This is a genomic window from Paracoccus sp. TD-10, assembly GCF_048270675.1.
GTDB classification, from domain to species: domain Bacteria; phylum Pseudomonadota; class Alphaproteobacteria; order Rhodobacterales; family Rhodobacteraceae; genus Paracoccus; species Paracoccus pantotrophus.
The window spans coordinates 1,274,954-1,326,903 of record NZ_CP182418.1 but is presented as its reverse complement, the minus strand read 5'-3'; the positions used below and the strand labels follow the sequence as shown (position 1 = coordinate 1,326,903).

Genomic DNA, 51,950 nt, shown 5'->3' with positions numbered 1-51,950 from the left:
GCGTCGCCGAGGCAGAGGTCACGGTCGAGGGCCGCAGCATCGGCCGCATCGGGCCCGGCCTTCTGGTCTTGGTCTGCGCCATGCGCGGCGACCCCGAGGACGCGGCCGCGAAACTGGCCGCGCGCATCGCCAAGCTGCGCATCTTCCGCGACGAGGCCGGTAAGATGAACCGATCGGTTCAGGACATCGGCGGCGCGGTGCTGGTGGTCAGCCAGTTCACGCTCGCCGCCGACACAAGCACCGGCAACCGGCCCGGATTCTCCACCGCCGAGGCGCCCGAGCGCGGCGAGGCGCTGTATCTGCGCTTTGCCGAGGCGCTGCGCGCGCTCGGCCTCCCGGTCGAGACCGGCTCCTTCGGCGCCGACATGCAGGTGTCGCTGGTCAATGACGGCCCGGTGACGATCTGGATGGATTCCGCAGACCGCGCTTGACTTTCGCCGCCCGAACCCTCATTTGCGACAAGTTGCCGCCCGCTGCCGCGTGAGCAGCCGGCGCCCTTGCGCCAAGGTCGGCACCGATTTTCAGTTTCCCATTCACGCGGGGAGGCTGCGGGCATCACCGTATCCACGCCCGCCCCTCGCAACCTGCCGTGCGATCCGCACGGCCCCAGCCATGCGCGCCGATACGCGGGCGACCTGGCCGAAAGACGACATGACCAACGAGACCACCCGCCCGAACCGTTCGGGCAATCCCCGCGCCCAGCAAGGCGGCAAGCCGCGCTTCCGCAACGACAAGCCCAACACCAACCACCGCCGTCACCGCGCCGAGCCGGAAGAGAAATTCATCCGCCGCGCCATTCCGGATATCGACACCGCCTTCACCCGCATGGGGATCGATGCGCGCGTGGCGATCAACCTGCCGGGCCTGGGCATCGAGACCCCCTCGCCCATCCAGGAAAAATCCATCCCCGGCATCGTCGCCGGCCGCGACCTCCTGGGCCTGGCCCAGACCGGCACCGGCAAGACGGCGGCCTTCGGCCTGCCGATGCTGACCCGGCTGCTGAACATCGGCCGCAAGCCCGAGCCCCGGACCTGCCGGGCGCTGATCCTGGCGCCGACCCGCGAACTGGCGACCCAGATCGCCGAGAACATCGACAATTATGCCATCGGCACGCCGATCCGGCAGTTCCGCGTCGTCGGCGGCGCCTCGATCAACGTGCAGGTCCAGCGGCTGGAACGCGGCGTCGACGTGCTGATCGCGACGCCGGGCCGGCTGATCGACCTGATCGAGCGCGGCGCCATCGACCTGTCGCAGACCAAGTATCTGGTGCTGGACGAGGCCGACCAGATGCTGGACATCGGCTTCATCCACGCGCTGCGCCGCATCGCCAAGATGCTGCCGCGCGAGCGCCAGACGCTGCTGTTCTCGGCCACCATGCCGAAGCTGATGGAGGAGCTGGCCGACAGCTACCTGAACGATCCGCTGCGCGTGGCGGTGAACCCGCCCGGCCAGGCGGCAGCCAAGATCGACCAGGGCGTGCATTTCGTCAACCAGGGCGACAAGGCGACGCTGCTGGCGGAATACCTGTCCAAACATGTGGACGAGCTGGCCATCGTCTTCGGCCGCACCAAGCACGGCTCGGAAAAGCTGTCGAAGCTTTTGGAGAAATGGGGCTACAAGGTCGCCGCGATCCACGGCAACAAGAGCCAGGGCCAGCGCGAGCGTGCCCTGGCCAGCTTCCGCGCCGGCGACACCAAGGTTCTGGTCGCGACCGACGTGGCGGCGCGCGGCCTCGACATTCCCGAGGTGGCGCATGTCTATAACTACGACCTGCCCAACGTGCCGGAAAACTACGTCCACCGCATCGGCCGCACCGCCCGCGCCGGGCGCGACGGCCGCGCCATCGCCTTCTGCGCGCCCGCCGAGATCGGCGAGCTGCGCGCCATCGAGAAGGCGATGAAGGCCAAGATCGCCGTGGTCGGCGGCGAGGAGCCCTTCGAGGCGGCCAAGATCCGCGAACGCGGCGGCCCCGCGGGCCGCCCGGCGCAAGGCGCGGCGCGCAAGCGCCCGGCCCGGCGCCCCTCGCGCGCGCCGAAAACGGCGCAGCGGGCCTGATCCCGCCGCGATACGCGCAAACGTGAGCCGCCGCCCCGTCGCGGCGGCTTGCGACCCCCCGGCCCTCGCGGCTATGTGCCGGCATGGCCAAGCTTTATTTTCACTATTCCACGATGAATGCCGGCAAGAGCACGCTCTTGCTGCAGGCGTCCTACAATTACCGCGAACGCGGCATGGCGACGCTGCTTCTGACCGCGGCGCTGGACGACCGCGCCGGCCCCGGCCGGATCGCCAGCCGCATCGGCATCGCCGAATCCGCGCTGGGTTTCACCCCCGAAGCCGATCTTTTCGCCCTGATCCAGGCCCGGGGCCGCGGCGCCGCCTGCATCTTCGTCGACGAGGCGCAGTTCCTGACCGAGGAGCAGGTCTGGCAGCTGGCCCGCGTCGCCGACGACCTTGGCCAGCCGGTGATGTGCTACGGGCTGCGGGTCGATTTCCGCGGCCGGCTGTTTCCCGGATCGGCGGCGCTGCTGGCCGTGGCCGACGACCTGCGCGAGGTGCGCACCATCTGCCATTGCGGGCGCAAGGCCACCATGGTCATACGCCAGGACGAAGGCGGCCGCGTGCTGCACCAGGGCGCGCAGGTGCAGATCGGCGGCAATGAAACCTATGTCTCGCTCTGCCGGCGCCATTGGCGCGAAGCGATGGGAGAAATCCGATGAAAGCCAGCAATACCGCCCGCGCCTATGGCTGGGTCGCCCGCATGTTCCACTGGACGGTCGCGGTGCTGATCCTGGCCGCCATCGCCATCGGGCTTTACGCGGACAACCTGCCCGATGGCGGGGAAACGCAGCTGCAGGCGATCTTCACCGCCTATTCCGTGCACAAGACCGTGGGCATGGCGGCGTTGGCCCTCGCCGCGCTGCGCCTGCTGTGGACCCTGACCCAGCCGAAGCCGCGCCCGCTGCATCCCGAGCGGCGGCTGGAAAGCTTCGGCGCCGAGGTCGTGCATTGGGCGCTGTGGATCGGCATGGTCGTCATGCCGCTGTCGGGCTGGCTTCTGCATTCCGCGGCGCCGGGCGGCTTTGCCCGCATCCTCTGGCCCTTCGGCCAGCGCCTGCCCTTCGTTCCCGAGGACGCGGCGCTGTCCGGGCGTTTCGCGGCCTTCCACGAATTCGGCTGGTGGCTGCTGGCCGGGCTGATCCTGCTGCATGTCGCGGGGGCGCTGAAGCACGCGATCATCGACCGCGACGGCACCATGCGCCGCATGGCCGGCAATCCCGAGCACGCGCCCGAGCCCCCGGCCGCGCAGCCCGGCCTCCTGCCGCATGTCCTGGCCGCCCTGGCGGGGCTGGTGGTCTGGGTGGGGGTCGCCTTCATCCCGGCCGACACCCCGGAGGCGCAGGAGATGCCCGCCACCGCATCCGCCCCTGCGGCCGCGGCCGGATCGGGCTGGGCGGTCGAACAGGGCGCGCTGGAGATCGAGGTCATGCAGGCCGGCAATGCGGTCACGGGGCAGTTCGGGCAATGGCAGGCCGATATCGCCTATGACCCGGAGACCCAGACCGGGCGGGTGACGGTGGATGTCGACATCGCCTCGCTGACGCTGGGCGCCATCAGCGACGCGGCCAAGGGCCCGGATTTCCTGAACGCCGCCGCCCATCCCGCCGCGCGTTTCGAGGCCGAGATCCTGCCGCCCCCGGCCGAGGGCCAGCCGCATGCCGCGCAGGGCCGGCTGACCATCGCCGGCCAGACGGTCGAGGCCGATTTGCCCTTCGCGCTGACGCTTCAGGGTGACGTGGCGCAGGCCAAGGGGCAGATGCGCGTCGATCGCCGCGATTTCGGCATCGGCGCGGGCTATGCCGATGAAAGCACCGTGGGATTCGGCGTCGAGATCGGTTTCGAGCTGACCGCGAAGCGGCAATAGGAGAAAGGGCCGCCTCGATGGGCGGCCCTTTCCTTTGGGTATTTGGGGAACGAAGAGGCCGGGGCTCAGCCGACCAGTTCGAGGCCCGAGAAGAAGAAGGCGATTTCTTCCTTGGCGGTTTCCGGCGCGTCCGAGCCATGGACCGAGTTCTCGCCGACCGAGAGAGCGAACTCCTTGCGGATGGTGCCCTCGTCGGCATTGGCCGGGTTGGTGGCGCCCATCACTTCGCGGTTCTTGGCGATGGCGTTCTCGCCTTCCAGCACCTGCACCACGACCGGGCCCGAGGCCATGAACTCGACCAGTTCGCCGTAGAAGGGGCGATCCTTGTGGACGATGTAGAACTGGCCGGCCTGGGCGGGCGACAGGTGGATGCGCTTCTGCGCGATGATGCGCAGGCCGGCATCCTCGAACTTGGCGTTGATCTTGCCGGTCAGGTTGCGCTTGGTGGCGTCGGGTTTGATGATCGAGAGCGTGCGTTCGATGGCCATGTCGGTCGTCCTTTTCCTTGTTCCGGTTCCTTGTTCCGGCCGCAGGTGGCCCGGAAATCCGCGCCCCGTTAGCATGGGCGACGGCGCTTGAAAAGCCGGCGCGGCCCCCTCCTTCGCGCGGGCCGTCGATGACGGCATTGACGGGGCGCGCCGCTTGCGCCATGCGGTGGCGCATGCTGCGCATCGACGACATATCCTATTCCATCGCCGGACGGCCGCTGTTCGAGCATGCCTCGGCCACCATCCCGGACGGGCACAAGGTCGGCCTGGTCGGCCCGAACGGCGCCGGCAAGACCACGCTGTTCCGGCTGATCCGGGGCGAGCTGGGCCTTGACGGCGGCGCCATCAGCCTGCCGCCCCGCGCCCGCATCGGCGGCGTCGCGCAGGAGGCGCCCGGCACCGCGACCAGCGTGCTGGAGACGGTGCTGGCGGCCGATACCGAGCGCGCCGCGCTGCTGGCCGAATCCGCGAGCGCCACCGACGCCCATCGCATCGCCGAGATCCAGACCCGGCTGGCCGATATCGACGCCTGGTCGGCCGAGGCGCGGGCCGCGACCATCCTGCGCGGCCTGGGCTTTTCGACCGAGGACCAGGCGCGGCCGACCGCCGATTATTCCGGCGGCTGGCGCATGCGCGTGGCGCTGGCAGGCGTGCTGTTTTCGCAGCCCGACCTCTTGCTGCTGGACGAGCCCACCAACTACCTGGACCTGGAAGGCGCGCTGTGGCTGGAAAGCTATCTGCAGCGCTATCCCCATACCGTCATCGTCATCAGCCATGACCGCGACCTTTTGAACCGCGCCGTCGGCCATATCCTGCATCTCGAAGATCGCAAGCTGGTGCTCTATTCCGGCGGCTACGACACCTTCGCGCGGACCCGGGCCGAGAAGCGCGCCCTGCAAGCCGCCGAGGCGAAAAAGCAGGATGCCCGCCGCGCGCATCTGCAAAGCTTCGTGGATCGTTTCCGCGCCAAGGCCACCAAGGCCCGCCAGGCCCAGGCCCGCATCAAGATGCTGGAGAAGATGGAGCCGATCACCGCCCCGGAAGAGGCGAAGTTCCACCGCTTCGGCTTTCCGCAGCCCGACCAGCTGTCGCCGCCCATCGTCTCGCTGGACGGGGTTTCGGTCGGCTATGACGGGCGGGCGGTGCTGCGCCGGCTGGCGTTGCGCATCGACCAGGACGACCGCATCGCGCTCTTGGGCCGCAACGGCCAGGGCAAGTCCACGCTTTCGAAGCTGCTGGCCGGGCGGCTGGAGCCGATGGAGGGGCGGATCGCGCGCTCGGGCAAGCTGCGCATCGGCTATTTCGCCCAGCACCAGGTCGATGAGCTGGAGCTGGGCGAGACGCCCATCGCCCATGTCCGCCGGCTGCGCCCGGACGAGCCGCCGGCAAAGCTGCGCGCCCGGCTGGCCGGATTCGGGCTGATGGAGGCGCAGGCCGAGACCCGGGTCAGCCAGCTTTCCGGGGGGCAGAAGGCGCGGCTGTCCTTACTGCTCGCCACCATCGACGCGCCGCATCTGCTGATCCTGGACGAGCCGACCAACCACCTGGACATCGAATCCCGCGAGGCGCTGACCGAGGCGCTGAACGACTATACCGGCGCCGTGGTGCTGGTCAGCCACGACATGCACCTGCTGAATCTGGTGGCCGACCGGCTGTGGCTGGTGGACCAGGGCGGCGTCTCGCCTTGGCAGGGCGACCTGGACGATTATCGCCGCATGCTGCTGGCCGGCGAGGAAAAGCCCGAGCCGAAAGCCGAGGCGAAACCGGCGCCGAAACGCCCCGCGCGCGAAAAGATCCTGGAGTTGCGCGCCGAGGCCAGGCGCGCCGAGGAGCGGGTCGGCAAGCTGACCGCCATGCTGGAAAAGCTGGACGCCATCCTGGCCGATCCGGCAACCTATGACGACGCGCAAAAGGCCGAAGCCTGGGGCCGCAAGCATGCCGAGGCCAGCGAGGCGATGCAGCGCGCCGAAGGGCTGTGGATGGAGGCGCTGGAACGGCTGGAGGAAGCCGAGCGGGCCTGAGCGCAACAGCCGCGAATTATTGTGTAAAATTCACCAGACTCCGCTTGCCCTGGCGCCGGGTTTCGACGCAGGGTGCCGGGCGATTTGATAAGGATTCGCCATGACTCGGATTGCCGCGCTTGCGCTTCTTGCCGCCACCGCCCTGACCTCGCCCGCCGCGGCGCAGTCGCTGGGGCTTGGGCGCGGGCTTTCGGTCGATACCGGGCTGGGCGTGAAATACAGTCCCGAGTTCATGGGTTCGGACAACCTGGACGCCTCGCCCTGGATCATCCTGCGCAACAGCGATGCCGATGCCGGCAAGAAGGACGGGATCTCGGTCCTGCCCTCGCTGAACTATATCGGCAAGCGCGATTCCAGCGATCACGAGGATCTGCGCGGCATGGAGGATATCGGCCGCGCCGGCGAATTCGGGGTGAAGCTGTCCTGGCGCATGGGCGACATGACCAGCTATGGCGCCATCCGCAAGGGTTTCGGCGGCCATCACGGCGTGGTGGGCGAGCTGGGCGCGAAATACCGCTATGAGGTCAGCGACCAGCTGACGCTGTGGACCGGGGCCGAGCTGGGCCTGGGCGACCAGGATTTCACCGGCACCTATTTTGGCGTGGACGAAGGCGAATCGCTTGCCGGCGGCAAGCCGGTCCACAACCCCGACGGCGGCGCCTATATCGCCCGCATCAGCGTCGAGGCGCGTTACGAATTCATGCCCAATACGGCGCTGATGGGGCGGCTGACCTATGGCCGGCTGCTGGGCGATGCCGGCGATTCGCCGCTGGTGCAGACCCGCAGCCAGCCCTCGATCAGCATCGGCGTGGCGCGGCGGCTGAACTTCCGCTTCTAAGCGGCTCTGGACCCCGGATGGCACAAGTCCTATATCATTGCCAAGATTTTACAGGACACGCCGCATGAGCACCGAGAATCTCAAGGAGGGCGACCCGCTGATCGCGCCTTCGACGACGGACCATCCCCTTTACGACAGCGTGGTCGAGGCCTGCAAGACGGTCTACGACCCGGAAATCCCGGTCAATATCTTCGACCTGGGGCTGATCTACACCATCGACATCAATGACGAGAATGCCGTGCGCATCGTCATGACCCTGACCGCGCCCGGCTGCCCGGTCGCGGGCGAGATGCCCGGCTGGGTCGCCGATGCCGTCGAGCCGCTGCCCGGCGTCAAGCAGGTCGATGTCGAGATGACCTTCCAGCCGCAATGGGGCATGGACATGATGTCCGAGGAAGCCCGCCTGGAGCTTGGCTTCATTTGACCGCGCGCGAGGACATGCTGGCCGGCCGGCCCTACAAGCCCGGCGATGGCGAGTTGGTGGCGATGCGCAAGGCCGCGCAGGGATTGATGCGCGACTACAATGCCACCATCATCGGCGACAAGACCCGCGCCCGCACCCTGACGCAATTGCTGGGCACCTGGAACGGTGCGGTGATCCGCACGCCCTTTCACGTCGATTACGGCAAGCATATCCATTTCGGGCCGGATTGCTTCGTGAATTACGGCTGCTTCTTCATGGACATCTGCGAGATTCGCATCGGCGCGCGCTGCCAGTTCGGTACCGCCGTGCAATTGCTGACCGAGGATCGCCCGCGCGAGCGCGACAGCCGCGCCAAGGGCGTCGAATGGGGCAAGCCCATCACCATCGGCGATGACGTCTGGGTCGGCGGCGGCGCCATCGTCCTGCCTGGCGTCAGCATCGGCGACGGCGCCATCGTCGGCGCCGGCGCGGTCGTGACCCGCGACGTGGCGCCCGGCGCGACCGTCGTCGGCAACCCTGCCCGCCCCTTGCCGCCGAAATCCTGACAGGCGTCAAAGAAACATCCGGTGCCGGCCGCGGCTGACCAGGTGCAGCCCGCCCTGGCTGACCGGCATCTGGGCCAGCCGCTCCAGCGGCAAGTCCATGGCCACCAGCCGCAGCATGCGCAGGGTGATGCCATGCGTCACGATCAGCGCCGGGCCGTCCAGATCGTCCAGGAACGCGCGCACCCGCGCTTCGAGCCCGGCGAAATGCTCGCCGCCCGGTGCCAGGTCATACCAGTCCAGCGGACCGCGGGCGAAGGCTTCGGGATGCGCGGCCTGCAGTTCCGACGCAAGCCGGCCGCTGAAATCGCCGATGTCGATTTCGTGCAGGCGTTCGTCCAGGTCAAAGCCCTGCCCGCCAAAGGCGATACGCGCCGTCTGCTGCGCCCGCCCCGCGGTGCTGACCAGCCGCGCCATGCCGCGCAGGTCGCGCACCAGCCAGGCCAGCCGCCGCGCCTGCGCCTCGCCCAGGGGCGTCAGCGGCGAATCCAGCCGGCCCTGCAACCGCCCCTCGGCGTTCCAGACTGTCTGGCCGTGCCGCATGAGGTAGAGATCCGGCCAGTCCGGCATCAGGCCCATTTCGCCATGGGCGGCAGGCTCATCAGCACCGCCTCGGGGTCGTGGCCGGTCGCCAGGCCGAATTTGGTGCCGCGGTCATAGACCAGGTTGTATTCTGCATAAAGTCCGCGATGGATCAGCTGCGCGTCCTTTTCCGCCTCGCCCCAGGGCTGGGCCATGCGCTTTTCCGCGAGCGGCAGGAAGGCGGGCAGGAAAGCCTCGCCCACCGCCCTGGTAAAGGCGAAATCGGCATGCCAGTCGCCCGTGTTCAGGTCGTCATAGAAGATGCCGCCGACGCCCCGTGCCCGGCCGCGATGCGGGACAAAGAAATACTCGTCCGCCCAGGCCTTGAAGCGGTCATAGTAATCGGCTCCATGCGGGGCGCAGGCCGCGCTCAGCGTGGCGTGGAAATGCGCCGTATCCTCGGCATATTCCAGGCAGGGGTTCAGGTCGGCGCCGCCGCCGAACCACCAGGCGCCGGGCGTCCAGAACATGCGCGTGTTCATGTGCACCGCCGGCGCATGCGGGTTCTGCATATGCGCGACCAGACTGATCCCCGAAGCCCAGAAGCGCGGATCCCCCTCGACCCCCGGCACGCCGCGGGCCGCCATGGCCTGCCGGGCTGCGGCCGACAGCTCGCCATGCACCGCCGACCAGTTCACGCCGACCTTCTCGAAGACCCGGCCGCCGCGCATCACCGACATCAACCCACCGCCGCCATCCTCACCGCGCTTGGTCTCGCGGATCTCGAAACGGCCGGCCGGCGCATTGGCGGGGCCGCGATCCTCCAGCGCCTCGAAGGCAGAGACGATGCGGTCGCGCAGCTCGCGGAACCAGGCCGCGGCCTTCTGTCGCTCATCGTGCATTTCCATGGGCTTGCCTCCGCATTCGTGAATTGCCCCGCCTGCGGGGCGGGCTTATGCTTCGGGCGAAACAACTAGAGATCCCGGCCATGACCCGCAACATCCTGCTTGCCCTGATGCCTGTTCTGGTTGTCGCATCCTGCGGAACCCCGCAAGAGCAATGCATCAGTCGCAACACCCGCGAATATCGCACCGTCTCGAACCTTCTGGCCGAGGTCGAGGCCAACCTGGCGCGCGGCTATGCCTGGGAGGAGCGCACGGTGATGCGCACCCAATGGGACGACTGCCGCTATGTCTGGCTGGACAAGGACGGCAACCGCCGGCTGGGCTATCGTCCCTGCTTGCGCGACGTTGCCGATACCGAGCGTTACCGGGTGCCGATCGACCCGGCGGCCGAGGCACGCAAGCGCGACAACCTGCTGGCGCGCAAGCAGGCTTTGGCCCCCGCCGCCCGCGCGGCCGTCGATGCCTGCAAGGCCGCCTACCCCGAAGAGGGCAAATAGGGCTCAGTAGACCCCTGGCGCCAGCGGGTCGCCCAGGCTGCGGCCGCCGTCGACGCGCAGGATCTGGCCGGTCACGAAGCTCGAGGCCTCGCTGGCCAGGAACTGCACCGTCGCCGCCAATTCGTCCGCGCCGGCAATCCGGCCCAGCGGCGTGGCGGCGACCATGCGCTCGCGCAGGCCCGGATCCTCGCGCAGCTTCAGTTGCAGGTTGTTGGACATGATGCTGGCAAAGGCCACGCCGTTCACGCGAATCCGCCTGGGCGCCAGAGCCGAGGCCAATGAGCGCGTGGCCTGCGCCTGCGCCGCGCTGGCGATGGAATAGGCCAGCATCTGCGGCTGCGGCCAATCGGCGGCCAGCGAGGTGACATTGACGATGGCGCCGTGCTGCAAGGCGTTCTCGCTCGCCTCGCCCGCCTCATCGGCCTGGGCCATCATGCGCCTGGCGACCATCTGCGACAGGCGCAGGCCGGAACTCATGTTCTGGCGCAGCATGTCGCCCAGCAGCTCGTCGTTCACCGTCAGCGGGTCGCAGCCCTGCACCATGCGATGCGCATTGACCAGGATATCCACCCGCTCGAAGGCGTCGATGGTGGCCGAGATCAGGTTCGCGAGCGTCAGCTTCTGCCCCAAGTCGCCGGCAAAGGCGCGCACCGGCCCTTCGCTTGCCGCCTGTTCGCCCAGTTCGGTCATCAGCGCCGCCTCGTCGCTGTCGGCGAACATGACATTGGCGCCTGCCTCCTCGAAATGCCGGGCGATGGCCAGGCCGATGCCGCGGGCGGCGCCGGTCACGATGGCGGTCTTGCCCTGGATGGAGAGGCTCATCTTTTCCGGCCTTTCGGTTGCGGGCCTTTTGGTTGAAGGCGCCCGGCAGTGCCGCGCCGCGCTCCCGAGGCGGTCAGGATCTTGAAGCGCGCATCGCCGCCCAGCTCGGCGACTTCGGCAAAGCATTCCCGCAGCGCCTGCTCATAGGGCAGGTGGCGGTTGGCCACCATCCACAGCCGCCCCGCCCCGGTCAGCAGCCCCGCCGCCGCGCGGATGAAGCCGGCGCCCAGCCTCGGGTCGGCCGCACGCCCCTCGTGGAAGGGCGGGTTCATGATCACGCCGTTCACCGGCTCGGGCAGGCGGAAATCCAGCGCATCCGCCCAATGGAACCGCGCCCGCGGATCGGTGACATTGCGCCGCGCGCAATCCAGCGCCGCGGCATCGGCCTCGACCAGGTGCAGCAGCTCGACGCCGGGATGGGCCAGGATCTGTGCCGAAAGCCAGCCCCAGCCCGCGCCCAGATCGACGATGCGGGTCGGCAGCTTTTCGGGCAGCGCCGCCGCCAGCGCCTGCGACGCCGGGTCCGGCCCGTCGGCCGAGAACACGCCCGGCCGCGTCACCATGCCGGGCGCGGCCAGGTGATCCTGCGCCGCCCAGCCCTCGGGCAGCCAGCCCGGCTGGGGCAGCGTGACGCGGAAGATCTTGCCATGGGCACGCGACTGGACCTCGTCCACCGGGGCCAGGGCGCGCATCTCCTTCATCACCGCGTCGATGCCGTCGGTCTTTTGCCCGTCGATCCACAGCGAGGCGCCCGGCGCCAGCCGCGCCGCGGCCTCGGCGATGCGCGCCCGCGCCTCGGCCCGCGCCCGCGGCAGGAAGACCACGGCGCCGTCGAAATCGCCCGAGGCCTCGGTCGCCATGTCGTAGCCGCGCGCCTTCAGCGCCCGGTGATCGGGGTAAAAGCCCTGCACGATCTGCACGCGGGCGGGGTCGAAGGGGTCAAGATCGGTCGCGGCGCCCGCGCCGATCAGCAGCATGCGCCCTTCGGGCGGCGTGCCGCCAAAGACAAGTTCCAGCCGTGATCCAGCCAATTTCTACTCTTTTTCCATGGTGCATTGCAGCGGATGCTGCTGGCGGCGGGCCAGTTCCATGACCTGCGCCACCTTGGTTTCGGCGATCTCGTGCGAGAAGACGCCGACGACGGCCACCCCCTTGCGATGAACCGTCAGCATGATCTCGATCGCCTGGGCGTGGTTCATGTTGAACAGCCGCTCAAGCACATGCACGACGAATTCCATCGGCGTGAAATCGTCGTTCAGCAGCAATACCTTGTACATCGGAGGCCGCTGCGTGCGGGGCCTGGTCTTGACCCCCAGTTCGACCTCTTCGCGGTCCCCAGGTCGGTTGGTCATCTGCGGTTTGGTCACGACGCTCGTATCAGGATATGGACGGTTCTGGGACCGAATATAGAGCCTTTCCCCGCGCTTGATAAGCCCCGCCCCCGCGGCAGAGGCGAAAGCGCCGGCAACCTGCGGCAGATTGCGCGGCAAGGGCACAAACTTGCGGTTTCCGAACACGGGAATGCGTGTTATTGTCATTTCATTAATGAAGGGCCCGCATAATGAACGGACCCTCAGAGGCAGAAGAGACCGGGACAGTGAGCAGAATCACCAGAAAAGTCCGTTTGGGACTGATGATCCTATTCGCCTGGGCATTGCCCATGGCGGTGGCCGCCGCCCCCTTCGCGGCCTTCGTCATGGATGCGCGCACCGGGCAGGAAATCTATGCGCAGAACGCGGATACGCGGCTTCATCCGGCCTCGCTGACCAAGATGATGACGCTTTACATGGCCTTCAGCGCCGTCGAGCGCGGACAGGTCCGGCTGGACAGCAAGTTCCTGGTGTCCAGCCATGCGGCCGCGCAGCCGCCCTCGCGGCTGGGGCTGAAGCCGGGCCAGCGGATCGAGCTGCGCTACCTGATCCGCGCGGCGGCGGTGAAATCCGCCAATGACGCGGCCACGGTGATCGGCGAGGGGCTGGCGGGGTCCGAGGCGAAATTCGCCGCGCAGATGACCCAGATGGCGCGCGCCCTGGGCATGCGCAACACGCATTTCCGCAACGCCAACGGCCTAACGGCCGAGGGGCATTATTCCACGGCGCGCGACATGACGGTCCTCGGGCGCCGGCTGTTCTACGATTTCCCGCAATATTACTCGATCTTCTCGCGCCGCTCGGCCGATGCGGGGATCGCCACCGTCGCCAGCACCAACAAGCGTTTCCTCGACAGCTACGAGGGCGCGGACGGCATCAAGACCGGCTATACGCGGGCGGCGGGGTTCAACCTGACCGCCTCGGCCAAGCGGGGCTCCAAGCGGATCGTCGCAACCGTGCTGGGCGGCACCTCGACCGCGCATCGCAACCAGGTCATGGCCCAACTGCTCGATGCCGGCTTCGGAAAGGCCCCCACCCGTGTGCGAGAGGTGAAGCCCGCCCCGCCGCAGCTGGTGGCCGAGAAGAAGGTGCGCCGCACCGTGCAGGTCGCGCGCACCGAGCCGCAACAGGCGGCGAACGTGCGGCTGTCCAGCTCGGACCGCCCGGTGGCCCGCGCCTCGACCGTGGCGGTGGTGACGCCGGCGGCGATCTCGGCCGCGGTCTCGCGCGCCCAGGCGGCTGCGCCAGCCCCCGCCCGCAGCGGCAGCACCCTGGCCGCCAGCGCCCGGCCGGCGCGCAAGCCCGGCACCGGCCAGTTCGCCAATGTCGCGGCCGATCCCGAACTGCTGGCCCGCGCCGCCCGGCCCGAGGCCCGGCCGGAAGAAGGCGATGCCTCGGAACCCGCGGCCGTGCCGGTGAATGCCGTCCGCCCTGCCCCGGCGCCGCGCGACGACCGTTCGGCCGGGCTTTCCGCGCCGGCGGCGGGCTCGCCCTCGCTGTTCGTGCAGGCGACCCAACCGCAGCCGGAAAGCATGGCGCTGCTGGCCTCGCCCGCGCCGACCCAGCGGTCCGAGACGATCATCCTCGCCTCGCTTGAGCCTCAGGAGGATGCCGCGCCGGAGCCGACCGAGATCGTGGCCCGCGGATCGGATGCGGGCGGCAAGGGATGGGGCGTCTCGCTGGGACTGTTCCGGTCGCAATACGAGGCCGAACAAATGCTGCTGAAAACCGCGCTTCAGGAAAGCGGCGCCCTGGGCAGCGCGCTGAGCCGCGTGGCCACGACCAAGCGGGGCTTTGAGGCGAATTTCGTCGGGATGAACCGGGAAACCGCCGAACTCGCCTGCGGCCGGATCGCCGCGCGGCAGCAAAGCTGCCGGGTCATCGGCCCCTGACGGCGGCGCCGGCACCGGCCTGCCGGCCGGGAGGGGCCGTCAAGCTGACAAGGGCGCTCTAGTCCAGCAGGACCAGGCGCCCTTGGCTTTCGGACCCGGCCCGGCGAACTGGGCCAATTGCGCGGCCCGCACCAGCGAATGCGGCACGAGCCCCCCGGACGCATTGCTGTGGCACAGCCGGCCTTTCCGGATGCGCCGGCCGGGGCCGCCGGGCTAAAGCGGCCCCGGCCGGCGCTCTTCGGAAAGCATGACATTGGCCTCGACCTGGCCCACGCCGGGCAGGGTCATGATGCGGCGGCGCAGGATGCGCTCAAAATCGGCGATGTCGCGGGCATGGATGCGCAGCCGGTAGTCGAACTGGCCCAGCACATGCTGCACCACCTGCACCTCGGGGATCGCCGTCACCGCACGTTCGAAATCCTCCAGGCTGACCCGGCCCTTGACCGCCAGGCGAATGCCCAGGAACACGGTGACGCCGAAGCCCAGAGCGGCCTCGTCCACCACCACCCGGCGCCCGGCGATCACCCCGGCCTCGGTCAGCCGCCGGATACGCCGCCAGGCCGCGGGCTGGGTCAGGCCAAGGGCCCGGCCGATCTCGGCCGCGCCGCGCGTCGCATCCTCGGCCAGCAACCGCAGGATCGCAAGGTCGGTGGCGTCTGGCTGAAAGCTCACAGCGGCAGCTCCTGCACATCCTTGATGGTCGAGACCAGCATCAGCGCATCGCTGTCGGCCACATGCGGCAGGGTCAGGATGCTTTCCCGGTAAAGCTGCTGCCAATGCGCCATGTCGCGGGCGATCACCGACAGCCGCAGGTCCACCGAGCCCAGGAAGGTCTGGATCTCGGTCACTTCGGGCACGCGTCGGGCTGCGGCGATGAATTCGTCGAAGGCGCGGGGATGGGTCTTGTCGAGGGTAAAGCGCAGGCTGACCTGCACCTCGTAGCCGAGCCTGCGCCAGTCGATGCGGGTCAGGGTGGCGCGGATCACCCCGGCCTGGCGCATGCGTTCCAGCCGGCGCCAGAGGCTTGCGGGCGTGACCCCTGCCCGCTCGGCCAGCTGGGCGTTCGGGATCTCGGGATCGGCCAGAAGCTGGCGCAGGATGCGGCGATCGGTGGCGTCGAGCATGATTTTTTCACTTTTATCGTGAACTGCACATTATCATAACGATATAGTCGCATTGAACGTGAAAAATGCACACATCTCCGGGAAATCGCCTGTTACAAACCCCTCAGCGAAATGGAGGGAGTTTCCGATGCGCGTTTACTATGATCGCGACTGCGATGTGAACCTGATCAAGGACAAGAAGATCGCCATGCTGGGTTATGGCAGCCAGGGCCATGCCCATGCGCTGAACCTGCGCGATTCCGGCGCCAAGAACGTCGTGGTGGCGCTGCGCGAGGGCTCGGCCTCGGCCAAGAAGGCGGAAGCCGAGGGGCTGAAGGTCATGGGCATCGCCGAGGCCGCCGCCTGGGCCGACCTGATCATGTTCACCATGCCCGACGAATTGCAGGCCGAGACCTATCGCAAATACGTGCATGACAACCTGCGCGAAGGCGCCGCCATCGCCTTCGCCCACGGGCTGAACGTGCATTTCGGCCTGATCGAGCCGAAGCCCGGCGTGGACGTGATCATGATGGCGCCCAAGGGGCCGGGCCACACCGTGCGCGGCGAATACACCAAGGGCGGCGGCGTGCCCTGCCTGGTCGCGGTGCACCAGGATGCCACCGGCAAGGCCATGGACCTGGCGCTGTCCTATTGCTCGGCCATCGGCGGCGGCCGCTCGGGCATCATCGAGACCAATTTCCGCCAGGAATGCGAAACCGACCTGTTCGGCGAGCAGGCGGTGCTGTGCGGCGGCCTGGTCGAGCTGATCCGCATGGGCTTCGAGACCCTGGTCGAGGCCGGCTACGAGCCGGAAATGGCCTATTTCGAATGCCTGCACGAGGTGAAGCTGATCGTGGACCTGATCTACGAGGGCGGCATCGCCAACATGAACTATTCGATCTCGAACACCGCCGAATATGGCGAATACGTCTCGGGCCCGCGCGTGCTGCCCTATGAAGAGACCAAGGCGCGGATGAAGGCGGTGCTGACCGACATCCAGACCGGCAAGTTCGTGCGCGACTTCATGCAGGAGAACGCCGTGGGCCAGCCCTTCTTCAAGGCGACCCGCCGCATCAACGACGAGCATCAGATCGAGAAGGTCGGCGAAAGGCTGCGCGGCATGATGCCTTGGATCTCGAAAGGCAAGATGGTGGACAAGGAGCGCAACTGAGCGCGCCCGCATCGAAAAGCCCCGCCTCGGCGGGGCTTTTTTTTTCGCAGAGCCCCGGGGCAGCCTGCACGCCGCAGCGTGCGATCAGGGGGCAGCCCCGCGGGTGGTTCCAAGGGCCGGGCCCAGGCTCGGCCCCGCAGGGTGGGGCTTGGCTTGCCCATGCGCAGGATCAGCCGTTGCCCTCGCCGCCTTCGCCACCGCCTTCGCCATCGCCGTCGCCTTCACCGCCGTCCGAGCCCGCATCGGACCCGCCATCAGAGCTGTCCGAGCCTTCGCCCGACCCGTCTGTGCCGCTGTCGGCCCCGTCCGAACCCGGAGTTTCGCCCTCCGCATCCCCTTCGGCCCCGTCATCCGTGCCATCCCCGTCCGCACCGGTTTCGTCACCGGCGCCGGGGCCAGCTTCCGTTTCAGAGGCAGCCGGGCCGCCTTTGCCCGATTCATCCGGTGCCGGGCGGAGCTCGACGCCGTCCACCGAGATCAGGCTGCCATTGGCAATGCTGTAAACCAGCTCCGTCGGCCGGCCATCGCGCTGCGCATTGATCGTCAGGATCGGGCCTTCGCGCAGGATATGCACGTCGGTGAACCCCTGCGAGACCAGCGTTCGCGCGATTTCCTCGTCATTGTCGAGCTGTTCCAGCAACGGGTAGCCCGGCTCGAGTACCGCGCCCAGGGGGGTGCTTGGCTCGGTCGCTGCACCCGGCACGATGGCGGTATTGCCCGAGGGCGTCTCGATCACGGTCGTGTCGCCTTCGATCACTTCGCCGCTTTGCGCAAGCGCCGTGGAGCCCATGATGGCGCCAAGCGCCAGGGCCTTGCCGCCGACCAGGGCGGTCGTCAAACTGCGTTTCAGCATGGCTCTTTCCTCCTTCATGCTCATCGGGTCTCAACCCGGCCGGGGGGCAAGGGTTTCGTCACGCCGGATCGCATCGGCGTCATCTGGCACGGAATTTCGGCAGCCGGGAGCCGGGAGCCGCGGCATATCCTGCCTGCGTATCGTTGTCGCACCCCGGCTAACCCTTTTCGGGAATCGGGCGGATGGTGCGACAATGCAGGGGACGGCGCGGCGCCCGCGCGGTTGGCAGCGCCGTCACCCGTCATCGCCCCGATCTGGAATGCCATGCCGCGCAGCGCATTCCCGGCAAGAATAACCGGCACGGTGCGCGAATTGGAAGCTTGCCCGGTGGAACAGCTGCCCAAAAAGGCAGCTTCTCATGCGGAAAGCTGTCGGGCAACACTGGGTCTGTTCGTTTTCCGATTGTCCCTTTGACGGATTGCAATCCGTTATCGATTGTCTGGGAGGTTTGTTGTGAAGAGTGTTCTGTTTGGAATGAAGGCCGATTGGTCGGCCGCTTTGGAGCGCAGCGCGCAATCCGTCGGTATCCAAAGCCAGATGGCGGATCTTCGGCATGCCGATCTGTCCGGCTATGACGCCGTCGTTCCCTTGACCCTGTGGGATCGGGATTTCCTGGATGAACGGCGGATCCGGGGCGACATGTTCAACGCCCTGTTCCCCAGTTCCGCTGCGCAGGAAAACTGCCATGACAAGCTTGCGTTCAACCGGCTCATGGCCGCTGCCGGCCTGGGCGATTATATCCCGGCGATGTTTGGCGATCCCGCCGCTCTTCCGCTTGGCAAGCCCATCATCGTCAAGCGGCGAAAGGACGAATGGGGCAAGCTGTCGCGTATTTGCTGCATCGGCCAGGATGCACCATTGGTTTACGATCCGGACCAGGAATTCCTGCAAGAATATGTTCCGGGAACCGTCGAACTATCCGCTTATCTTTTGATGCGCGATGGCAGGATCGTTTTTTCCCGCACGGCGATATTCGATATGCCGGACATGCCGCATGTGAAAGGCATCAATACCGGCCACCAGAATCTGGCATGGCGGGACGGAACGCGCCACGGGGATCTGTTCACGGAAATCCTGGATACCGTGGGGTTCGCGAACGGTGCCTGCTGCATCGACTTTCGCGAAGTGGACGGCAAGCCGAAGATATTCGAGATCAATCCCAGGCTGGGCGGATCCCTGACCGGCGATGCCGGCAGCTATTTGCAGCATTATCTGCTGGCGGCTTGCGGCACGCGCGCGCGTAGCGCGGCCGATTCCGTCAGGCTGCCGGTCGCCGCCTGACCCCCGGTTTTCCGGACCGGCCCGAACCTCGGCCGGTCCCGCCAAGGAAGGCGGTCAGATCGCGAATATGTCGTCCGCCACCCCCGCCACCGTCAGGTTCTGGCCGTTGATGACGATCCGGTCGCCGTCGCCGAAATCGATGACCACGCCATTCGCGGTCTTTTGCATGTGGTCGCGAATGAAGGCAGCCGGGTTCGCGTCCAGCCTGGCATCGTCGATCAGCAGCCGATCGATGCCGCGCTGGTATCCGTTGATCGTGTCGGCGCCATGGCCGTCGTGGAAGATGAAGGCATCGGCCCCTGCCCCGCCGATCAGCACGTCGTTGCCCGCGCCCCCGATCAACGTGTCATTCCCGTCGCCACCGACCAGGCGATCGTTGCCCGGCTCACCCCAAAGCCGGTCATTGCCTGCACCGCCGTCCAGCGTGTCCTGGCCGACCCCGCCCAAGATGAGATCCTGCCCCATGCCGCCCCAGATCAGGTCGTTGCCGGTCTCGCCGCGCAGCTGGTCGTTCCCCTCGGCGCCGGCCAGGGTATCGTTGCCGGGGCCGCCTTGCAGCACGTCGTTGCCCAGGCCGCCATGCAGGGAATCGAAACCTTCGCCGCCGATGATCCGGTCATTGCCGGGACCGCCGTTCAGCGTGTCGTTGCCGCCCTTGCCATCCATCCAGTCGTTGCCATTCCCGGCCGAGGCGACATCGTTGCGCGCCGTCAGGCGATAATCGTCGTTGCGCGGCGTGCTTTGCGCCGGGCCAGGGGTGACGAAAACCTCGCCGTTGAAGGTCGAGAGCCAATCGGCGCGCGACTGCATCGACAGATCCGCACCGGGATTGGCAACGCGGGTGAAGCTGCCGGTATCGACGCGCACCTGTCCGTCGGTATCGGCAAAGTTCTGCGTCGCCATCAGCACCTTGTAGTCGCGGCCGTTCACGGTGAGATAGCCGACCTCCAGCCCGATGCCGATGAAGGCGGCATCGCTCATGATGTTCTGGTAATGGCCCGGGCTGTTCATCAGGTTCTGGTGCAGTTGGCGGATCTCGTCGCGCAGGTCGGCCTCGCCCTGGATGGTGACATAGGCGATGTTTTCGGCCGTCATCCAGTTGCCCGCCAGATCGAAGCCCGCCGCCTCCATCCGCTCGCGCGAGGACGAGCCGCCCCGGCCGGTATGCGAGAAGACATCCGCCTCAAGCATCCAGCGGCTATGGCCTTCCGAGGAATCGTTGAGCCGTTTTTCGATGGACAAGGCAGGAAGCCCCTGGGCCTGACGGGCCTGGTTGACCAGGCTGACGAAGTAGCGTTCGTTTGCAGATGCAAAGGACATGGTCGGTATCCGCCTCGCGAGAACTCATCTCATAAAATGCAGCTTTCGGGAGCATATCAAAGCGGGGACGAAAGCAGAACCTCGGCTCCGGCGGAGCGGCGGATATCGGCCAGCCGCCCTGCACCCATGGCGGGCGATCGCCAACGGACTGCAGGTCTGCACCTCGAATGTGGGCGAGACATTCTTGGCTATCCATTGATATTAAATGCTCTTCGGAAGAATGACGACCCCGCCAGGACGCCGGGAAGCCATTAATATCAATCCACTAAGCCAGAATGATCCAAACCGCCCCGCTATTGAAGATCAAGAGCTTACAGGCGCGGGCTCCAATAGCATTTCCGGTGCTGCAAAAGAAAATCCCGGCGCGCTGGCGGGCGCAACCGGGACCGATCTGAAAAGCTTTTGGAGCTGGTTTGACCATAACCTGAAACGGCAGATCGCGGCAAGCGAACTTGTGTCGGCGCTGCTGAATTGCGCGCCGGAGGATCGCGTTCCCTTCCTCGAAATCCTGCTGGACCAGCTGCGCCCCGGCTGGCCGCAGTCCTTGTTGATCGACCTCATGCGGGAGGCGCGCTGGTGGGTGACGAATGCCAGCCGGGCCGAGCGCAAGGCATATTGCCTCGCCTGCCATGAGGGCATGCCCGAGGACGACCAGCGGTCCTTCGTGGCTTACATCACAGGGGCGCGTCATGGCTGACGCCCCCCTGCGACGAAATGGCGAATGCACCGGGCGGCCCGCCGAAGGAAGGGCCGACCGTGGTGAACTTCGCGGCCGAGAAGGCCAAGCGCGCCGATCCGAAAGCCCGCAAGAGCCAATTCTTCACCGCGACCATGCTGGACGGCAAGGAGGTGCCGGCGCGCAACTGGCTGGTGCCTAGCCTGATCCCCTCGGGCACGGTCACGCTGCTGACCGGCGATGGCGGCACGGGCAAATCGCTGCTGGCCCTGCAACTCGCCACCGCCTGCGCCCTCGGCAAGCCCTGGCTCGGCAAGACCGTGGCCGGGGGCCGTGCCCTATTCGTCTCGGCCGAGGACGATGAGGACGAGCTGCACCGCCGCCTGGCCGATGTGCTGGATGCCGAGGAGGCGAGCTTCGCCGACCTCGACCAGCTTGCCCTGCGCAGCCTGGCGGGCGAAGACGCGCTGCTGACGGAACTGGACACCCGCACCGGGAAACAGAAGGCCACCGACCTGTTCGGCGAGCTCGACGCCTTCCTGACCGATCTGGCGCCCGCGCTGGTGGTGCTGGACACGCTGGCGGACCTGTTCCCCGGCAACGAGAACGACCGGGCGCAGGCGCGGCAGTTCATCGGCATGCTGCACGGGCTGGCGATCCGGCACGATTGCGCCGTGGTGCTGCTGGCGCATCCGTCCCTGTCGGGCATCCAGAACGGCACCGGCATGTCGGGCAGCACCGGCTGGCACAATTCGGTGCGGTCGCGGCTCTATCTGGAACGGGTGATCCAGAGCGACGACGAACCGAACCCCGATGCCCGGGTGCTGCGCACCATGAAGGCGAACTATGGCCCCACGGGTGCGGAAATCGCCCTGACGTGGCGCAATGGCGTCTTTGTGGCAGACGAGCCTGAAACCGGGCTGGACCGTAGCGCGAGGCACAGCCGAGCCACTCCGCGATCATTGGACGGGCTCTGGGGTGATTGAAGCTGCTCTCTGGCTCTGCCGGTCGGTTTCGCTCTGGTTGACGCAGACCGCGGCGGGCGGCTGTCCGCCATGGGCGGCGCGAGGCCGCTCTGGTGGCTGCAGAAGGCGATCCATCTGCCGGCGCCGGCCCTGGCCTGCGCGCCGGTCTCCCAGGCGTGCGGGTAGGCGCATTCATGCATCAGGGATCGCCGGAGGCGCTCGATGAAGACGGTGTCGAGACAGCGCCCCTGCCATCCATCGAGATGCGGGTGCCGGCCCGTTTCAGCCGATCAACCCAAGCGCAGGACGTGAACTGCGAAGCTCGATCGGCGTTCATGATCTCGGGTGGGCCACAGTGGTGGACCGCCTCGTTTCGGGCCGCAACGCAGAAATCCGCCGCCGGCGTGTTCGAGATGCGCCAGGCCAGCAGCTTGCGGGGGAACCGGTCCATGACGGCGACCGGGCAGAGGCAGCCCCGCCGCATCGGCAGGTCGGCGATGCCGGCGCACCCGACCTGGTCGGGTTGCTCGACCCGCCCCCCCAGCGGATAGGGATAGGTCTTGCGCCCGGGCGCGGGCCTGCTGGCAGCGGGTTTCCGGCGGATCGGCATCAAGCGCATGAGCCGCATCAGCCGCCGGCTGCGCGTGACGTTCACGGCATGGCCTTCGTTGTGCAGGGGCCGGGTCATCTGCTGCACGCCGTCATCTGCTGCACGCCGTAGCAGGGCGTTTCCGGAAACTGCCGGTCGATCAGCCGCATAGGGGCGAGGTTCATCCCGGTCTCGTCCCTTGCTGCGCAACAGGACGCGGACCGCGGGATCGAGGACCGCGGGATCGACAGCAGGCGGCATGGCGCCCCGAGCGACAGCGCGGGACGGGAGCGTTCAATCATCGCGTTCGGGATCGGCCTTGAACCGGTGGCGGCTTCGATCCCTCGTCACTGGCCGGTCCAGGGCCTGGGCTTTCCGGACAGGAAGCGTTGGCGCCGGCCGGCTCCCCGATCCGGGCGTGCAGCGACCGCATCGTGGCCTCATCGATCTCGGCCTTCTTCCCGCCGCGTTCGAAGATGTCCGATGCCCCTTCGAGCAGCGCCTTCTTCCATTGATGGATCATCGTCGGGCGCACGCGGTATTCCGCGGCCAGCTCCGGCACGATGCGCCCGCCCTTCACGGCTTCCGGCGCCACCCGAGCCTTGAAGCCCGCGTCATGGTTCCTGCCTTTCGGCATCGTCCGATCCCCTCGTCCCTGGAGACCAGAAGACGGCGGATCGCAGCTTGCCTCACTGGCCGATTCTCGGCGGATGGCTCAGGCTTCTCGCAAACCTCCGACGAATACGCCGCCGAGGAAGCCCGCGAGCTGGTGCGGCGCTTCACGTCCATGAAGGAGCATCTAACATCGGAATAGGTCGTGGGTTGTGGGCAAAAACAGCCTACAACTTTAGCTATAACATATTGATTTTACGTCAACGGACTTTCGCCATCTTCGCGAACCGGCCAGATTTCGGCCCCATGGTGTCGAACCTCTGACACTTTCCCATGCAAGGCATTGATTTTATTTGGCCAGGAAATGCCCTGGTATCAAGCCCCTTGTCAGCCGTCACCACCGGTCCCCGCGGGCCTCCTCCGGGGTATTTTCGCAACGGAAAAATGGCGGGGGGTTACAGCGCCTGGACCAGCCGGCCGGCCAGCGCATGCAGGTCGCGGCGATAGCCCGAGCGCGCCGAGGGCCGGTCGGGGTCCGAGGTCATGGCGATGGCAACCGGCGACCGGCCCATGGAGCCGGCAGGAAACACATAGATCATCTGCCCGCCATAGCCCCAGCCGTAGCGCACCGGCCGGCCGGCGATACGGCTGATGAACCAGCCATAGCCATAGGCCTCGCCGTTGAAGATCGAGCGGGTGCGCGGCTGCCAGCTTTCCGCGATCCAGCCCGGCGGGATCACCCCCTGCCCGCCCGCGGCATAGGCGGCGCCGAAGCAGAGCAGGCTGCGGGTGCTCATCGCCATCTGGTTGCCGCCCAGATGGATGCCCTGCGGGCCGCGGTCCCAGGCGGCAATGGAAAAGCCGGGAATGTCGAGCCAGTCGCGCGCCAGCGCCAGGGTCGAGCGCCCGGAAGCCCGCGCCAGCATGGCCGAGACCAGATGCGTCGAGGCGGTGGAGTAGAGCATCCCCTGCCCGGGATCGGCGACGAAGGGCGCGGCCAGCGCGGCGCGCACCCAGTTGCGGCTGCTGACCCAGGCCCCGTAATTCGGCCCCGACTGCCGTTCCAGCCCCGCCTGCATCGACAGCAGATGACCCAGCGTCAGCCGGGCGAGGCGCGGGTCGGGATCGGCGGGCAGGTCGGCGCGCAGCAATTCGGCCACCCTCTGGTCGGTGCCGGAAAACAGCCCGCGCGCGATGGCGATGCCGGCCAGCGCCGAGACGATGGATTTCGAGGCCGACTTGATGTTGGTCGGCCGGTCCGGGGTGAAGCCGCCGAAGCCGCGCGCCGCCACCTCCTCGCCGTCGCGCCAGATGGCGATGGCGCGCAGCTGCGGCAGGTCCACCACCTCGAGCATCTCGCGCAGCGCGCCCCGCGCCAGGCACGGCATCGCCAGCAGCGGCAGGGCCAGCAGGATTGAACGTCGCCTCATCCGGGTTATATGGGGGACACCGGGTCCGGGCCGAGCAGGCTCACCCATTCGTGACCCTTTCATGTCCGCCAGCCGCCGCCAGCCGGACCCGCAAGACAGGAAAGCCCATGTCCCAGACCGTCATCCTTTCGACCTGCCGCGTGGCGACCGCGCATGCCAGCCGCTACCTGCAACAGCTCTGCAAGCACTGGGCGCACAAGTTCGAGGTCGAGTTCGACCCGAGCCGCGGCCGCATCGCCATGCCCGAGAACCGCACGGTGACGCTGGCGGCCACGCCCGGGGCGCTGGAGATCCGGCTGGAGGCGCCCGAGGAGACCACCGCGCATATGCGCCACATCGTCGACAGCCACATCGCCCGCTTCGCCTTCCGCGAGGAGTTGGCCTTCGACTGGCAACCGGCCTGAGAGCGGTTGCCGCCCCGGAGCCGGGCCGCTAATCTGCGCCGGTCACGAAAGGCCGGTGCATGAGCGAAGAACAGACCTATCAAGTGCTGGCGCGGAAATACCGCCCCGAGACCTTTGCCGATCTGGTCGGCCAGGACGCGATGGTGCGCACGCTGAAGAACGCCTTCGCGGCGGACCGCATCGCCCAGGCCTTCGTGATGACCGGCATCCGCGGCACCGGCAAGACCACCACGGCGCGCATCATCGCCAAGGGGCTGAACTGCACCGGCCCCGACGGCCAGGGCGGCCCGACGACCGAACCCTGCGGGGTCTGCGAGCATTGCGTGGCGATCTCCGAAGGCCGGCATGTCGACGTGATGGAGATGGACGCCGCATCTAGAACCGGCGTGAATGATATCCGGGAAATCATTGAATCGGTTCACTATCGCGCGGCTTCGGCGCGCTACAAGATCTATATCATCGACGAAGTCCACATGCTGTCCACCAGCGCCTTCAACGCGCTTCTGAAGACGCTGGAGGAACCACCGCCGCATGTGAAGTTCATCTTCGCCACCACGGAAATCCGCAAGGTACCGGTCACGGTGCTGTCGCGCTGCCAGCGCTTCGACCTGCGCCGCATCGAGCCCGAGGTGATGATCGCGCTGCTGCGCCGCATCGCCTCGGCCGAAGGCGCGCAGATCACCGACGACGCGCTGGCGCTGATCACCCGCGCCGCCGAGGGCTCGGCCCGCGACGCGACCAGCCTTCTGGACCAGGCCATCAGCCACGGCGCGGGCGAGACGACGGCGGCGCAGGTCCGGGCCATGCTGGGGCTCGCGGATCGCGGCCGGGTGCTCGATCTCTTCGACATGATCCTGCGCGGCGCGGCGGCCGAGGCGCTGGCCGAGCTGCAGGCGCAATATGCCGATGGCGCCGACCCGATGGCGGTCTTGCGCGACCTGGCCGAGATCACGCATTGGGTCTCGATCGTGAAGATCACCCCCGAGGCGCTGGACGACCCCACCATCGGCCCCGACGAACGCGCCCGCGGCCAGCAGATCGCGGAAAAGGTGCCGATGCGGGCGCTGACCCGGCTGTGGCAGATGCTGCTCAAGGCGCTCGACGAGGTCGGCCAGGCCCCGAATGCGATGATGGCGGCCGAGATGGCGATCATCCGCCTGACCCATGTCGCCGACCTGCCCGACCCCGAGGCGCTGATCCGCAAGGTGCAGGCCAGCGCCGCAGCGGGTGCGTTCAGCCGCAGCGCCGCGCCCCCGATACAGCGCAGCGAGGCGCAGCAAGATGCACCGCAGGCTGCCGCGCCCCGCGCGCCCGTCGCCGCACGGCCCGATGGCAGCGCCGCGGCGCTCGCCGTCTCGCCCGATGCGCTGGCGGGATTCCCGGATTTCGAATCGGTGATCGACCTGATCCGGCGCATGCGCGACATGAAGCTCTTGCTCGATGTCGAGGACCATCTGCGGCTGGTTCGCTATTCGCCCGGCCGGATCGAGTTCCAGCCCACCGAACACGCGCCGCGCGACCTGGCGCAGCGGCTGGCAGAACGGCTGCGCGGCTGGACCGGCGGCCAACGCTGGGCGGTGACCGTGACCTCGGACCCCGGCCGGCCCACGATCAGCGAACGGCGCGCCGAACGCGAGGCCGAGGCCCGCGCCCGCGCCATGCAGAACCCGACCGTGCAGGCGATCTTCGCCGCCTTCCCCGGCGCGAAGATCACCCGGATCCGGCCCATCCCGGTGCCGGTTGCGGTTGAAAAACCGGCGGGCGAGGATACATCCCCGCATGAGCTGACCGAAGGCCCGGTGGCCGAGGTCGAGGAATGGGATCCCTTCGAGGACGAGGATTAGGCGATGTTCAAGGGCCTTGGCGACATGGGCGATCTGTCAAAGATGATGGAGGCCGCCCAGCAGATGCAAAGCAAGATGGCCGAGATGCAGGAGGGGCTGAACCGCCTGACCGTCACCGGCGAGGCCGGGGCCGGCCTGGTCAAGGCCACGGCGACGGCCAAGGGCGAGCTGACGGCGCTCGACATCGACCCCTCGATCTTCAAGGCCGAGGACAAGGAAGTGGTCGAGGATCTGATCCTGGCCGCGATCAAGGACGCGCAGCGCCGGGCGCAGGACAAGGCGGCCGAGGAAATGGCCCGCCTGACCCGCGAACTGGGCCTGCCCGCCGGCATGAAAATGCCCTTCTGACCGATGTCGACCGCCTCCGGCGACGAGATCGAGACGCTGATCGCCACCATGGCGCGGCTGCCGGGGCTCGGGCCGCGCTCGGCGCGGCGCATCGTTCTGCACCTGATCCGCCGCCGCGCCGGGCAGATGGCGCAGCTGGCGGCGCTGATGGCCAGCGTGGCGGAAAACGCCCGCGAATGCCTGGTCTGCGGCAATATCACCCAGGCCGACATCTGCCCGATCTGCGCGGACCCGGCCCGCGCCACCGGCGAGATCTGCGTGGTGACCGAGGTGGCCGACCTCTGGGCGCTGGAACGCGGCCGCGCTTTCCACGGCCGTTACCACGTGCTGGGCGGAAGCCTTTCGGCGCTGGACGAAATCGGCCCGGAAGACCTGCGCATCCCCCAGCTTATCGCCCGCATCGCCGAGGAAAACGTCACCGAGATCATCCTCGCCCTCTCGGCCACGGTCGAGGGCCAGACCACCGCGCATTACATCGCCGAGGCCCTGGCCCCGGCCGGCGTCGCCGTGACCGGCCTGGCCCAGGGGGTGCCGATCGGCGGGGAACTGGACTATCTCGACGACGGCACCATCACCGCCGCGCTGCGCGCCCGCCGCCAGTTCTAGCGGCGCCCGCAGAGCCGGGGCTCTGCCCCGGACCCCGGGGTATTTTTGAAACGGAGAAAGACGCGGGAAGCGAACCCAGGCTGCGCATGACAAAAGGGGCTCCGAAACCGGCGCCCCTTGGCATTCTTTGTTCTCCAAATACTCCGGGCTGAGTTGTGCTTCACTTCTGCACATGCATGAGGAGGTGGGATGGCAGGCTTCGATCTGACGGATCTCGAGCGGGAGGTGATCCGGCCTTTGTTGCCAACGAAGGTGCGCGGCGTGAAGCGGGTGGATGACCGGCGGGCGTTGAACGGCATCTTCTGGCGGCTGCGGACGGGGGCGCCCTGGGCGGACATTCCAGCGCGCTACGGCCCCTATACGGCTTGCGTGAACCGCTTCAGCCGCTGGCGCAAGGCGGGCCATTGGGCGCGCATTCTGTAAGCCGTGTCAGAGGCTTATGACGGGAAAGTCCAGATGATCGACCCGTCCTCGATCCGGGTTCACCAGCATGGGGCGAACCGCCCGAAAAAGGGGGGCGATCCCGTTGCATGGGGCGCGCGCGCGGTGGGCTGACCGCGAAGATCCACGCTGTGGTCGATGCCCGCGGCCGCCCGATCCGCCTGAACCTGACCGAAGGCCAGGCGCATGACGGACGCTCGGGGAACGATATGGTCGGGTCCATCGGCGCGGGCCGGATCCTGCTCGCCGGCCGGGGCTACGACCGCGACCGGCTGCGCGATAGGCTCGCCGAACGCGGTGCCCGGGCCAATATCCGTCCCATACCGACCCGGAAACGCTTTCCTCCCTTCGATCCGGTTCTCTGCCGCGCCCGCAATCAGATCGAACGGTTCTTCGGCAAACTCAAACATTTCCGGTCCATCGCAACGCGATACGACAAGCGAGACGACAACTTCCTCGCATCCGTACAACTCGCCTCCATCCGCATATGGTTGCGGAGATATGTGTCGGAACCAGGGTGTCAGGCTGTTCTGCCGAAGGCGGAAAACGTCTTCACCCTCGCCGCGAAGCACGCGACGGACGAGCCCACGGCTGAGGCCGGTGATACGGAGGATCCGCTTGATGGGCACGCCTTCCCGTCCCATGCGCTGGATCAGCGCGTTGGTCGGCTGGCGCCTCTGAAACCCTTGATATTGCAGCCGCTCTGCAGCGGTCAGGATGCCAGGGTCGAGGTCGGCATGATAGGCCACCTTGCGGATTTGCGACATCGCGCGGCGGACTGCGGACAGGAACGCATCGCTTGCGTTCTGGAGAAGGTGCCAGCGGTCGGCGACCTGTATGGCGTCCGGAAGAGCTTGTGAGATTGCCCGGCCATACCCGCCATTCCGATCTCGCGCGACAATCTCGATCTGCGGATGACGTCGCAGCCAGGCGGCCACGGTCGCGGGCTCGCGATCCGGCAGGAGGCCGATGACAGCGCGGCGCTTGGGATCACAGACCGGGGTGCCGTAGCGCCGCCCCTTGCGCCACGCCCAGTCGTCAAGGCCGACGACACGCGGTCGCGGAAACGGCGCATTCGCCGGTCGCACCGCGCCTCGCAGGAAGGTGTCTTTGCTGACGCGCAGCAGAATGCGACGCCCAAGTGCCTGGGCAGGTCGGCCCCCATGGCCCGACCAAGATATGCAACGATATCCTGGAAGCGGCCCGTTCGCCGACCATGCGGCTGCGCGAGAGAAACTGGGACTGCCTCGCCAAACGTCTTGACCGGGCATTGCGCAATCAGACATCGGAACCGCCGAACCGAAAGGCGCAGCTGAACAGTTCGGCCGTGGACGGGCAGATCTGCGAGACTGCGGACATAGCGCCCATGTCGGCGCGCCGACCGCAAGCCGCACCCGGGACAGAACGCTTCGGACCGGATCATCTCCGCATCAACCGAAATCACCGCGCCGTCCACCCTGTATCCGGTTGCGCGCACACCCTCAGGCAAGAGCTTGGCATCGCAGCGTGCCGGCATGATGTCCACCTCCTTGAACAAACACACCGAATGTAGAGCGGACGCATACGGACATCACACAATCTGCGTCAGAGCCAGTTTTGCGCGCCGAAACACAGCCGTGCTTAAAATCGAGATCAACGACACAGCTATTTGCCGAGCATTCCAGGGCATAGAGCAAGCATTGACGGATACCTCCGGGCTGATGAACGACCTCGGGGATTCTTTGCTTGCCTCAACCACGAAGCGTTTCAAGGCCGGCATGACGCCGGAAGGAACACCCTTCGTGCCGCGTTCGCCAGTGACGCCTGGGCGCTACGGCAAGGCAGGCGATCGCTACGGAAAGAAGCCTCTGTGGCGGAGCGGTGACCTTTACTGCAAGATCCATATGCAGGCCAAGAAGGACGCCGCCACGATTGGGTCAAACGCCATTCAGGCGGCAATGATGCAGTCCGGTGGTCGCAAGGCCGAATATCCAAACCTCTGGGGCGACATTCCAGCCCGGCCCTTCATCGGCTTTTCTGATGAAGATCGTGGCGACGTGCTGGAAATCATCGACGAATGGTTGCAACGGGCCGCTGGTTCGCCCGGGTAGTGTGGCAGCCAAATTCGCCACACCCCCCGGACTATCGCCTGTAATCGGTTATTCCCACCTGATCCCCCGAATAACAGGCTCAAACCTTTTGACACCGTAGATCAGAGGTTTTGACACATGACAGCCCCCGCGTCCTTCAGCCGAAGCTCAGGCGTCCAGCTTTTCCACCGGCTTCGCCGGCTTGGCGATCTCGATGCGGCGCGGCTTCAGCGCCTCGGGAATCTCGCGCACCAGGTCAATGTTCAGCATGCCGTCCTCGTGGCTCGCCCCTTCGACCCGGACATGGTCGGCCAGGGTGAAGCGGCGCTCGAAGGCGCGGGTGGCGATGCCGCGGTGCAGGTAGCTGCGGCCCTCGTCCTCGGCGGCCTTCCGGCCCGAGACGATGACGGCCCCGTCCTTGACCTCGACATTCAGCTCGTCGGCGGAAAAGCCGGCGACGGCGATCGAGATGCGATAGGCATTCTCGCCGGTCTTCTCGATGTTATAGGGCGGGTAGCTGGCGATATCGGCCGAGAGCGCCCGGTCCATGACATCGGCCATGCGGTCGAAGCCGACCGAGGCACGGTAAAGCGGAGTCAGGTCGAAATTGCGCATGTTTCGCATCCTTCTTCAAGCGATACAAAGGCTTGCCCCCCGGTCCGGGCGGGCAGGTCCGTCGGCGCCGCAAGGGCCCTCCGACAGCGTTGAAGTAGGAATGCGGCCCGCGGCTTTCAAGTCCGGGCCAAGGCGCGGATCGCCCGGCAAAAAGGGCGCGCGGCGGGGCCGCGCGCGCCTCCTGCCTCTCCCGAGCCGCCGCCGTACGGCCGGCGCGCGACCGGCCGATCAGGCGCGGGCAGCAGCCAGCATGCGGGCGATTTCGTCCTTCAGCCCGGCGCGCTTCTTGCGCAACGCGTTCTCGGCCTCCTCCGACATCGGCGTATGGCGGCTTTCCGCCCCCGCAACCTCGTCGTTCACCGCGTCATATTCCTCAAGCAGGCGCGCGAAATGCGCATCCGAGACCTTCAGCTCGTGAATGCGCGCCGCATCGTTCGGAAATTCCTCGTGGATGGCGTGAGGTGCTGCCATTTTCATCTACTCCGGTACAAAGACAACCAGACCGCTGGATAGACGCCGCGCCGCCGGCTGGCAACAACAAGACCACGAGGATAGAACCGCGCCATGGACCCGAACACCGCCCTGCCCGGCCTGACCGCCTTCGGCCCGCTCACCCCGGCCGACCTTGCTACCCTGCTCTGGCTGTTCCTGGCCTGGCTGGGCATAGGCTGGATCACCGAATACCCGCCCAAGGCCCATCCTTCGGTCACGGTGCTGATGAAGGCGCATCGCCGCGAATGGATGCGACAATTCATCACACGCGACCCGCGCATCTTCGACAGCGCCATCCTGACCACCCTGCGCGAGGGCACGGCCTTCTTCGCCTCGGCCTGCCTGATCGCGGTGGGGGGCGGGCTGGCCCTGATCGGCAATACCGACCAGCTTGCCGGCGTGGCGCGCCAGTTCGACCTGGGCCATGTGCCGACGCTGAAATGGGAAATCAAGATCGTCGTGGTGCTGTTTTTCGTGGCCAATGCGCTGTTGCGCTTCGTCTGGTCGCACCGGCTCTTCGGCTATTGCGCGATCATCATGGCCTCGGTCCCGAACGAGCCCGACGACCCGCGCGCCCTGCCGCTGGCCATGCAGGCGGCCGATATCAACATCACCGCGGCGAAAAGCTTCAACTCGGGGCTGCGCTGCGTCTATTTCGCGCTGGGGGCGCTTGGCTGGCTGGCTGGACCGCTGGGCCTGTTCCTGGCCACCAGCTATGTGCTCTTCATCTCGTGGCGGCGCGAATTTGCCTCACACTCGCGCCGGGCGATCATGAAGCTGGTCCCCGGCGAGACGGGCCTGCCACCAGGCAAGCCCGAGGGCGAGCAGCCCGGCCCCTGACAGCACCACCGCCACCAGCCCCGAGGAACGCCAGCCCCAGCCCGCCGCCAGCGCCAGCCCCGCGAGCCAGGGCCCCAGCGCATTGGCGGCGTTGAAGGCGGCGTGGTTCATCGCCGCGGCCATGCTCTGCGCTTCGCCGGCGACCTCCATCAGCCGGGTCTGCAAGGGCACCACCATGCCCGAGCCCAGGCCCAGCAGGAAGGACGAGGCCAGCATCAGCCCCCAATTGCCCACCGCCCAGGCGGCGAAGGCCTGGGTCGCGGCCATGAACAGCATCAGCCGCAAGGCCGCGCCCCAGGTGCCGTGGCGCATGGTCAGCCGTGCGGCCAGGATGCTGCCCAGAGTGCCGCCGATGCCGAAGGCCGAAAGCGCGGCCGGGATCGCCCAGCCCGGCGCCTGTGTCGTCGCCAGGATTGCGGCCGAAAGATAGGAATAGACCGCAAAAAGCCCGCCGAAGCCGATGGCGCCGACCAGCAGGATCAGCATGACGGCCGGATTGCGCAGCGCCTTCAGCTCGGCCAGCGGCTGCGCATCCCTGGGCGCACCGACCCGCGGCGCCAGCCGCAGGATCAGCCAGCCCGCCAGCAGCGCCAGCACGCCGGGCAGCGCAAAGCCCCAGCGCCAGCCAAGCCCCTGCCCCAGCACCCCGGCCAGCGGCACCCCGGCGATATTGGCGATGGTCAGGCCCAGCAGCACCTGCGTCACCCCCTTGGCGCGCTGGTCCCGCGGCAAGGCATCGGCGGCAAACAGCATGGCCACGCCCAGGAAGCCGCCATGCGGCAGCCCGGCCAGGAAGCGGGTACCGACCAGGGTGCCATAGCCCGGCAGCACCGCCGCCAGCAGGTTCATCACCCCATAGGCCGCGATCAGGGCCGCCAGATAGCGCCGCCGCGGCAGCCGCGCGCCCAGGATCGAGGTGATCGGCGCGCCCACCACCACGCCCAGCGCATAGGCCGACACCACATGGCCGGCCTGCGGCTCGCTGATGCCGAGGTCGCTGGCATACCAGGGCAAGAGCCCCATGGCGGCGAATTCCGATGTGCCGATGGCGAAGGCGCCAAGGCCCAGGGCAAGGATGGCAAGCTTGAGATTGGGCTGCGGCGGCATGGCGGCACCTTCAGGGCTGGCGGATCTGGGAAAATCAGGCCCGCTAGCGTTAACAGATGCGACCATATGCCGCCAAGCCGCCTGCCGCGAAGTCCTGACATGCAATAGGCGCAAGGCTGCGACGGCATGCCGCCGGTTGTCTTCTTCGTTCCCCAAATACCCAAATCCCGCAGCGCGGGCAGGCGCAGCGTCGATGCGGCGACTGAACCTGCAATCTCGGCCCTGCAGAAAATCTTCCGATGAGTATTTTCGGAACGAAGAAGATACCGGGCCAGCGCCTCAGCCCGGCTGCCAGCGTGGCTTGCGCTTGTCGAAGAAGGCGGCGATGCCTTCCTGCGCCTCGTCGCCTTCCCAGACATCGACCAGGGCCTGGATGCTGGCCTCGATCTCGGCCTCGCCGATGGGCGGGCCGAGGCGGCGGGCCAGGCGCTTGGCTGCCGCCACCGCGCCGGGGGCGCAGGAGAGATAGGGCGCGATTTCGGCCTCGACGGCCGCGTCCAGCACCGCGGCATCGGCAAGGCTCGCCAGCAGGTTCAGCCGCATCGCCTCGCCCGCGTCGAAGAGGCGCGCGGACATGAAGACGCGGCGCGCCCTGTCCTCGCCCATGCGGGCCAGGACATAGGGGCCGATGGTGGCGGGGATCAGGCCGAGCCGGGTCTCGGTCAGGCCGAAGCGCGCCTCGGGCACGGCCACGGCGACATCGCAGACCGAGATCAGGCCGACCCCGCCGCCGAAAGCATTGCCCTGGACCCGGCCGATCAGCGGCTTGGGCAGGGTATTCAGCGCGTTCAGCATCATGGCGAGTTCGCGGGCGCCGGCCCGGCGGGTCTCGGCATCGGCGCGCATCTGCTCCTGCATCCAGCCCAGATCGCCGCCGGCGCAGAAGCTCTTGCCCTCGGCCGCCAGCACCACGACGCGCACCGCCGGATCGGCGCCGAGCGCTCGGGCGGCTTCGGTCAATTCGCGGATCATCTGCGCCGACAGCGCATTGTGCTTGTCCGCGCGCGCCAGCCACAGATGCGCCACGCCGCGGGCGTCGGTGTCGATGCGGATCGCCTCCATCATGCTCCTCCTCTCATCGCGCGCGCCATGGCGGCGGCCCGTTCGATCACCGCCATGTCGAGCCCGGTGTCATGGCCTTGCGCAGCCAGATGGGCGGCGACGGCTTCGGTCGCGACATTGCCCGCCGCACCGGGCGCATAGGGGCAGCCGCCCAGGCCTCCGACCGCGGCGTCGAAGACCCGCAACCCACGCGCAAGGCTCGCGTCGATATTCTCCAGCGCCCGGCCGGCGGTGTCGTGGTAATGGCCAGCCAGCCTGTCGGGCGGCAGTTCCTGCAGCACGGCGGAGAGCATGGCATCGATGGTCTCGGGCCGGCCCTGGCCGATGGTGTCGCCCAGGCTGACCTCGTAGCAGCCCATGTCGCGCAAGGCGGCCGCGACGCGGGCGACATTCGCGGGCGGCACCGGCCCATCGAAGGGGCAATCCGTCACCACCGAAACATAGCCGCGCAGCGGAATGCCGTCGGCCCGCGCCGCCTCGGCCACGGGCGCGAAGCGTTCCAGGCTTTCGGCGATGCTGGCGTTCAGGTTGGCGCGCGAGAAGCCTTCCGAGGCCGAGGCGAAGATCGCCACCTCGTCCGCGCCGGCCGCCCGCGCCGCCTCGTAGCCGCGCAGGTTGGGGGTCAGCACCGCGTAGCGGATGCCGGGCCGCCGGGCGATGCCGGCCATGACCTCGGCCGCGTCGGCCATCTGCGGCACCCATTTCGGCGGCACGAAGCTGGTGACCTCGATGCGCCGGAAGCCGGCCTGCGACAGCAGGTCGACCAGCGCGATCTTTTCCGCCGCCGGGATCGGGCGCTTTTCGTTCTGCAGGCCGTCGCGGGGGCCGACTTCGAAGATCTCAACCCTGGACATCGGGCACCTCGTAGAAATCGCGGTCATAGATCGCGTCGCCCCCGGCACGGGCCAGGGCGCGGCGATAGGCGGGACGCGCCGTCATGCGGTCGCGATAGGCCGCCAGCGCCGGATGGTCGGCGGCGGGCAGGAAGCGAAACAGCGCCTCGATATTGAAGCCCAGCATGCAATCGGCAGCGGAAAACCCGGACAGAAGCGTTTCGCGCCCCGCCAGATGGTCGTCCAGCGCCCGGGCGGTGACGGCCAGCCGTTTCGTGTCGAGGCGCATCAGCGGGATCGAGCGCGCGCTTTCGGGCCGCAGGAAGATATGGTGGATGTTCAGGGCCTGCAGGATATTCGCCTGGGTCTCGGCGAAATGCACCCACTCCAGGAAATCGCCGCGCTCGGGCGCGCCCGGTTTCGGGGCCAGCCTGCCCTCGCGCTCGGTCAGGTATTGCAGGATGGCGCCGGATTCAAAGATGGCGCGGCCGTCGATTTCCAGCGCCGGGATGCGGCCTGCGGGGGACAGCGCGCGGAACGCGGCGCTGCGCAGGCTGCCGTCGGTCAGCGACCAGAGCCGCAATTCGCAATCGAGCCCCAGTTCCTCGATCAGCCAGAGCACGCGCATCGAGCGCGAGCCGGGGACGTGATGCAGGATCATGCGTGTTCTTCCTCCTCCAGCCGGATCAGGGCGGCGCCGGCCTCGACCTGGTCGCCGGCCTGGGCGAAGACCTCGGCCACGCGACCGTCGCGGGCGGCAGTCAGCGTGTGTTCCATCTTCATCGCCTCGAGGATCGCCAGAGGCTCGCCCGCCGCCACCTGCTGCCCCGGCTCGACGAAGATCGCCTTGACGAGGCCCGGCATGGGCGAAAGCGTCATGCCGCCGCCCGCCTCCTCGCCGCCGCGGGCCAGCGGGTCGAGGGGGGCGAGCGTCAGCGAGCGGCCGCCGAAGACGCTGGTTCCCGCGGCGTGGTTGACGATGCGCGAGCGGCGCGGGCTGCCGTCGACCCACCAGCGCCCGCCCTCATAGCCGATCTCATGCGTGCTGCCGTCCAGCGTGACGCGGGCGGCACCGGGGCCCAGCACCTCCAGCACCGCCTCGCCGCCCTCCCAGGCGATGGTGCGGCGCAGGGGCTGCCAAAGGGTGATGCCACCGCGCAGCATCGGATCGTCCAATCCGGCAAGGCCGAGGACCGCCAGGGCCTTGGCCCGCGGATCGGGCTCGGCGGCGGCGACCAGCGCCTGAAGGTCGCGGGCGATCAGGCCGGTATCGACTTCGCCCTTGCCGAAACCCTCGTGCCGGGTCAGCGCGATCAGGAAATCGACATTGGTGACCGAGCCCGCCACCTCGGTATCGACCAGCGCCGATTCCAGTGCCCGCAGCGCGATGGCGCGGGTCGCGCCATGGGTGACGATCTTGGCGATCATCGGATCATACCAGGGCGAGATCGCGTCGCCGGGCCGCACCCCGGTCTCGATCCGGGCATGGTTGGGAAAGCGCAGATGCGCAAGGGTTCCGGTGGCGGGCAGGAAGCCCGCCGGCACGTCCTCGGCATAGAGCCGGGCCTCGAAGGCATGGCCGGTGATGGTCAGATCCTCCTGCCGGGCCGGCAGGGGCTCGCCGCTGGCGACGCGCAGCTGCCATTCCACCAGATCGACGCCGGTGATCAGTTCGGTCACCGGATGCTCGACCTGCAGGCGGGTGTTCATCTCCATGAACCAGAAACCGTCGGGGCGCAGGCCCTGGCTGGCATCGACGATGAATTCGACCGTGCCGGCGCCGGCATAGCCGATGGCCTCGGCGGCGCGGGCGGCGGCCGCGCCCATGGCCGCGCGCATCTCGGGCGTCATGCCGGGGGCCGGGGCTTCCTCGATCACCTTCTGGTGACGGCGTTGCAGCGAGCAGTCGCGTTCGAACAGGTGCAGCGCGCGGCTGCCGTCGCCAAAGACCTGCACCTCGATATGGCGGGGCTGCTGGATGTATTTCTCGATCAGCACCGCCGGGTTGCCGAAGGCGGTGGCGGCCTCGCCCTGCGCCGATTGCAGCGCGGCCGGGAAGTCCCGCGCATGCTCAACCAGGCGCATGCCCTTGCCGCCGCCGCCGGCCACCGCCTTGATCAGCACCGGATAGCCGATTCTGTCGGCCTGGTCCGCCAGATGGGCGGCGTCCTGGTTCTCGCCGTGATAGCCGGGCACGACCGGCACGCCCGCCTCGGCCATCAGCGCCTTGGCGGCGTCCTTGAGGCCCATCTTGCGGATCGCCTGTGCCGAGGGGCCGATGAAGGCCAGCCCCGCCGCCGTCACCGCATCGACGAAATCCGGGTTCTCGCTGAGGAAGCCGTAGCCTGGATGGATGGCCTGCGCGCCGGTCTCGCGCGCGGCCTGGATGATGGCGTCGCCGCGCAGGTAGCTGTCCCTGGGCGCCGGACCGCCGATCGGCACGGCCTCGTCGGCCATGGCGACGTGGCGGGCGCCGCGATCGGCCTCGGAATAGACTGCGACGGTGCGCACGCCCAGCTTGCGGGCGGTGTCGATGACCCGGCAGGCGATCTCGCCGCGGTTGGCGATCAGGATCTTCTGGAACATGGGCAGCTCCTCGTGGCGCGGGCGGCGCCGGGGGTTTCACACCCCCGGACCCCCGTGGGGTATTGGGGAAACGGAGAAATCATCGGCGGGCCTCGTCCACCGCACGGCGAAGCGTGGCGTGGCTGGCGGCGTCGAAGCCGACCAGAGTTACCTCGAGGCCGGCGCCGTGGCCGAGGATGGTGGCCACGGCGATGCGGGCGGCACGCTCGGCCGGGAAGCCGTAGATGCCGGTCGAGATCGCCGGGAAGGCGATGCGGGCGAGGTCATGGGCCTGGGCGAGGAGCAGGCTGTGGCGATAGGCGCTGGCGAGCAGCGCGTCCTCCTCCGCCCCGCCGCCCCGCCAGACCGGGCCGACGGCATGGATCACGTAGCGGGCCGGCAGGGCGTAGCCGCGGGTGATGCGGGCCTCGCCGGTCGGGCAGCCGCCGATGCTGCGGCATTCGTCGAGCAGTTCGGGCCCGGCGGCGCGGTGGATGGCGCCGTCCACCCCGCCGCCGCCCAGCAGGCTGCGATTGGCGGCGTTGACGATGGCGTCCATGGCGAGCCGGGTGATGTCGCCTTGCAGGGTGGTGAGGCGGGGCCGGTCCATGGCCGTCACATCCGGAAGATGCCGAAGCGGGTCGGCTCGATCGGCGCGTTGAGGCTGGCGCGCAGGCTCAGCGCCAGCACGTCGCGGGTCTTGCGCGGGTCGATGATGCCGTCGTCCCAGAGCCGGGCCGAGGCATAGAGCGGGTGGGACTGGCGCTCGAACATCTCGATGGTGGGGCGCTTGAACTCGGCCTCTTCCTCGGGCGACCAGCTGCCGCCCTGGCGCTCGATCCCCTCGCGGCGCACGGTGGCGAGCACGCCCGCCGCCTGCTCGCCGCCCATCACCGAGATGCGCGAATTGGGCCAGGTCCAGAGGAAGCGCGGCCCATAGGCGCGGCCGGCCATGCCGTAATTGCCCGCCCCGAAGCTGCCGCCGACCAGCATGGTGATCTTGGGCACGCTGGTCGTCGCCACCGCCGTCACCATCTTGGCGCCGTGCCGGGCAATGCCCTCGTTCTCGTATTTGCGGCCGACCATGAAGCCGGTGACATTCTGCAGGAAGACCAGCGGGATGCCGCGCATCGAGCAGAGTTCGATGAAATGCGCGCCCTTCTGCGCGGCCTCCGAGAAGATCACGCCGTTATTGGCGACGATGCCGATGGGGCAGCCTTCCAGATGGGCGAAACCCGTCACCAGCGTCTCGCCGAAGCGGGCCTTGAACTCGTCGAAGCGCGAGCCGTCCACGACGCGCGCGATCACCTCGCGGATGTCATAGGGGATCTTCAGGTCGGCGGGGACGACGCCCAGGATCTCCTCGGGGTCATGGGCCGGGGGCTCGGGAGGTTGCCATTGCACGGTCGCGGGCAGGCTGCGGTTGAGGTTCCCGATGGCACGGCGGGCGAGGGCGAGGGCATGGGCGTCGTCCTCGGCCAGGTAGTCGGCCACGCCCGAAAGCCGGGTGTGCACGTCGCCGCCGCCCAGATCCTCGGCCGAGACCACCTCGCCGGTCGCGGCCCGGACCAAGGGCGGGCCGGCGAGGAAGATCGTGCCCTGGCCCTTGACGATGATCGTCACGTCGGACATGGCCGGGACATAGGCGCCGCCCGCCGTGCAGCTGCCCATGACCACGGCGATCTGCGCGATGCCCTTGGCCGACATCCGCGCCTGGTTGTAGAAGATGCGGCCGAAATGGTCGCGGTCGGGAAAGACCTCGTCCTGGTTGGGCAGGTTGGCGCCGCCGGAATCGACCAGGTAGACGCAGGGCAGCTGGCATTCCTCGGCGATCTCCTGCGCGCGCAGGTGCTTTTTCACCGTCATCGGGTAATAGGTGCCGCCCTTGACCGTGGCATCGTTGGCCACCACCATCACCTCTTGCCCATGCACCCGGCCGATGCCGGCGATCACGCCCGCGCAGGGCGCGGCGCCGTCATACATGCCATGCGCGGCCGTGGCGCCGATCTCCAGGAAGGGCGAGCCGGGATCGAGCAGATTCGCCACCCGCTCGCGCGGCGGCATCTTGCCGCGGGCGACATGGCGCTCCAGCGCCTTCGCGCCGCCGCCCGACGCCGCGGCCAGCGCCGCCTCGCGCACGGTTTCCAGCATGGCCAGATGCGCCGCGCGATTGGCGCGGAAGGTTTCCGAGGAAGGCAGGACCGAGGTGCCAAGCTTCATCGCATCATCCTTTCGGGCAGGGTGCCGGAGATCTGCGCCAGTTTGTCGCAGGTCGGCCAAAAGCGGAAATCTTGATCCAGATCAACGTCGAAGCCCGAAGCAAGGCGCGATGAGCGGACATGCGACAAGAAGAGAGGATCGCCATGAGACACAAGCTTGCCATTGCCGCGGCACTTGCCGCGCTTGCTTCGCCTGCACTTGCGCAATCGCAAGGCGAATGGACGCTCGGCTTCGGGATCGCGCATGTGAATCCGAAATCGGACAATGGCGTGCTGGCAGGGCCGACGCCGATCAGCATCGACGACAGCGCCCGCCCCAGCATCACCTTCGAATATTTCATCCGCGACAATATCGGCATCGAGGTGCTGGGCGCCCTGCCCTTCAAGCATTCGATCAAGTCGAACGGGACCGAGATCGGCACGGTCAAGCACCTGCCGCCGGTCGTCTCGCTGCAATATCACTTTGACATGCATCCGCGCTGGAAGCCCTTTGTCGGCCTGGGCGTGAACTTCACCGGTTTCTGGGACGGCGAGGCCAAGGGGCCGCTGGCCGGCAGCGAATTGCGGGTCAAGAACAGCTGGGGCCTGGCCGCGCATCTGGGCGTGGATCACTGGATCAACGACCGCTCGGCCCTGCGCGCCGACCTGCGCTGGATCGACATCAATGCCGATGTCGAGCTGGACGGCGCCAATATCGGCTCGGTCGATGTCGATCCGGTGGTTGCCGGCATCAGCTATGTGATCAAGTTCTAGGCCGCCGTCACGGCCTTGCGGGGGGCGCTGCCATCGGCGGCGCCCCTTTTGCGTGTCTCTGCTCATCGCCGTCCTGTTCATCGCGGGTCTACCAGCGCCATGAGCAGCGCCACCTGCCGCGCCGTCTCGTCCCGGATGCAGCGGGCACGGGCCAGGTCGCCCTTGCCCTCGGCCGCCGCGTCCCGGACCTGGTTGCACAGATCCTCGCGGAACTGCAGCCAACTGCGCTCGGCCTGGCGCAGCATCTCCTGCGCCCCGTTGTCCTTCTTTCCCTGGGCCTTCAGCGCCGCCTCGTAGACCCCGGTCAGCTTCGCCTCCCAGGCCTGATGCGAGGCGTCGAGGCAGTTCGCCATCGGAAAATCCGGGTCGTCGCCGGTATATTTGCCGCGTGCGTAGTCGAGGCAGGCTTCCATGCCGGTCGCGGCGCAATCGGCGCGGGTGCCCTGGGTCGAGGCATCGGCAAGGCAACGGTCGATGGCGGCGGGATCGAAGCCCGAGGCATCGCCGGCCAAGCACGGCGCCGCCAGCAGCAGGGCCAGCGCGCATCCGGCCAGGCGGTTCATTCCATCCCCTCCGCGATGTCGCGCAGGCGCAGCGCCTGTTCGGCCGTCAGGCGCAGCACGCAATCCTGGGCTGCCGGACCGCCCAGCGTGCCGCCCTGATAGCGCAGGCTCTCATAGCGGCAAGAGGCATCGCGGAAGGCGATCCAGTGGCGCTGCGCCTGCTGCAGGGCCGGGGCCGCCGGTTCGGCGGCCGAGCCGAGATCGGCCAGTTCCGCATCCGCCGCCTTGGCGGCCTTCAGCGCCCGCTCGTAATAGCCGTTCAGCAGCGTGTCCCAATCCTTCGCCTCATGGCCCAGGCATTCCACCATGCCCACGGTGGTCTCGCCGCCCGCTGTCGCCATGCATTGCGTCGAGGCCTGGCCAATGCAGCTTCGCAGCCCCGGCGCGGCGCTGGCATCGGCTTCCGCATCCGCAATGCATTTCGCGAAACCATCGGCATCGTATCGCGGGCCGTCCTGGGCCAGCGCCGGGCCGGCGGCCAGCAGCAGGGACAGGACAAGCAGGCGCATCAGGCGATCTCCATCAGCTGGCGACCGATCAGCATGCGGCGGATTTCCGAGGTGCCGGCGCCGATCTCCATCAGCTTGGCGTCGCGGAACAGCCGGCTGACCACCGAATCGTTCAGGAAGCCCGCGCCCCCCAGCGCCTGCACCGCCTGATGCGCCTGCACCATGGCTTGTTCGCTGGCGTAAAGCACCGCGCCCGCCGCGTCCTGTCGCGTCACCTTGCCGGCATCGCAGGCTTTCGCCACCTCGTAGACATAGGCCCGCGCCGTGTTCAGCGCGACATACATGTCGGCGATCTTGCCCTGCATCAGCTGGAACGAACCGATCGGCTGGCCGAACTGCTTGCGTTCCTTGACATAGGGCATCACCTCGTCGAGGCAGGCAGCCATGATGCCGGTGCCGATGCCCGACAGCACCAGCCGCTCGTAATCGAGGCCGGACATCAGCACCCGCACGCCCTTGCCTTCCTCGCCCAGCACGTTCTCGAAGGGCACCTCGCAATCCTGGAAGATCAGCTCGCCGGTGTTCGAGCCGCGCATGCCCAGCTTGTCGAAATGCGGGCTGGTCGAGAAGCCCTTCATGCCGCGTTCGACGATGAAGGCGGTGATGCCCTTGCTGCCGGCCTCGGGGTCGGTCTTGGCATAGACCACCAGCGTATGGGCGTCGGGCGCGTTGGTGATCCAGTATTTGTTGCCGTTCAGCACATAGCGGTCGTTCTTCTTCTCGGCCCGCAGCTTCATGCCGACCACGTCACTGCCCGCGCCTTCCTCGGACATGGCCAGCGCGCCGACCGCCTTGCCGCTGCACAGGTCTGGCAGGTATTTCGCCCGCTGCTCGTCGGTGCCGTTCAGCTTGATCTGGTTCACGCAAAGATTGGAATGCGCGCCATAGGACAGGCTGACCGAGGCCGAAGCGCGGGCGATCTCCTCGGTGGCGATCACATGCGCCAGATAGCCCATGCCGCTGCCGCCAAGATCTTCGGACACGGTGATGCCCAGAAGGCCCAGCGCGCCCATCTCGCGCCACAGCTCGTTCGGAAAGGCGTTGCTGCGGTCGACCTCGGCCGCGATGGGCTTCACCCGCTCCTGCGCCCAGCGATGGACGGTGTCGCGCAGGGCGTTCACGTCCTCGCCCAGGTCGAACTGCATTCCCGCGGTGAACATCGGCCATCTCCTCCATTTATTGAACGAGTGTTCATTTAACTGGTTTATGCCGCCGGGGCGGGGCCCGCGTCAAGCCTTCTGTGCGGCATCTCCTCTTGCGGTCGATCCTGCGCCGGCCGAGGCTTCGTTGACAAGCCTGTCCCCTCGCGCCATTCCTGCCGCGGAAAGCCGCAAGGATGCCCGATGAGCCCGCTTCCCGATGCCGCCGCGCGGCTGCTGATCCTGCGCCACGCGCCACTGGCCCAACCTGGACTGGCAGGGCGGCGCGACGTGGCGGCGGATTGCAGCGACCGGGCAACACTCGCCTGGGCGCGCACGGCGCTGGCTGTGGCGGGAACGCATTGGTCCAGCCCCGCCCTGCGCTGCCGGCAGACCTGCGCGGCTCTGGAGCTGGACCCCGAATGGCACCCCGCCCTGTGGGAGCAGGATTTCGGCACCTGGGAGCAGCCCGGCGCCGCCATCCCGGACCTTGGCCCGCTGCCGCCCGAGGAACTTGCCCGCCAGCGCCCCCCGGGGGGCGAAAGCTTCCTCGACATGGCGGCGCGGGTGCAGCCGCTGCTGGCGCGCGCGCAGGGCACGGTGGCGGTGGTCGCCCATGCCGGCACGGTGCGCGCCGCCCTGGCCCTGGCGGTCGGCCCGGCGGCACTGTCCTTTTCCGTGGCGCCGCTGTCGCTGACCATCCTGTCGCGCAGCCCTGCCGGCTGGGCCGTCGAGGCCGTCAACCGGGTCGCGCCCCAGGCCGCGCCATGATCCTGTCGCAGGACACGCTGACCATTGCGCTGGTGGCGCTGCTGGTCGATGCGCTGATCGGCTGGCCCGAGGCGCTCTATCGCCGCATCTCGCATCCGGTGGTCTGGCTCGGGCGGCTGATCTCGGCGCTGGACGCCCGCTGGAACAGGGGTGGGCATCGCATCGCCCGCGGCGCGCTGGCGGTGGGGGTGACGGTCGGCACGGCGCTGCTTCCGGCGCTGCTGCTGACCTGGGCGCTCGCGCCGCTGCCCTTGGGCCCCGTCTTGCTGGGCGTGCTGGCCTGGCCGCTGGTCGCCACCCGCTCGCTGCACGACCATGTCGCCGCGGTGGCGCGACCCTTGGCCGAGGGGGATGTACCGGCGGCGAAAGCGGCGGTGGCGATGATCGTCGGCCGCGACCTGGACGACCGGCCCGAGCCCATCGCCCGCGCGGCGCTGGAAAGCCTGGCCGAGAACGCCTCGGACGGCGTGGTCGCGCCCCTGTTCTGGGCAGCGGTGGCCGGTCTGCCGGGAATCGCCGCCTACAAGGCGATCAACACGCTCGATTCGATGATCGGCCACATGAGCCCGCGCCATGCGCTGTTCGGGCGGGCGGCGGCACGGCTGGACGATCTGGTGAACCTGCCGGCCTCGCGGCTGACGGCGCTGCTGTTCCTGCTGGCCGCGCCGCCTGCCGGAGGACGCGCGGCAGGGGTGATCCGGCGCGACGCGCGCCGCCACCGCTCGCCCAATGCCGGCTGGCCCGAGGCCGCCATGGCCGGCGCGCTGGACGTGCGCCTGTCCGGCCCGCGCCGCTATCACGGCGTGGAAAGCCCCGAGCCATGGCTGAACGGGGCCGCTCGCGACCCCGGCGCAACGGACCTGCTGCGCGGGCTGGCGCTTTATCGCCGGGCGATGGCGCTGCTGGGTTTGGGTCTGGCGCTGGCGATTCCGCTCTAGGACCAGTCGAAGAAATCGGCAGGCGCCCGGCCGCGCAATTCCTCGGCCAGGTCGGTGCCCATGGCTGCGCCCTCCGAGGCCGGACCGATGCGCTCGCCCGCGATGACCTCGCTGCCGTCGGGGCGCAGGATCTCGCCGCGCAGCCGCAGCCGGTCGCCATCCAGTTCCGCCAGCCCGGCGATGGGCGTCTGGCAGGAGCCGTCGAGCCGGGCGAGGAAGGCGCGCTCGGCCGTCACCCGCAGCGCGCTGTCCCGGTCCGAGATCGCCGCCAGCAGCGCGGCAATGCGCGCGTCATCGGCGCGCCGCTCGACCCCGATGCAGCCCTGCGCCACCGCGGGCAGCATCTCGTCGGGATCGACCGCGCCGCGCGCGACATGCAGCATGCCCAGCCGCGTCAGCCCCGCCATGGCCAGGAAGGTCGCCACGGCCACGCCTTCCTCCAGCTTTTTCAACCTGGTCTGCACGTTTCCTCGAAACTCGACCAGGTTCAGGTCGGGCCGCCGCGCCGCCAGCTGCGCCCGCCGCCGCAGGCTCGATGAACCGACGACAGCACCCTGGGGAAGCTCGGAAATCGCCGCGAACCGGGCGCTGACAAAGGCGTCGCGCACATCCTCGCGCGGCAGGTAGCAGTCGATCACCAGCCCCTCGGGCTGGATCGTCGGCATGTCCTTCATGGAATGCACGGCGATGTCGATCTCGCCCGCCAGCAGCGCATCCTCGATCTCGCGGGTGAACAGGCCCTTGCCGCCGATCTCCTTCAGCGGGCGGTCCAGAACGCGGTCGCCGGTGGTCTTGATCACCACGATCTCGAAGGACTTGGCGGCAAGGCCATGCGCGGCCATCAACCGGTCGCGGGTTTCATGCGCCTGCGCCAGCGCAAGCGCCGAGCCGCGGGTGCCGATGCGGATGGGGTTCTGGGGGTCGGGCATCTGGGTCATGGCACAGGGCTTAGCGCCCCCCCTCGGCCTTGACAACGGGGACGCGCGCGCCATGAAGGGGGCGAGAGGTGAATTATGTCCGAAAAAACCATCCTGCGCGCGCTGAAGGGCGAGCGTTTGCCCGTTCCGCCCGTCTGGATGATGCGCCAGGCCGGCCGCTACCTGCCGGAATACCGCGCCACCCGCGCCCAGGCCGGCGACTTTTTGTCGCTGTGCTACACCCCCGACCTGGCGGCCGAGGTCACGCTGCAACCGATCCGCCGCTATGGTTTCGACGCGGCGATTCTCTTTGCCGACATCCTGCTGCTGCCGCAGGCGCTGGGGCTCGACCTGTGGTTCGTGACCGGCGAGGGGCCGCGGCTTTCCACCATCACCAGCGCCGCCGGGGTGGCGGCCCTGAAGCCGGCCGAGGCGATCCACGACACGCTGGCGCCGGTCTATGAAACCGTCCGCATCCTGGCGCGCGAACTGCCGCGGGAAACCACGCTGATCGGCTTTGCCGGCGCACCCTGGACCGTCGCGACCTATATGGTCGCCGGCCGCGGCACCCCCGACCAGGCCCCGGCCCACGGCTTCAAGGCCGAGGATCGCGCCGCCTTCGCCGCGCTGATCGACCGCATCACCGAGGCGACCATCGACTATCTCTCGGCCCAGATCGATGCCGGGGCCGAGGTGGTGAAGCTGTTCGACAGCTGGGCCGGCTCGCTCAAGGGCCGGGACTTCGACGATTTCGCAGTCGAGCCCGCGCGCCGGATCATCGCCGCGCTCAAGGCCCGCCACCCCGGCGTGCCGGTGATCGCCTTCCCGCGCGAGGCCGGGCCGCGCTATGCGGGCTTTGCCCGTGCCACGGGGGCCGATTGCGTGGCGCTGGACAATTCGGTCGGCGCCGACTGGGCGGCGGCACAGGTGCAGAAGGACAGCTGCGTGCAGGGCAACCTGGACCCGCGCCTGCTGGTCACGGGCGGCGAGGAACTCGTCTCCGAGACGCGGCGGATCGTGAGGGCCTTCTCGCAGGGGCCGCATATCTTCAACCTCGGCCATGGCATCACCCCCGAGGCCGACCCCGAGAACGTCGCGCGGATGCTGGAGGCGATCCGCGGTTGATGGGCGGGGTCGGGGCTTGAGCTGGATCCTCGCCACGCTGATCGCCGCCGCGGCCCAGACCGGGCGCAATGCGGCGCAGCGCCGGCTGACCGCGGAACTCGGCACCATGGGCGCGACCGCCGTGCGCTTCCTCTTCGGCCTGCCCTTCGCGGCGCTGGTGCTGGCGGGGATGGCGGCGCTGGTGCCTGTGCCCCTGCCCGATGCGGCGGTGCTGCTCTGGGCGGCGCTGGGGGCCGCCTCGCAGATCGCCGCCACCGCGCTGATGCTGGTGACGATGGAAAGCCGCGGCTTCGGCGTCACCACCGCGCTGATCAAGACGGAACCGGTGACGCTGGCGCTGATCGGCGCCCTGATCCTGGCCGAGCCGCTGGGCCCCGTCCGCATGGCGGCGATCGTCACGGCGACGCTGGGCGTGGTGCTGATGTCGGGGGCCGACTGGCGGCGCGGCACCTGGCGCGCGGCGGGCCTCGGCATCGCGGCCGGGGCGCTGTTCGGGCTTTCGGCCATCGGCTTTCGCGGCGCGATCCTTGCCCTGCCCTTCGGCGCCGAGCCAGTGCGGGCCGCCACCGTCCTGCTGCTCAGCCTGGCCCTGCAAAGCGCGATCATGCTGGCCTGGCTGGGCGCGCTCGACCGCGCGGCGCTGAGGGGTATCGCCCGGCACTGGCGCGGTTCGCTGGGCGCGGGCGCGCTGGGAGCGCTGGCCTCGCTGTTCTGGTTCCTGGGCTTCGCGCTGACAGCGGCGGCCAATGTCCGCACGCTGGCCCTGGTCGAGGTGGTGATGGCGCAGCTCGTCTCGGGCCGGGTGTTCCGCGAAGGCATCTCTGGGCGGCAGGTGGCGGGCATGGCGCTGATCGTGCTGGGCGTCGCCGCGCTGATCGCGGCAAGCCACGGATAAGGCCGCCCGCCTGCGCCCCGAAAAAACCCTGCCCATGACGAACGCGCGCGCGCCGCATGGGTATTTGGAGAGCAGAGAAGATCGGGGCCGCACCCGGATTCTTCTTCGTTGCACAAATACCCAAATCGCGGCGGCGCCACCGGATCGGCCTTTCCGCCCCTCGCGCCGCGGGCTAACAAGGGCACATGACCCTGCCCGCCCTTTCCCCCGATCAGGCCGAAGCCTGGGATGCGCTTGCCGCCGCGCTTGAGGAGTCCGGCATCGACCTGGTCTCGGAGGAGATCGCGCCGCCGCAGCCCGGCAAGGGCCGGGTCATGGCGGTGATCGGCAAGGCCGGCTCGGGCAAGACCCTGCTGCTTGCCGAACTGACCAAGGCGCTGAAGGCGGCCGGGGTCGATATCGTCTCGGGCGATTACGAGGGCAAGAAGCGCAAGGACCGCCGCACCGTCGCCATCCTGGCCCCCACCAACAAGGCGGCCTTCGTGCTGCGCATGCGCGGCGTGCCGGCGACCACGATCCACCGCATCCTCTATACCCCGGTCTACGACCCGGAATACGAACGCATCGCCGACTGGCTGACCGGCGCGGGCGAGCGCCCCTCGGTCGAGGGGCTGATGGAAGGGCTGACCGAGGCGGCGCTGGACCGGGCAAAGGCCTTTTACGACCAGCATGCCTCGATCCCCGGCGCCCTGGCCGCCGCCGGCCTGCGCGGCTCGGACTTCATCCGCGGCTGGAAGCGGCGCGAGGACGGGCTGGACATCGGGCTGGTCGACGAAGCCTCGATGCTGGACGAGCGCCAGTTCGACGACCTGCGCGAGATCTTTCCGCTGCTGATCCTGTTCGGCGATCCGGCGCAGCTGGCCCCGGTCGGTCAATCGGGCCAGATGGTCTTCGACCGGCTGGCCGCCCCGCAGCGGCTGATGCTGAGCCGCATCCACCGCCAGGAGGGCGACAGCCCGATCCTGGACCTCGCGCATGCGCTGGCCGATCCGGCGCTGGAGTTCGACGGCTTCGAGCGCATGATCCGCGACGCCGCCAGCCGCGATCCGCGCGTGACCTGGGCCGAACGGGTGGAATCCGACCTGATGGCGCAAAGCCCGGTGCTGGTCTGGCGCAACATCACCCGCATCAAGCTGATCCAGGCCTTCCGCTCGGCCTATGGCGCGCCGGGCGATGCGCTGCTGCCGGGCGAACCCTTGATCTGCGACGGGCTAGAACTGCCGCTGAAGCACCGCAAGAAGCGCATCGACCTGGAGGCGCGCGGGCTGATCAAGGGCGCGCAGGTGATCTATCTGGGCCCCGGCCGCAAGCCCGGCTTCTCGCGCCTGCATGTCGTGGGCGCCGAGGAGCCGCGGCTTTCCGCCGCCTCGATCGTCAAGATCGAGATGCCGGATGTCGAGGAGCCCTTCATCCCCTATGCCGCCCGCATGGGCGCGGCCTTCCTGCATGGTGCCGCGGTGACGATCCACAAGGCGCAGGGCAGCCAATGGCCCGACGTGCAAGTCTTTGCCCCCGATATCGCCGCCGCCGCCTGGTCCGGCCGGTCCGAGGCCGGCATCGCGCTGTGGAAGCGGCTGGCCTATGTCGCCATCACCCGCGCGCAGGAGCGGCTGCATTGGGTGGTGAAATCGCGGCTGGCCCGGCCCTCGGCACCGCTGCGGACCGATCACCTGGAGGCCCCGGCCGCGGTGCTGGAACTGGCCGCCGAGGCCCAGGAATAACCGCAGGCGCCTAGCTAGCCGCGCCGCGACAGCTTGCGCGCCGCCGTGTTCGGGCGCAGCTGGATCATGCGCAGCTCCAGCGCCTCGGCCAGCGCCTCGCGCGGGATGCCGGTTTCCCGCGACAGCCGCAGCAGGCCGAAATGCACGCGGGCGAGTTCCTGATAGTAGCGGGTGAAGCTGTAATTGATCGAGGCCCCGGCCAGCGCGCCCAGCACCGGCACCGCCTGCGCCGCCAGCTTCTGCGCCAGCGAGGCCGAGAGCCGCGGCGCCACCCGCGCGATCAGCGCCTGCACGGTCTGTCCGGTGATGGTCATGCGCGCCGCCAGCAGCCCCAGGTCGGTGCCGTCGTCATCCGAAAGCGGCCCCGCCGAGGCAAAGACATGCAGCGCCTCGCGCCGGGCCTCGTCCGAGACCGGGTCGAAGCCGTGTTCGGCGGCGATGTCCATGATGGCGCGCAAAAGCAACGTCACCGTCACCGGCAGTTCCAGCGCCGCGCCGCCGACCCCGGCCAGCCCGCCCACCGCGCCCGATGTGGTCGAGAGCAGGCGGTTGAACAGATCGCCCCGTTCCCGCAGCACCCCGCGCGACCGCGAGGCGGCGTCGAAGGCGCGGTTCAGCGCCGCGAGCGTGATCCGGTCCACCCGCCCGCGCACCGAGGGCGGCAGGCGCTCGATCAGCCCCTCGGCCTTGCCGCCGATGGCCGTCAGCAATTCCATCGCCACGCCGCCCGCCTGGAGATAGCGCCGGGCCAGCCGGTCGATCGCCGCATGCACGGTCGGGTCGTCGATCGGCGGCAGGACGGCCTGGCGGACGGGGATTTGGCTTTGTTCGGTCATCCTGCGGATACCCTGCAATGTCTTGGCTGTGCTAGAACTGGGCATTGGCAAGGGAACCCGCAACCCGTCGCGCGGGTTCCGCTGGCGAATGGGCAGCCCGGCGCCGGAAGACGGGCAGAACAGCAAAGACACGGAAGACGAGGAAGATCGCAATGAACATCCGCCGCACGATCCCCGCCCTGACATTGACCGCCGCGCTGGCGCTGGGGCCGGCCGCCCTGGCGCAGGAGAGCGGGGCACAGGACACCGGGATGCAAGACACGGCAACGCAAGAGACGGGGGCGCAGGCGACGGCCGGGCAATCGGCCGGACAGGCAGCCGCCGCCGATATGGGCCTGACGCTGGCCGATCTGGGCAAGGACCAGGGCCTGACCGCCGCGGTCGAGAAGATGGCCGAGGGCCACCAGATGCCCGAATGGCTGAGCGAGGGCGCGGTGATCTCGCCCAGCCAGAGGGTCGCCTTCGGCGGCCAGGACTATCTGGCCATGACTGCCTGCAAGCAGCACGATTGCGCGGCGAACCAGTTCGCGGTGCTTTATGCGCCGGGCAGCGGGACGGCCCATGGCGTGCTTTCGGTGCGCGACGGCGAGGGGGCGGAACTGCTGACCTGGCTCGGCATGGCCGGCGGGCCCGAGACGATCGACGGGCGCACCATCCTTTATGCGGCGCTGACCGGCAGCCTGGCCAATCATCCGCAGGATTTCATCTATGCCGAGTGATCGGGCGGCGCGAGACCGGCGCCGCCCTCGCGGCGCATCTCGCGCTGGCCGGGTGCGGATTCGCCGGTCTCGCGCTCGACCGTTCCGGTGATGCCGGCCCAGGCGCCGGGCACCAGTTCCAGCCCCAGGACGCGGTCGGGGTTGGTGGGCGGCGGCATCTCGACGCCTTCGAGATTCCAAAAGCCAAAGCGTTGATAATAAGGAAGATCGCCCACCAGCATCACCCGCTGCCACCCCATCTCGGCCGCCCGTGTCAGGCTTTCGCGCATCAGCAGCGCCCCCAGCCCCTCGCCCTGCGTGGTCGGATGCACCGCGACGGGGCCCAAGAGCAGCACCGGCCGCCCGGCCACGCGCACCGGCCAATAGCGGATCGCCCCCATCAATGCGCCGAAATCGCCGCGCAGCATCAGGCAGAGCGGTCCGACGGGGGCGACCCCGTCGCGCAGCCTGTAAGAGGACAGCGCCGTGCGCCCCGGCGCGAAGCACAGGTCCAGAAGCGCCTCGACCTCGGGCGTGTCGGCGGGGGTTTCGGGGCAAAGTTCGTACATCCTGCCTCCGGTGCTGGGGTCGGGATTCGGGTGGTCTTGGCGCGGCGCAGGGACCGCGTAACATGCGGCCGCGGCCGGGAAAACCGCCTGCGGAACCCCGGCGGCAAAATTCGCCGGCCTGTCGCAAAGGTAGACGGGTGGGCGGCAAGAACGCTTGACGCGCCCGGCGCATGGGGTCACTTCTGGGCCCCGCATCACGCAGGGACCAGCGAGGCACGCCATGTTCTACCGACCCCAGGACGGCCACGGGCTGCCGCACAACCCGCTGAACGCCATCGTTGCGCCCCGCCCGATCGGCTGGATCTCGACCCGCGGCCGGCAGGGCGACAACCTGGCGCCCTATTCCTTCTTCAACCTGACCGCCTATGTGCCGCCGCAGGTCATGTTCGCCTCGACCTCGGCCAAGCCGGACCGGCAGGGCACCAAGGACAGCGTGGCCCAGATCGCCGAGTCGCGCGTCTTCTGCGTCAATATCGCCGACGGGCCGCTGAAGGACCAGGTCAATGCCAGTTCCGCCGCCTTCCCCGCCGGGGTGAACGAATTCGAGGCGGCCGGGATCGAGCCCGCCGAATGCCAGACCATCGACTGCCCGCGCGTGGCCGGCGCCGCCGCGGCGCTGGAATGCCGCGCGACCCGCATCCTGCGGCTGGCGGGCGAAGCAAATTACATGGTGCTGGGCGTCGTCACCGGCATCCACCTGCGCGAGGATTGCCTGAAGGACGGCCGCTTCGACCTGCACGGCACCGGCTGGCTGTCGCGCATGGGCTACAAGGATTACACCATCACCACCCAGACCTTCGAGATGGAGCGCCCCTGATGGAGAACCGG

General features: G+C 68.4%; 57 protein-coding genes and 3 pseudogenes (2 of these 60 running past the window's edge). 30 read left to right on the top strand and 30 right to left on the bottom strand.

The genetic code is table 11. The features are described 5' to 3' along the window. From dtd to ACNKFW_RS06520, 4 genes are all read left to right on the top strand, one after another. Nucleotides 1-431 carry the 3' portion of a D-aminoacyl-tRNA deacylase gene (dtd, locus tag ACNKFW_RS06535; protein ID WP_024845402.1) on the top strand. It extends 19 nt beyond the left edge of the window, so 431 of the gene's 450 nt are visible here — the last part of the coding sequence; the start codon falls outside the window, past its left edge; its stop codon occupies nt 429-431. A gap of 220 nt (nt 432-651) precedes the next feature. After that, a complete protein-coding gene (locus ACNKFW_RS06530; protein ID WP_231486877.1) occupies nt 652-2,055 on the top strand; it encodes a DEAD/DEAH box helicase in 1,404 nt (467 codons plus the stop codon). 83 nt (nt 2,056-2,138) lie between these two features. Further along, on the top strand, nt 2,139-2,717 hold the full coding sequence (locus tag ACNKFW_RS06525; protein WP_024845404.1) for a thymidine kinase: 579 nt from the start codon (nt 2,139-2,141) through the stop codon (nt 2,715-2,717). After that, nucleotides 2,714-3,922, top strand: a complete 1,209-nt coding sequence (locus ACNKFW_RS06520; RefSeq protein ID WP_147428013.1) for a cytochrome b/b6 domain-containing protein — start codon at nt 2,714-2,716, stop codon at nt 3,920-3,922. Before ACNKFW_RS06525 ends, ACNKFW_RS06520 begins: the two co-directional genes overlap by 4 nt. Before the next feature lie 65 nt (nt 3,923-3,987). Here ACNKFW_RS06520 and ndk read toward each other — a convergent pair whose 3' ends face one another. Then, on the bottom strand, nt 3,988-4,410 hold the full coding sequence (gene ndk / locus ACNKFW_RS06515) for a nucleoside-diphosphate kinase (RefSeq protein WP_024845406.1): 423 nt from the start codon (nt 4,408-4,410) through the stop codon (nt 3,988-3,990). Between the two features lie 173 nt (nt 4,411-4,583). On the opposite strand from ndk, the gene ACNKFW_RS06510 reads away from it, so the two are divergent. The 4 genes from ACNKFW_RS06510 to ACNKFW_RS06495 all read left to right on the top strand — a co-directional run bounded on the left by ACNKFW_RS06510 (nt 4,584) and on the right by ACNKFW_RS06495 (nt 8,238). Then, the gene (locus ACNKFW_RS06510; protein ID WP_024845407.1) at nt 4,584-6,431 is read left to right on the top strand and encodes an ABC-F family ATP-binding cassette domain-containing protein; all 1,848 of its coding nucleotides are present in this window, start codon (nt 4,584-4,586) and stop codon (nt 6,429-6,431) included. 100 nt (nt 6,432-6,531) lie between these two features. Continuing rightward, nucleotides 6,532-7,269, top strand: coding sequence for a MipA/OmpV family protein (locus tag ACNKFW_RS06505; RefSeq protein ID WP_024845408.1), 738 nt, complete (start codon nt 6,532-6,534; stop codon nt 7,267-7,269). Between the two features lie 64 nt (nt 7,270-7,333). Next, on the top strand, nt 7,334-7,693 hold the full coding sequence (locus ACNKFW_RS06500) for an SUF system Fe-S cluster assembly protein (RefSeq protein ID WP_024845409.1): 360 nt from the start codon (nt 7,334-7,336) through the stop codon (nt 7,691-7,693). Continuing rightward, nucleotides 7,690-8,238: a sugar O-acetyltransferase gene (locus ACNKFW_RS06495; RefSeq protein WP_024845410.1), complete on the top strand. Its 549-nt coding sequence runs from the start codon at nt 7,690-7,692 to the stop codon at nt 8,236-8,238. The genes ACNKFW_RS06500 and ACNKFW_RS06495 overlap by 4 nt, the downstream gene beginning before the upstream one ends. Before the next feature lie 6 nt (nt 8,239-8,244). On the opposite strand, the gene ACNKFW_RS06490 is transcribed toward ACNKFW_RS06495, so the two are convergent. Then, nucleotides 8,245-8,805 (bottom strand): histidine phosphatase family protein, encoded by a 561-nt coding sequence (locus tag ACNKFW_RS06490; RefSeq protein ID WP_028710659.1) that lies wholly within the window; start codon nt 8,803-8,805, stop codon nt 8,245-8,247. After that, nucleotides 8,805-9,665 carry an oxygen-dependent coproporphyrinogen oxidase gene (gene hemF, locus ACNKFW_RS06485; RefSeq protein WP_147428014.1) on the bottom strand — a complete coding sequence of 287 codons (861 nt, stop codon included), beginning with the start codon at nt 9,663-9,665 and terminating at the stop codon, nt 8,805-8,807. Before hemF ends, ACNKFW_RS06490 begins: the two co-directional genes overlap by 1 nt. 80 nt (nt 9,666-9,745) lie before the next feature. Between hemF and ACNKFW_RS06480 the strand changes: the two genes are divergently transcribed. Beyond that, nucleotides 9,746-10,159, top strand: a complete 414-nt coding sequence (locus ACNKFW_RS06480) for a hypothetical protein (protein ID WP_024845413.1) — start codon at nt 9,746-9,748, stop codon at nt 10,157-10,159. Between the two features lie 3 nt (nt 10,160-10,162). Here the strand turns inward: ACNKFW_RS06480 and ACNKFW_RS06475 are convergent, their stop codons facing one another. Genes ACNKFW_RS06475 through clpS form a run of 3 tightly spaced genes read right to left on the bottom strand, consistent with a single transcriptional unit; the run spans nt 10,163 to nt 12,333 of the window. Then, nucleotides 10,163-10,981: an SDR family NAD(P)-dependent oxidoreductase gene (locus ACNKFW_RS06475; RefSeq protein WP_147428015.1), complete on the bottom strand. Its 819-nt coding sequence runs from the start codon at nt 10,979-10,981 to the stop codon at nt 10,163-10,165. Continuing rightward, nucleotides 10,978-12,012, bottom strand: a complete 1,035-nt coding sequence (locus tag ACNKFW_RS06470) for a class I SAM-dependent methyltransferase (RefSeq protein WP_024845415.1) — start codon at nt 12,010-12,012, stop codon at nt 10,978-10,980. Before ACNKFW_RS06470 ends, ACNKFW_RS06475 begins: the two co-directional genes overlap by 4 nt. A 3-nt stretch (nt 12,013-12,015) precedes the next feature. Next, the gene (gene clpS / locus ACNKFW_RS06465) at nt 12,016-12,333 is read right to left on the bottom strand and encodes an ATP-dependent Clp protease adapter ClpS (protein WP_024845416.1); all 318 of its coding nucleotides are present in this window, start codon (nt 12,331-12,333) and stop codon (nt 12,016-12,018) included. A gap of 281 nt (nt 12,334-12,614) precedes the next feature. Here clpS and ACNKFW_RS06460 point away from each other — a divergent pair, with 281 nt between their 5' ends. Continuing rightward, nucleotides 12,615-14,243 (top strand): D-alanyl-D-alanine carboxypeptidase family protein, encoded by a 1,629-nt coding sequence (locus tag ACNKFW_RS06460; RefSeq protein ID WP_244314586.1) that lies wholly within the window; start codon nt 12,615-12,617, stop codon nt 14,241-14,243. A 213-nt stretch (nt 14,244-14,456) separates the two neighbouring features. On the opposite strand, the gene ACNKFW_RS06455 is transcribed toward ACNKFW_RS06460, so the two are convergent. Continuing rightward, nucleotides 14,457-14,915: an Lrp/AsnC family transcriptional regulator gene (locus ACNKFW_RS06455; RefSeq protein ID WP_024845418.1), complete on the bottom strand. Its 459-nt coding sequence runs from the start codon at nt 14,913-14,915 to the stop codon at nt 14,457-14,459. Continuing rightward, nucleotides 14,912-15,367, bottom strand: coding sequence for an Lrp/AsnC family transcriptional regulator (locus ACNKFW_RS06450; RefSeq protein WP_024845419.1), 456 nt, complete (start codon nt 15,365-15,367; stop codon nt 14,912-14,914). Before ACNKFW_RS06450 ends, ACNKFW_RS06455 begins: the two co-directional genes overlap by 4 nt. A 127-nt stretch (nt 15,368-15,494) precedes the next feature. Here ACNKFW_RS06450 and ilvC point away from each other — a divergent pair, with 127 nt between their 5' ends. Continuing rightward, nucleotides 15,495-16,517: a ketol-acid reductoisomerase gene (gene ilvC, locus ACNKFW_RS06445; RefSeq protein ID WP_024845420.1), complete on the top strand. Its 1,023-nt coding sequence runs from the start codon at nt 15,495-15,497 to the stop codon at nt 16,515-16,517. A 169-nt stretch (nt 16,518-16,686) separates the two neighbouring features. On the opposite strand, the gene ACNKFW_RS06440 is transcribed toward ilvC, so the two are convergent. Next, entirely contained in the window at nt 16,687-17,370 is a 684-nt protein-coding gene (locus tag ACNKFW_RS06440; protein WP_051419755.1) for a hypothetical protein, read from the bottom strand. Between the two features lie 474 nt (nt 17,371-17,844). Between ACNKFW_RS06440 and ACNKFW_RS06435 the strand changes: the two genes are divergently transcribed. After that, on the top strand, nt 17,845-18,651 hold the full coding sequence (locus ACNKFW_RS06435; RefSeq protein WP_024845422.1) for a hypothetical protein: 807 nt from the start codon (nt 17,845-17,847) through the stop codon (nt 18,649-18,651). A 54-nt stretch (nt 18,652-18,705) separates the two neighbouring features. Here the strand turns inward: ACNKFW_RS06435 and ACNKFW_RS06430 are convergent, their stop codons facing one another. Beyond that, a complete protein-coding gene (locus tag ACNKFW_RS06430; protein WP_024845423.1) occupies nt 18,706-19,971 on the bottom strand; it encodes a CAP domain-containing protein in 1,266 nt (421 codons plus the stop codon). Nucleotides 19,972-20,176: 205 nt separating this feature from the next. Between ACNKFW_RS06430 and ACNKFW_RS06425 the strand changes: the two genes are divergently transcribed. Next, nucleotides 20,177-20,668 (top strand): hypothetical protein, encoded by a 492-nt coding sequence (locus ACNKFW_RS06425; RefSeq protein ID WP_231486879.1) that lies wholly within the window; start codon nt 20,177-20,179, stop codon nt 20,666-20,668. A gap of 59 nt (nt 20,669-20,727) precedes the next feature. Continuing rightward, the gene (locus ACNKFW_RS06420; protein ID WP_418024094.1) at nt 20,728-21,633 is read left to right on the top strand and encodes an AAA family ATPase; all 906 of its coding nucleotides are present in this window, start codon (nt 20,728-20,730) and stop codon (nt 21,631-21,633) included. Between the two features lie 178 nt (nt 21,634-21,811). On the opposite strand, the gene ACNKFW_RS06415 is transcribed toward ACNKFW_RS06420, so the two are convergent. The 3 genes from ACNKFW_RS06415 to ACNKFW_RS06405 all read right to left on the bottom strand — a co-directional run bounded on the left by ACNKFW_RS06415 (nt 21,812) and on the right by ACNKFW_RS06405 (nt 24,243). Then, a complete protein-coding gene (locus ACNKFW_RS06415) occupies nt 21,812-22,300 on the bottom strand; it encodes a DDE-type integrase/transposase/recombinase (RefSeq protein WP_211331210.1) in 489 nt (162 codons plus the stop codon). A gap of 199 nt (nt 22,301-22,499) precedes the next feature. Beyond that, nucleotides 22,500-22,838 (bottom strand): transposase, encoded by a 339-nt coding sequence (locus ACNKFW_RS06410; protein ID WP_147427978.1) that lies wholly within the window; start codon nt 22,836-22,838, stop codon nt 22,500-22,502. Nucleotides 22,839-23,268: 430 nt separating this feature from the next. After that, a complete protein-coding gene (locus ACNKFW_RS06405) occupies nt 23,269-24,243 on the bottom strand; it encodes a serine hydrolase domain-containing protein (protein ID WP_418024093.1) in 975 nt (324 codons plus the stop codon). Between the two features lie 107 nt (nt 24,244-24,350). Here ACNKFW_RS06405 and ACNKFW_RS06400 point away from each other — a divergent pair, with 107 nt between their 5' ends. The 5 genes and pseudogenes from ACNKFW_RS06400 to ACNKFW_RS06380 form a co-directional block, all read left to right on the top strand. Next, nucleotides 24,351-24,647, top strand: a complete 297-nt coding sequence (locus ACNKFW_RS06400; protein WP_147428017.1) for a DUF2218 domain-containing protein — start codon at nt 24,351-24,353, stop codon at nt 24,645-24,647. Between the two features lie 59 nt (nt 24,648-24,706). Further along, entirely contained in the window at nt 24,707-26,491 is a 1,785-nt protein-coding gene (locus tag ACNKFW_RS06395) for a DNA polymerase III subunit gamma/tau (RefSeq protein ID WP_418024092.1), read from the top strand. A 3-nt stretch (nt 26,492-26,494) separates the two neighbouring features. After that, entirely contained in the window at nt 26,495-26,839 is a 345-nt protein-coding gene (locus tag ACNKFW_RS06390; protein ID WP_147428019.1) for a YbaB/EbfC family nucleoid-associated protein, read from the top strand. A 3-nt stretch (nt 26,840-26,842) separates the two neighbouring features. Next, a complete protein-coding gene (gene recR, locus ACNKFW_RS06385; RefSeq protein ID WP_024846167.1) occupies nt 26,843-27,445 on the top strand; it encodes a recombination mediator RecR in 603 nt (200 codons plus the stop codon). A gap of 189 nt (nt 27,446-27,634) precedes the next feature. Next, nucleotides 27,635-28,377: pseudogene (locus tag ACNKFW_RS06380) on the top strand (IS5 family transposase); the annotation flags it as partial. 321 nt (nt 28,378-28,698) lie between these two features. On the opposite strand, the pseudogene ACNKFW_RS06375 reads toward ACNKFW_RS06380, so the two are convergent. Beyond that, a pseudogene (locus tag ACNKFW_RS06375) lies at nt 28,699-29,157 on the bottom strand (ISL3 family transposase); the annotation flags it as partial. 71 nt (nt 29,158-29,228) lie between these two features. Then, nucleotides 29,229-29,309 (bottom strand): annotated as a pseudogene (locus ACNKFW_RS06370) (hypothetical protein); the annotation flags it as partial. Between the two features lie 193 nt (nt 29,310-29,502). Between ACNKFW_RS06370 and ACNKFW_RS06365 the strand changes: the two are divergent. After that, the gene (locus ACNKFW_RS06365; protein WP_024845093.1) at nt 29,503-29,976 is read left to right on the top strand and encodes a phage virion morphogenesis protein; all 474 of its coding nucleotides are present in this window, start codon (nt 29,503-29,505) and stop codon (nt 29,974-29,976) included. Nucleotides 29,977-30,123: 147 nt separating this feature from the next. Here the strand turns inward: ACNKFW_RS06365 and ACNKFW_RS06360 are convergent, their stop codons facing one another. Both ACNKFW_RS06360 and ACNKFW_RS06355 read right to left on the bottom strand, forming a co-directional pair. Continuing rightward, complete coding sequence (locus ACNKFW_RS06360; RefSeq protein ID WP_024845092.1) at nt 30,124-30,570, bottom strand: Hsp20 family protein; 447 nt, start codon at nt 30,568-30,570, stop codon at nt 30,124-30,126. A 228-nt stretch (nt 30,571-30,798) separates the two neighbouring features. Then, entirely contained in the window at nt 30,799-31,041 is a 243-nt protein-coding gene (locus ACNKFW_RS06355; protein ID WP_024845091.1) for a YdcH family protein, read from the bottom strand. Nucleotides 31,042-31,134: 93 nt separating this feature from the next. Between ACNKFW_RS06355 and ACNKFW_RS06350 the strand changes: the two genes are divergently transcribed. Then, a complete protein-coding gene (locus ACNKFW_RS06350; RefSeq protein WP_418024091.1) occupies nt 31,135-31,902 on the top strand; it encodes a DUF599 domain-containing protein in 768 nt (255 codons plus the stop codon). Here ACNKFW_RS06350 and ACNKFW_RS06345 read toward each other — a convergent pair. The 7 genes from ACNKFW_RS06345 to ACNKFW_RS06315 all read right to left on the bottom strand — a co-directional run bounded on the left by ACNKFW_RS06345 (nt 31,813) and on the right by ACNKFW_RS06315 (nt 39,689). Beyond that, nucleotides 31,813-33,009 carry an MFS transporter gene (locus ACNKFW_RS06345; protein ID WP_147428021.1) on the bottom strand — a complete coding sequence of 399 codons (1,197 nt, stop codon included), beginning with the start codon at nt 33,007-33,009 and terminating at the stop codon, nt 31,813-31,815. The genes ACNKFW_RS06350 and ACNKFW_RS06345 overlap by 90 nt on opposite strands. 279 nt (nt 33,010-33,288) lie before the next feature. Then, nucleotides 33,289-34,074: a crotonase/enoyl-CoA hydratase family protein gene (locus tag ACNKFW_RS06340; RefSeq protein WP_024845088.1), complete on the bottom strand. Its 786-nt coding sequence runs from the start codon at nt 34,072-34,074 to the stop codon at nt 33,289-33,291. Further along, on the bottom strand, nt 34,071-34,925 hold the full coding sequence (locus ACNKFW_RS06335) for a hydroxymethylglutaryl-CoA lyase (protein WP_147428022.1): 855 nt from the start codon (nt 34,923-34,925) through the stop codon (nt 34,071-34,073). Before ACNKFW_RS06335 ends, ACNKFW_RS06340 begins: the two co-directional genes overlap by 4 nt. Next, a complete protein-coding gene (locus ACNKFW_RS06330; protein ID WP_147428023.1) occupies nt 34,912-35,565 on the bottom strand; it encodes a glutathione S-transferase family protein in 654 nt (217 codons plus the stop codon). Before ACNKFW_RS06330 ends, ACNKFW_RS06335 begins: the two co-directional genes overlap by 14 nt. Further along, the gene (locus ACNKFW_RS06325; protein WP_147428024.1) at nt 35,562-37,490 is read right to left on the bottom strand and encodes an acetyl-CoA carboxylase biotin carboxylase subunit; all 1,929 of its coding nucleotides are present in this window, start codon (nt 37,488-37,490) and stop codon (nt 35,562-35,564) included. Before ACNKFW_RS06325 ends, ACNKFW_RS06330 begins: the two co-directional genes overlap by 4 nt. Before the next feature lie 79 nt (nt 37,491-37,569). Beyond that, complete coding sequence (locus tag ACNKFW_RS06320) at nt 37,570-38,079, bottom strand: O-acetyl-ADP-ribose deacetylase (protein ID WP_024845084.1); 510 nt, start codon at nt 38,077-38,079, stop codon at nt 37,570-37,572. 5 nt (nt 38,080-38,084) lie between these two features. Beyond that, a complete protein-coding gene (locus tag ACNKFW_RS06315) occupies nt 38,085-39,689 on the bottom strand; it encodes a carboxyl transferase domain-containing protein (RefSeq protein ID WP_024845083.1) in 1,605 nt (534 codons plus the stop codon). Nucleotides 39,690-39,832: 143 nt separating this feature from the next. Here ACNKFW_RS06315 and ACNKFW_RS06310 point away from each other — a divergent pair, with 143 nt between their 5' ends. Further along, entirely contained in the window at nt 39,833-40,441 is a 609-nt protein-coding gene (locus ACNKFW_RS06310) for an OmpW/AlkL family protein (protein WP_147428025.1), read from the top strand. Nucleotides 40,442-40,518: 77 nt separating this feature from the next. Here the strand turns inward: ACNKFW_RS06310 and ACNKFW_RS06305 are convergent, their stop codons facing one another. Genes ACNKFW_RS06305 through ACNKFW_RS06295 form a run of 3 tightly spaced genes read right to left on the bottom strand, consistent with a single transcriptional unit; the run spans nt 40,519 to nt 42,673 of the window. After that, nucleotides 40,519-41,004: a lysozyme inhibitor LprI family protein gene (locus ACNKFW_RS06305; RefSeq protein ID WP_024845081.1), complete on the bottom strand. Its 486-nt coding sequence runs from the start codon at nt 41,002-41,004 to the stop codon at nt 40,519-40,521. Continuing rightward, nucleotides 41,001-41,513 (bottom strand): lysozyme inhibitor LprI family protein, encoded by a 513-nt coding sequence (locus ACNKFW_RS06300; RefSeq protein ID WP_147428026.1) that lies wholly within the window; start codon nt 41,511-41,513, stop codon nt 41,001-41,003. The genes ACNKFW_RS06305 and ACNKFW_RS06300 overlap by 4 nt, the downstream gene beginning before the upstream one ends. Continuing rightward, a complete protein-coding gene (locus ACNKFW_RS06295) occupies nt 41,513-42,673 on the bottom strand; it encodes an isovaleryl-CoA dehydrogenase (RefSeq protein WP_418024090.1) in 1,161 nt (386 codons plus the stop codon). Before ACNKFW_RS06295 ends, ACNKFW_RS06300 begins: the two co-directional genes overlap by 1 nt. 183 nt (nt 42,674-42,856) lie before the next feature. Here ACNKFW_RS06295 and ACNKFW_RS06290 point away from each other — a divergent pair, with 183 nt between their 5' ends. Both ACNKFW_RS06290 and cbiB read left to right on the top strand, forming a co-directional pair. After that, nucleotides 42,857-43,423, top strand: coding sequence for a histidine phosphatase family protein (locus tag ACNKFW_RS06290; RefSeq protein ID WP_147428028.1), 567 nt, complete (start codon nt 42,857-42,859; stop codon nt 43,421-43,423). Beyond that, nucleotides 43,420-44,361 (top strand): adenosylcobinamide-phosphate synthase CbiB, encoded by a 942-nt coding sequence (gene cbiB, locus ACNKFW_RS06285; RefSeq protein ID WP_028710550.1) that lies wholly within the window; start codon nt 43,420-43,422, stop codon nt 44,359-44,361. The genes ACNKFW_RS06290 and cbiB overlap by 4 nt, the downstream gene beginning before the upstream one ends. Here the strand turns inward: cbiB and hemC are convergent. Beyond that, a complete protein-coding gene (gene hemC, locus ACNKFW_RS06280) occupies nt 44,358-45,299 on the bottom strand; it encodes a hydroxymethylbilane synthase (protein WP_024845076.1) in 942 nt (313 codons plus the stop codon). The two genes, cbiB and hemC, sit on opposite strands and share 4 nt — an antisense overlap. A gap of 75 nt (nt 45,300-45,374) precedes the next feature. Here hemC and hemE point away from each other — a divergent pair, with 75 nt between their 5' ends. From hemE to ACNKFW_RS06265, 3 genes are all read left to right on the top strand, one after another. Next, nucleotides 45,375-46,403, top strand: a complete 1,029-nt coding sequence (gene hemE, locus ACNKFW_RS06275; protein WP_147428029.1) for a uroporphyrinogen decarboxylase — start codon at nt 45,375-45,377, stop codon at nt 46,401-46,403. A gap of 16 nt (nt 46,404-46,419) precedes the next feature. Continuing rightward, entirely contained in the window at nt 46,420-47,298 is an 879-nt protein-coding gene (locus ACNKFW_RS06270) for an EamA family transporter (RefSeq protein WP_147428030.1), read from the top strand. A 185-nt stretch (nt 47,299-47,483) separates the two neighbouring features. Then, nucleotides 47,484-49,019 (top strand): ATP-dependent DNA helicase, encoded by a 1,536-nt coding sequence (locus ACNKFW_RS06265; protein ID WP_147428031.1) that lies wholly within the window; start codon nt 47,484-47,486, stop codon nt 49,017-49,019. Nucleotides 49,020-49,033: 14 nt separating this feature from the next. Here ACNKFW_RS06265 and ACNKFW_RS06260 read toward each other — a convergent pair whose 3' ends face one another. Beyond that, nucleotides 49,034-49,855, bottom strand: coding sequence for an EcsC family protein (locus tag ACNKFW_RS06260; RefSeq protein ID WP_147428032.1), 822 nt, complete (start codon nt 49,853-49,855; stop codon nt 49,034-49,036). Between the two features lie 152 nt (nt 49,856-50,007). Here ACNKFW_RS06260 and ACNKFW_RS06255 point away from each other — a divergent pair, with 152 nt between their 5' ends. Next, nucleotides 50,008-50,574: an Ivy family c-type lysozyme inhibitor gene (locus tag ACNKFW_RS06255; RefSeq protein WP_024845071.1), complete on the top strand. Its 567-nt coding sequence runs from the start codon at nt 50,008-50,010 to the stop codon at nt 50,572-50,574. Here ACNKFW_RS06255 and ACNKFW_RS06250 read toward each other — a convergent pair. Continuing rightward, nucleotides 50,562-51,122 carry a GNAT family N-acetyltransferase gene (locus ACNKFW_RS06250; protein WP_147428033.1) on the bottom strand — a complete coding sequence of 187 codons (561 nt, stop codon included), beginning with the start codon at nt 51,120-51,122 and terminating at the stop codon, nt 50,562-50,564. The two genes, ACNKFW_RS06255 and ACNKFW_RS06250, sit on opposite strands and share 13 nt — an antisense overlap. A 220-nt stretch (nt 51,123-51,342) precedes the next feature. On the opposite strand from ACNKFW_RS06250, the gene ACNKFW_RS06245 reads away from it, so the two are divergent. Together ACNKFW_RS06245 and ACNKFW_RS06240 are read left to right on the top strand one after the other, a co-directional pair. Then, nucleotides 51,343-51,939, top strand: a complete 597-nt coding sequence (locus ACNKFW_RS06245; RefSeq protein WP_024845069.1) for a flavin reductase family protein — start codon at nt 51,343-51,345, stop codon at nt 51,937-51,939. Next, a protein-coding gene (locus ACNKFW_RS06240; RefSeq protein WP_024845068.1) for an adenine phosphoribosyltransferase crosses the window boundary here: on the top strand, nt 51,939-51,950 show its 5' portion. Its footprint extends 552 nt past the window's final position; 12 of the gene's 564 nt are visible here — the first part of the coding sequence; it begins with the start codon at nt 51,939-51,941; its stop codon lies off the right edge, out of view. The genes ACNKFW_RS06245 and ACNKFW_RS06240 overlap by 1 nt, the downstream gene beginning before the upstream one ends.

What these genes read in the sequence shown, in the direction of transcription:
- ACNKFW_RS06530 (WP_231486877.1), top strand. Translation starts at nt 652, where the DNA reads ATGACCAACGAGACCACCCGCCCGAACCGTTCGGGCAATCCCCGCGCC.
- ACNKFW_RS06525 (WP_024845404.1), top strand. Translation starts at nt 2,139, where the DNA reads ATGGCCAAGCTTTATTTTCACTATTCCACGATGAATGCCGGCAAGAGC.
- ACNKFW_RS06520 (WP_147428013.1), top strand. Translation starts at nt 2,714, where the DNA reads ATGAAAGCCAGCAATACCGCCCGCGCCTATGGCTGGGTCGCCCGCATG.
- ndk (WP_024845406.1), bottom strand. Translation starts at nt 4,410, where the DNA reads ATGGCCATCGAACGCACGCTCTCGATCATCAAACCCGACGCCACCAAG.
- ACNKFW_RS06510 (WP_024845407.1), top strand. Translation starts at nt 4,584, where the DNA reads ATGCTGCGCATCGACGACATATCCTATTCCATCGCCGGACGGCCGCTG.
- ACNKFW_RS06505 (WP_024845408.1), top strand. Translation starts at nt 6,532, where the DNA reads ATGACTCGGATTGCCGCGCTTGCGCTTCTTGCCGCCACCGCCCTGACC.
- ACNKFW_RS06500 (WP_024845409.1), top strand. Translation starts at nt 7,334, where the DNA reads ATGAGCACCGAGAATCTCAAGGAGGGCGACCCGCTGATCGCGCCTTCG.
- ACNKFW_RS06490 (WP_028710659.1), bottom strand. Translation starts at nt 8,805, where the DNA reads ATGCCGGACTGGCCGGATCTCTACCTCATGCGGCACGGCCAGACAGTC.
- hemF (WP_147428014.1), bottom strand. Translation starts at nt 9,665, where the DNA reads ATGGAAATGCACGATGAGCGACAGAAGGCCGCGGCCTGGTTCCGCGAG.
- ACNKFW_RS06480 (WP_024845413.1), top strand. Translation starts at nt 9,746, where the DNA reads ATGACCCGCAACATCCTGCTTGCCCTGATGCCTGTTCTGGTTGTCGCA.
- ACNKFW_RS06475 (WP_147428015.1), bottom strand. Translation starts at nt 10,981, where the DNA reads ATGAGCCTCTCCATCCAGGGCAAGACCGCCATCGTGACCGGCGCCGCC.
- clpS (WP_024845416.1), bottom strand. Translation starts at nt 12,333, where the DNA reads ATGACCAACCGACCTGGGGACCGCGAAGAGGTCGAACTGGGGGTCAAG.
- ACNKFW_RS06460 (WP_244314586.1), top strand. Translation starts at nt 12,615, where the DNA reads ATGATCCTATTCGCCTGGGCATTGCCCATGGCGGTGGCCGCCGCCCCC.
- ACNKFW_RS06450 (WP_024845419.1), bottom strand. Translation starts at nt 15,367, where the DNA reads ATGCTCGACGCCACCGATCGCCGCATCCTGCGCCAGCTTCTGGCCGAT.
- ilvC (WP_024845420.1), top strand. Translation starts at nt 15,495, where the DNA reads ATGCGCGTTTACTATGATCGCGACTGCGATGTGAACCTGATCAAGGAC.
- ACNKFW_RS06440 (WP_051419755.1), bottom strand. Translation starts at nt 17,370, where the DNA reads ATGCTGAAACGCAGTTTGACGACCGCCCTGGTCGGCGGCAAGGCCCTG.
- ACNKFW_RS06435 (WP_024845422.1), top strand. Translation starts at nt 17,845, where the DNA reads ATGAAGGCCGATTGGTCGGCCGCTTTGGAGCGCAGCGCGCAATCCGTC.
- ACNKFW_RS06430 (WP_024845423.1), bottom strand. Translation starts at nt 19,971, where the DNA reads ATGTCCTTTGCATCTGCAAACGAACGCTACTTCGTCAGCCTGGTCAAC.
- ACNKFW_RS06425 (WP_231486879.1), top strand. Translation starts at nt 20,177, where the DNA reads ATGCTCTTCGGAAGAATGACGACCCCGCCAGGACGCCGGGAAGCCATT.
- ACNKFW_RS06415 (WP_211331210.1), bottom strand. Translation starts at nt 22,300, where the DNA reads ATGACCCGGCCCCTGCACAACGAAGGCCATGCCGTGAACGTCACGCGC.
- ACNKFW_RS06410 (WP_147427978.1), bottom strand. Translation starts at nt 22,838, where the DNA reads ATGCCGAAAGGCAGGAACCATGACGCGGGCTTCAAGGCTCGGGTGGCG.
- ACNKFW_RS06405 (WP_418024093.1), bottom strand. Translation starts at nt 24,243, where the DNA reads ATGAGGCGACGTTCAATCCTGCTGGCCCTGCCGCTGCTGGCGATGCCG.
- ACNKFW_RS06400 (WP_147428017.1), top strand. Translation starts at nt 24,351, where the DNA reads ATGTCCCAGACCGTCATCCTTTCGACCTGCCGCGTGGCGACCGCGCAT.
- ACNKFW_RS06395 (WP_418024092.1), top strand. Translation starts at nt 24,707, where the DNA reads ATGAGCGAAGAACAGACCTATCAAGTGCTGGCGCGGAAATACCGCCCC.
- ACNKFW_RS06390 (WP_147428019.1), top strand. Translation starts at nt 26,495, where the DNA reads ATGTTCAAGGGCCTTGGCGACATGGGCGATCTGTCAAAGATGATGGAG.
- recR (WP_024846167.1), top strand. Translation starts at nt 26,843, where the DNA reads ATGTCGACCGCCTCCGGCGACGAGATCGAGACGCTGATCGCCACCATG.
- ACNKFW_RS06360 (WP_024845092.1), bottom strand. Translation starts at nt 30,570, where the DNA reads ATGCGCAATTTCGACCTGACTCCGCTTTACCGTGCCTCGGTCGGCTTC.
- ACNKFW_RS06355 (WP_024845091.1), bottom strand. Translation starts at nt 31,041, where the DNA reads ATGGCAGCACCTCACGCCATCCACGAGGAATTTCCGAACGATGCGGCG.
- ACNKFW_RS06350 (WP_418024091.1), top strand. Translation starts at nt 31,135, where the DNA reads ATGGACCCGAACACCGCCCTGCCCGGCCTGACCGCCTTCGGCCCGCTC.
- ACNKFW_RS06345 (WP_147428021.1), bottom strand. Translation starts at nt 33,009, where the DNA reads ATGCCGCCGCAGCCCAATCTCAAGCTTGCCATCCTTGCCCTGGGCCTT.
- ACNKFW_RS06340 (WP_024845088.1), bottom strand. Translation starts at nt 34,074, where the DNA reads ATGATGGAGGCGATCCGCATCGACACCGACGCCCGCGGCGTGGCGCAT.
- ACNKFW_RS06335 (WP_147428022.1), bottom strand. Translation starts at nt 34,925, where the DNA reads ATGTCCAGGGTTGAGATCTTCGAAGTCGGCCCCCGCGACGGCCTGCAG.
- ACNKFW_RS06330 (WP_147428023.1), bottom strand. Translation starts at nt 35,565, where the DNA reads ATGATCCTGCATCACGTCCCCGGCTCGCGCTCGATGCGCGTGCTCTGG.
- ACNKFW_RS06325 (WP_147428024.1), bottom strand. Translation starts at nt 37,490, where the DNA reads ATGTTCCAGAAGATCCTGATCGCCAACCGCGGCGAGATCGCCTGCCGG.
- ACNKFW_RS06320 (WP_024845084.1), bottom strand. Translation starts at nt 38,079, where the DNA reads ATGGACCGGCCCCGCCTCACCACCCTGCAAGGCGACATCACCCGGCTC.
- ACNKFW_RS06315 (WP_024845083.1), bottom strand. Translation starts at nt 39,689, where the DNA reads ATGAAGCTTGGCACCTCGGTCCTGCCTTCCTCGGAAACCTTCCGCGCC.
- ACNKFW_RS06310 (WP_147428025.1), top strand. Translation starts at nt 39,833, where the DNA reads ATGAGACACAAGCTTGCCATTGCCGCGGCACTTGCCGCGCTTGCTTCG.
- ACNKFW_RS06305 (WP_024845081.1), bottom strand. Translation starts at nt 41,004, where the DNA reads ATGAACCGCCTGGCCGGATGCGCGCTGGCCCTGCTGCTGGCGGCGCCG.
- ACNKFW_RS06300 (WP_147428026.1), bottom strand. Translation starts at nt 41,513, where the DNA reads ATGCGCCTGCTTGTCCTGTCCCTGCTGCTGGCCGCCGGCCCGGCGCTG.
- ACNKFW_RS06295 (WP_418024090.1), bottom strand. Translation starts at nt 42,673, where the DNA reads ATGTTCACCGCGGGAATGCAGTTCGACCTGGGCGAGGACGTGAACGCC.
- ACNKFW_RS06290 (WP_147428028.1), top strand. Translation starts at nt 42,857, where the DNA reads ATGAGCCCGCTTCCCGATGCCGCCGCGCGGCTGCTGATCCTGCGCCAC.
- cbiB (WP_028710550.1), top strand. Translation starts at nt 43,420, where the DNA reads ATGATCCTGTCGCAGGACACGCTGACCATTGCGCTGGTGGCGCTGCTG.
- hemC (WP_024845076.1), bottom strand. Translation starts at nt 45,299, where the DNA reads ATGACCCAGATGCCCGACCCCCAGAACCCCATCCGCATCGGCACCCGC.
- hemE (WP_147428029.1), top strand. Translation starts at nt 45,375, where the DNA reads ATGTCCGAAAAAACCATCCTGCGCGCGCTGAAGGGCGAGCGTTTGCCC.
- ACNKFW_RS06265 (WP_147428031.1), top strand. Translation starts at nt 47,484, where the DNA reads ATGACCCTGCCCGCCCTTTCCCCCGATCAGGCCGAAGCCTGGGATGCG.
- ACNKFW_RS06260 (WP_147428032.1), bottom strand. Translation starts at nt 49,855, where the DNA reads ATGACCGAACAAAGCCAAATCCCCGTCCGCCAGGCCGTCCTGCCGCCG.
- ACNKFW_RS06255 (WP_024845071.1), top strand. Translation starts at nt 50,008, where the DNA reads ATGAACATCCGCCGCACGATCCCCGCCCTGACATTGACCGCCGCGCTG.
- ACNKFW_RS06250 (WP_147428033.1), bottom strand. Translation starts at nt 51,122, where the DNA reads ATGTACGAACTTTGCCCCGAAACCCCCGCCGACACGCCCGAGGTCGAG.
- ACNKFW_RS06245 (WP_024845069.1), top strand. Translation starts at nt 51,343, where the DNA reads ATGTTCTACCGACCCCAGGACGGCCACGGGCTGCCGCACAACCCGCTG.